Origin of the sequence: Kitasatospora sp. NPDC049285, from assembly GCF_040678815.1 — a bacterium.
Lineage (GTDB): Bacteria > Actinomycetota > Actinomycetes > Streptomycetales > Streptomycetaceae > Kitasatospora.
Map to the genome: position 1 here is coordinate 1 of NZ_JBFAQR010000029.1, position 55,973 is coordinate 55,973.

The following is a 55,973-nucleotide window of genomic DNA, read 5'->3' on the forward strand; positions in this document are numbered from 1 at the left end:
GCGGGCCCCCCGCCCGCAACCCCCGCGCGGCGGGCCCTCGGCGTATGTGCCGGTCGACACGTCGCTCGGCCGGCCTGAGGGGTCGTCAGGCCGAGCGGTGGTCGGGGGGCGGCGTCGCGGCGCCCGGACTCTCGCCTGGACGGCTTCTCCTCAGTCGCCGATACTCCGTATGGACTCCCTCGTCGGCGCCGCCCGGACTCGGCCCGGACACCGCTCCTCCCTCCGCCCCCCGATCACCGCTCGGTCTAAGGTGGTCGGCGAGCCCACGTCCTCGAGGAGAGCTGACCGTCATGACCGCCCCCCGTGTCGTCCTCGGTGTCAGCGGCGGGATCGCCGCGTACAAGGCCTGTGAGCTGCTGCGCCGGTTCACCGAGTCCGGTCACCAGGTGACCGTGGTGCCGACCGCCGCGGCGCTGCACTTCGTCGGCGAGGCGACCTGGGCGGCGCTGTCCGGGCGGCCCGCGGCGACCGAGACCTGGGAGCGGGTGCACGAGGTCCCGCACGTGCGGATCGGGCAGCAGGCCGACCTGGTGGTGGTCGCGCCCGCCACCGCCGACCTGCTGGCCAAGGCCGCCCACGGGCTGGCCGACGACCTGCTCACCAACACCCTGCTGACCGCCCGCTGTCCGGTGGTGTTCGCGCCCGCGATGCACACCGAGATGTGGGAGCACGCCGCCACCCAGGAGAACGTCGCGACCCTGCGGCGGCGCGGCGCGATCGTGATCGAGCCCGCGGTCGGCCGCCTCACCGGCGTCGACACCGGCAAGGGCCGGCTGCCCGACCCGACGGAGATCTTCGCGCTGTGCCGGCGGGTGCTGGCCCGCGGCGGCCTGGAGCAGGACCTGACCGGCCGTCACGTGGTGGTCTCCGCGGGCGGCACCCGGGAGCCGCTCGACCCGGTGCGCTTCCTCGGCAACCGCTCCTCCGGCAAGCAGGGCTACGCGCTGGCCGCGACCGCCGCCGCCCGCGGCGCCCGGGTCACGCTGATCGCCGCCAACGCCGAACTGCCCGACCCGGCCGGGGTGGACGTGGTCCGGGTCGGCACCGCACTGCAGCTGCGGGAGGCCGCGCTGAAGGCCGCCGCCGACGCCGACGTGGTGGTGATGGCCGCCGCGGTCGCCGACTTCCGGCCCGCCGCGTACGCCACCGGCAAGATCAAGAAGGTGGACGGGGTCGAGCCCGCGCCGGTCGCGCTGGTCCGCAACCCCGACGTGCTGGCCGAGCTGGCGGCCGACCGGGCCCGCCCCGGCCAGGTGGTGGTCGGCTTCGCCGCGGAGACCGACGACATCCTCGCCAACGGCCGGGCCAAGCTCGCCCGCAAGGGCTGCGACCTGCTGGTGGTCAACGAGGTGGGCGACGGCAAGGCCTTCGGCCAGGACACCAACGCCGCGGTGCTGCTCGGCGCGGACGGCGCGGAAGTCCACATCCCGGACGGTCCGAAGGAGAACCTGGCCGACGCGATCTGGGACCAGGTGGCCGCCCGGCTCGCCGGAGCCGACCGCTGACCGACGGAAGGCCCGGCGCTGTCCGGGCAGTTGGCTTCTTCCGGATTGCCGATCCCGGCATCACCGCAGGTGTGATCCGCCTCGCCGGGAGAACTGGCCGGGTCAGGGGAGTGCCCGCGATCGGTAGCCGACCGTTACACTCCACTCCAGGAATCAAGTCTTTCCGGATGCCTCGGGACTTCCGAGCGCATTCAGTCAGCAGCCGCTGCAACCCCAGGGAGCGCTGTGTCTCGCCGCCTGTTCACCTCGGAGTCCGTCACCGAGGGACACCCCGACAAGATCGCTGACCAGATCAGCGACACCATCCTGGACGCCCTCCTCAAGGAGGACCCCTCCTCGCGCGTCGCCGTGGAGACCCTGATCACCACCGGCCTGGTGCACATCGCCGGTGAGGTCACCACCAAGGCGTACGTGCCGATCGCGCAGCTGGTCCGGGACAAGATCCTGGAGATCGGCTACGACTCGTCGAAGAAGGGCTTCGACGGGGCGTCCTGCGGTGTCTCGGTGTCGATCGGTTCGCAGTCCCCGGACATCGCGCAGGGCGTCGACACCGCCCACGAGCACCGGGTCGAGGGCGACGTCGACGACGAGCTCGACAAGCAGGGCGCCGGCGACCAGGGCCTGATGTTCGGCTACGCCTGCGACGACACGCCCGAGCTGATGCCGCTGCCGATCACCCTGGCGCACCGGCTCTCCCGCCGCCTGTCCGAGGTCCGCAAGAACGGGACCATCCCGTACCTGCGTCCCGACGGCAAGACCCAGGTCACCATCGAGTACGACGGCGACCGCGCCGTCCGCCTCGACACCGTGGTGGTCTCCTCGCAGCACGCCAGTGACATCGACCTGGAGTCGCTGCTCACCCCCGACATCCGCGAGTTCGTCGTGGAGCCGGAGCTGAAGGCCCTCGCCGACCAGGGCATCAAGCTGGTGACCGAGGGCTACCGCCTGCTGGTCAACCCGACCGGCCGCTTCGAGATCGGCGGCCCGATGGGCGACGCCGGCCTCACCGGCCGCAAGATCATCATCGACACCTACGGCGGCATGGCCCGCCACGGTGGCGGCGCCTTCTCCGGCAAGGACCCGTCCAAGGTCGACCGCTCCGCCGCGTACGCGATGCGGTACGTCGCCAAGAACATCGTCGCCGCGGGCCTGGCCCGGCGCGCGGAGGTGCAGGTCGCGTACGCGATCGGCAAGGCCGAGCCGGTGGGCCTGTTCGTGGAGACCTTCGGCACCGAGACCGTGCCGGTGCTGAAGATCCAGGAAGCCGTCACCAAGGTCTTCGACCTGCGTCCGGCCGCCATCATCCGTGACCTGGACCTGCTGCGGCCGATCTACGCGCAGACCGCCGCGTACGGCCACTTCGGCCGTGAGCTCGCCGACTTCACCTGGGAGCGCACCGACCGCGTCGACGCGCTGAAGGCCGCCGTCTCGGGCTGACACCCGGTCAGGATTCGCCGCCCGTGGGGTTCGCCCCACGGGCGGCTTTCCGTTTGGGCGGGTATGTCCGACGGGTCGGATAGGTTGGGACGGTGAGCAGCGCGGACGGGGCCGGGGAGCAGTTGGCGTTCATCCGGGAGACGGTGCGCCGGGCGAAGCCGCGGGCTGCGCGCGGCGTGGTGCTCGCGGAGCGGCTGCCGGTGGCCCGGGTGCTGGTCGACAAGGGCGTGCTCAGCCTCGACCAGTACTTCGACTACGCGGTGCCGGAGGCGATGTCCGAGGACGCGCAGCCCGGCGTGCGGGTGCGGGTCCGGTTCGGCGGGCGGGTCGGCGCGCACGGCCGCCGCGAGGGCGGCGCGCTGCACGACGGCTTCGTCGTCGAGCGGCGGGACACCTCCGACTACGCCGGTCCGCTCGCGCCGCTGGCCCGGGTGCTCTCGCCGGAGCGGGTGCTGACGCCGCCGCTGCTGCGGCTGTGCCGGGCGGTCGCCGACCGCTACGCCGGGACGCTGGCGGACGTGCTGCAACTGGCGATCCCACCGCGGCACGCCGGCGCCGAGGGCGAGCCGTCACCGCGCCCGCTCCCGCCGCCGGGCGCACCCGCGCCGGGCAGCTGGGAGCGGTACCTGCACGGCGCCGAGTTCACCGGCTCGCTGGCCGGCGGGCACGCGCCGCGCGCGGTGTGGACGGCGCTGCCCGGACCGCAGTGGCCGTTCGAGATCGCCCGGGCGGTGGCGGCGACGCTCTCCTCCGGCCGCGGCGCACTCGTGGTGCTGCCGGACGGGCGGGCGGTCGCCCGGGTGGACGCGGCGCTGCGGGACGTGATGGGCGAGGGCCGGCACGTGGTGCTCGCCGCGGAGGCCGGCCCGCAGGAGCGCTACCGCCGTTGGCTGGCCGTCAGCCGCGGTTCGGTGCACGCCGCGATCGGCACCCGGGCGGCGGTCTTCGCGCCCGTCCGCGACCTCGGCCTGGTGGTGGTCTGGTCGGACGGCGACAGCAGCCACGCCGACCCCAACGCGCCCTACCCGCACGTGCGGGAGGTGGCGCTGCTGCGCGCCGCCGAGGAGAACGCCGCGGTGCTGATCGGCGGTTTCTCGATGACGGTGGAGGCCGCGCAGCTGCTGCGCAGCGGGTGGGCGCGGCCGCTGGCCGCGGCGCGCGCCGTGGTCCGGGAGGCCGCGCCGCGGGTACGGACCGTCACCGAGTTCGACCAGGCGCGGGACGCCGCCGCGCAGGCCGCGCGGCTGCCGTCCGTCGCGTGGGAGACCGCGCGGGAGGCGCTGACCCGCGGGCCGGTGCTGATCCAGGTGCCCCGGCGGGGTTACGCGCCGCGGCTCGCCTGCGACCGGTGCCGGGCGGCGGTGCGGTGCCGGCCGTGCGGGGGGCCGCTGGAGTCGCGCGCCGCGGGCGCGCCGCTGGTGTGCGCGTGGTGCGGCGTGGAGGAGAGCGACTGGCACTGCCTCGAGTGCGGGTCGTTCCGGCTGCGGGCGCAGGTCGTCGGGGCGCGGCGTACCGCGGAGGAGCTGGGCAAGGCGTTTCCACGGGTACCGGTGCGGACGTCCGGGCGGGACGCGGTGCTCGCGGCGGTGCCCGCCGGGCCGGCGCTGGTCATCTCGACGCCCGGCGCGGAGCCGGTGGCGGAGGGGCCCGGGTACGCGGCGGCGCTGCTGCTGGACGGCTGGGCGCTGCTGAACCGGCCGGACCTGCGGGCCGGGGAGGAGGCGGTGCGGCGCTGGCTGTCGGCCGCGTCGCTGGTCCGGCCGGCCGGTGAGGGCGGCGTGGTCGTCGTGGTGGGCGAGCCGTCGGCGCGGGCGGTGCAGGCGCTGGTCCGGTGGGACCCCGCCGGGCACGCGGGGGTCGAGCTGGACGAGCGGGAGGAACTGCGGTTCCCGCCGGTCTCGCGGATGGCCTCGGTGACGGGCACGGCCGGGGCGGTCGCCGATCTGCTGGGGCTGCTCCGACTGCCGGACGGCGCGGACGTGTTGGGGCCGGTGCCGGTGTACGGCGCGGACCGGGGGGAGGGGGTCGAGCGGGCGCTGGTGCGGGTCGCTCCGGGGCAGGGCGCGGCGCTGGCTGCGGCGCTGAAGGCGGCTCAGATCGCGCGGCTGGCGTTGCGGGGGGCGGAGACGGTGCGGATTCGGGTGGATCCGACGGACATCGGGTGACGGGGGCTGCCGCTATCGGGTGATGGGGGCCGCCGCCCTGGGTGGGGGGTGCGTCTCGTTGGGCGGAGCTTGCGGCAGGGGGTGGGTTGCTCGCGCAGTTCCGCCCCCAGCCCCATGGGGGGCTGGGGGTACCCCCAGCCCCCCATGCGGGGCGCGAGGTTTCAGTCGGCGCTATCGGGTGCGTTGGGGCATCAGGGGGCTGGCCTGCCTTGCTTGGGGGATCGGGGGGCGGGGGGTGGTGGCGGGGAGGGGGGTCGGGGTGGGGGGTTCGGTTTCGCGGGGGGCGGGGAGGAGTTCGGCGGCGGGGCGTCGCATGCCGTAGCGGCGGTGGACGGCCTGCTTGGTGACGCCGAGGGCGGAGCCTACGGAGTCCCAGGAGAAGCCGAGGGCGCGGTCGAACTCGACGGCGGCGGCGACCAGGGTTTCGACGCTCTCGCGGAGTTCCTGGGCGAGGCGGACGGTGGGGGCGGGGGCGCGGCCGTAGACGACGAAGCCGGCGGAGGTGCTGGGGCGGCGGGGGCGGTAGACGTTGCCCAGCTGGGCGGTGAGCGTGCGCAGGGCGTCGACCTGGCGGCGGACCCGTTCGATGTCCCGCACCAGCAGGTGCAGGGACGCCCGGGCCCGGGCGTCGTGATTGATCTGCTCGGCCATGGCCTCGTTGCCACCTCTCGATCGGGTCGCTTGCTCCGGGGCACTCGCGCGCTCCGGTCAATTCGCATTGACCAACGCGCGCCGAGCCGCTGGGTCACGCGCGGACGTGACTCGGGATATGCCAGAAGCTGCTCCGAACAGGTGGCGGGGATTGCATAGACTTCCCGGTGATCGACGTTTCCGTCGCGTCCTGGAGAAGTGGGGAGTGCCAGCCGATGGCCGTGCAGCCGATCCGGATCTTCGGTGACCCGGTGTTGCGGGCGACCGCGCAGCCGGTGACCGTCTTCGACAAGGAGCTGCGGCGGTTGGTGAAGGACCTCACCGAGACCATGCTGGAGGCGCCGGGCGCCGGCCTGGCGGCGCCTCAACTGGGCGTCTCGCTGCGGGTGTTCACGTACAACGTGGACGGCGTGGTGGGCCACCTGGTCAACCCGGACCTGACGCTCAGCGAGGAGGAGCAGGACGGTCCGGAGGGCTGCCTGTCGCTGCCGGGGCTGCGGTTCGACACCAAGCGGGCGTACGGCGTGGTGGCGAAGGGCTTCAACATGCACGGGGATCCGGTGACGGTGGAGGGCACCCAGCTGCTGTCGCGGTGCATCCAGCACGAGACGGACCACCTGGACGGGATCATCTTCATCGACCGGCTGGACCGGGAGACCCGGAAGGCGGCGATGAAGGCGATCCGGGAGTCGGACTGGGGCGGGGGTCCGGCGCCGGTGGTGAAGGTCTCACCGCATTCCACCTTCGGTGCGATTCGCTGACGATCTGTCGGACGATCTGCTGTTCTGACCATTCGGACTCCACGAAAGGCCCATGCCCGTGCGTCTCGTCTTCGCCGGCACCCCAGAGGTCGCCGTTCCCGCCCTGGACGCCCTGCTGGCCTCCCGGCACGAGGTGGTCGCCGTGGTGACCCGCCCCGACGCGCCGGCCGGGCGGGGGCGGAAGCTGGTGGCCAGTCCGGTGGCGCAGCGCGCCGAGGAGGCCGGGATCGAGGTGCTGAAGCCGGTCCGGCCGAGCGAGCCGGAGTTCATGGCGCGGCTGGCGGAGATCGCCCCGGACTGCTGCCCGGTGGTGGCGTACGGCGCGCTGATCCGGCCCGGGGCGCTGGAGATCCCGGTGCACGGCTGGGTGAACCTGCACTTCTCGCTGCTGCCCGCGTGGCGCGGGGCGGCGCCGGTGCAGCACGCGCTGCTGGCGGGCGACGAGATGACCGGCGCGTCGACCTTCCGGATCCAGGAGGGGCTGGACGACGGCCCGGTGTACGGGCTGCTGACCGAGCCGGTCAAGCCGTCCGACACCAGCGGCGAGCTGCTGACCCGACTGTCGTACGCGGGCGCCGAGTTGCTGGTGCGCACGATGGACGCGATCGAGGACGGGCAGGCCCGGCCGGAGCCGCAGCCGGTGGACGGGGTGTCGCTGGCGCCGAAGTTGACGGTGGAGGACGCCCGGATCGAGTGGAGCCACCCGGCGCTGCGGGTGGACCGGGTGGTGCGCGGCTGCGCGCCGGCGCCGGGGGCGTGGACGATGTTCCGCGGCGAGCGGCTGAAGGTGACCGGCCCGGTGCGCCTGCTGCCCGCCGAGACGGGGCTGGCGCCGGGCGAGTTGGCGGTGGCGAAGAACAGCGTGCGGGTCGGTACCGGCAGCCACGAGGTGGAGCTGGGCGAGGTCCGGCCGCAGGGCAAGAAGGCGATGGCGGCGGCGGACTGGGCGCGCGGGGCGCGGATCGAGTCCGGGGAGCGTTTCGAGGGCTGAGGGCGCGTTGCGCGCGGGATGCCGGGTTCGGGCGGGTCTCACCCTAGACTTCAGGGTGAGACCCGTTCTCCGTCCGGGTCGGACCTGATCCGCAGCACCTTTGTCTCGAGGCACCCTGTTGAGCACCCCCGCCGGCGCCAAGCGCGCACCCCGTCCGCACCGCCGTCCGAAGAAGGACCCCGCCCGGATCGTCGCCTTCCGGGCGCTGCGGGCCGTCGACGAGCGTGACGCGTACGCCAACCTGATCCTGCCGTCGCTGCTGCGCGAGGCCGAGCGCAAGGGCATGGACCGGCGGGACGCGGCGCTCGCCACCGAGCTGGTGTACGGCACGCTGCGCGGCCAGGGCACGTACGACGCGGTCATCGCGGCCTGCGTGGACCGGCCGCTGCGCGAGGTCGACCCGCCGGTTCTGGACGTGCTCTCGCTCGGCGCGCACCAGTTGCTCGGCACCCGCATCCCCAGCCACGCGGCGGTCTCCGCGACGGTCGAGCTGGCCCGGGTGGTGCTCGGCGACGGCCGGGCGAAGTTCGTCAACGCGGTGCTGCGCAAGATCAGCGCCCAGGACCTGGCCGGCTGGGTCGCCCAGGTGGCCCCGCCGTACGAGGACGACGCCGAGGACCACCTGGCCGTCGTCCACTCGCACCCGCGCTGGGTGGTGTCCTCGTTGTGGGACGCGCTCGGCCGCTGGCAGCCGGACGCCTCCGGGCGGGCGGCGATGGAGCAGCTGCTGGAGGCGGACAACGCCCGCCCCGAGGTCACCCTGGTGGCCCGCCCCGGGCGTTCCTCGGTCGCCGAACTGCGCGAGGCGCTGCCGGAGGCGGAGGACGGCCGCTGGTCGCCGTTCGCGCTGCGGCTCGCCGAGGGCGGCGACCCGGCGGATCTGGAGGCGGTGCGGGAGAACCGGGCCGGCGTTCAGGACGAGGGCAGCCAGCTGGTCGCGCTGGCGCTCGCCAACGCCCCCGTGGACGGCGCCGACCGGCTGTGGCTGGACGGCTGCGCGGGCCCCGGCGGCAAGGCCGCGCTGCTCGGCGCGCTGGCCGCGGAGCGCGGCGCGGCGCTGGTCGCCTCGGAGAAGCAGCCGCACCGGGCCCGGTTGGTGGCCCGCGCCCTGGACGGCAACCCCGGGCCGTACGCGGTGATCGCCGCCGACGGGACGCGCGGCGCGTGGCAGCAGGGCGTGTTCGACCGGGTGCTGGTGGACGTGCCGTGCTCGGGCCTCGGCGCGCTGCGCCGCCGGCCCGAGGCGCGGTGGCGTCGCCGTCCCGAGGACATCGCCGGATTCGGGCCGCTGCAGCGGGAGTTGCTGCGCTCGGCGCTGGACGCGGTGCGGGTCGGCGGTGTGGTCGGCTACGCCACCTGTTCCCCGCACCTGGCGGAGACCCGGGCGGTCGTCGACGACGTGCTGCGCAAGGACTCCGGTGTGGAGTGGGTGGACGCCCGCCCGCTGCTGCCCGGCGTCCCGGACCTGGGCGACGGCCCGGACGTGCAGCTGTGGCCGCACCTGCACGGCACCGACGCGATGTACCTGGCGCTGCTGCGGCGCACGGCCTGACGGTGCGTCGGCCTCCCGGGGGGGGGCTCGGGGGTTCTCGGGCTGGGGCGTGGCCCGAGGGACACGAAAGACGCGCCCTACGGGCCGATCAGGGCGGTGAGCAGGCGTTGCAGGCCGCGCTCGAACACCGCGTCGGGGTCGGCCGGTTCGGTGCCCTCGGCGAGGGCGGCGGCCAGGTGGGGGTGGTCGCCGCCGGCGGTGACGGTGTGCAGGTAGCGGACCAGGTCGGCCAGCCAGCGGGCGCCGGCCTGCGCTGAGCGCTGCTGCCAGTCGGTGAACTGACAGACGTAGCCGTTGAGTTGGGAGAACGCCTCCATCTTCGCGGGCCCGGGCAGGGCGGTGCTGGCGAGGGCGGCGAGGTAGAACTCCGTCACCTGCAGGCCGTTCGGACCGAGGCCGGGGCGGCGGGCGATCAGCTCGGTCGCCCACGGGTGGCGGCCCAGGAGGGCGCGCAGCTGGTGGGCGATCAGCGTCAGGTCGGTGCGCCAGTCGCCGCCGGGCGCGGCGGGTAGGTCGTACTCGCCGGCGAGTTGATCGACCATCAGGTCGAAGAGGTGTTCCTTCTTCGGCAGGTAGTTGTACAGGGACATGGTCCCGGCGCCCAGTTCGGCGGCCACCCGCCGCATGGTGACGGCGTCCAGCCCCTCCGCGTCGGCGACGGCGACCGCGGCGCGCGCGATCGACGCCCGGCTGTGCGCCGGCCGGGGGCCGCGGCCGGAGTACTCGGGGCGCAGCCAGATCAGCTCGGGTTCGTCCGCGGACGGCATTGCTTGATCACCTCGCCGCCCAGTCTAGGCGGGCCGTCCGTTTCCGCTGCGGCCGGTCGGTGCGGGGTCCTGTCGCGCGTCACACCTTTTCTCCGTACGGCGTACCCAGTAGTCTGAGGTGACTACGTACGCTGTACCCAGAAAGGGCCTGCCATGAGCGACCCGGCGATTGCCGTGCGGGGACTGAGCAAGCGGTTCGGTGCCACCGTGGCGTTGGACGGACTCGAACTGACCGTTCCCGAAGGGGCCGTGTGCGGGCTGCTCGGGCCGAACGGGGCCGGGAAGACCACGGTGGTGCGGGTGCTCGCGACCCTGGTGCGGCCGGACCGGGGGAGCGCGCTGGTTGCCGGGCGCGACGTGGTGCGGGAGGCGGCGGCGGTGCGCGGGATGATCGGGCTGGCCGGGCAGTACGCGGCGGTCGAGGAGGGCATCACCGGCCGGGAGAACCTCGAACTGCTCGGCCGGCTGCACCACTTGGGCGCGGCGAAGGCCCGGGCCCGGGCGGACGAGCTGCTGTCGGCGTTCGGGCTGGCGGAGGCCGCCGACCGGCTGGTGCGCGGCTACTCAGGCGGGATGCGGCGCCGGCTCGACCTGGTGGCCAGCCTGCTCACCCGGCCGCGGGTGCTGTTCCTGGACGAGCCGACCACCGGACTCGACCCGCGCAGCCGCCGCGAGATCTGGTCCGCCGTACGGGAGTTGGCGCGCGAGGGCACCACGGTGCTGCTCACCACCCAGTACCTGGACGAGGCCGACCGGCTGGCCGACCGGATCACCGTGCTGGACCGCGGCGCCGCCGTCGCCGCCGGCACCCCCGCCGAACTCAAGGCCGCCATCGGCACCTTGGTGGAGGTCACGCTCGCCGAGGACACCGACCCGGCCCGGGCCCGCGCCGTGCTGGCCGTGCTGACCGGCGGACACCCCGTCGCCGGGCCCGAGCCGTCCCGCCTCAGCGTGGTCTCCGACCCGGTCCGGCCGCTCGCCCTGCCGCAACTGGTACGGGAGTTGGACGCCGCCGGGGTGGTGGCCCGGGACATCGCGCTGCGCACCCCGTCGCTGGACGACGTCTTCCTGGCGCTGACCGGCGCGGGCGCGACGCCCGCCGGGGGCGCCGACCCGACCGCGCCCGGAACGGGCACCGAGCCGACCCTGGAGAGTGCCGCATGAGCGCGCTGACCATGCCCGTGGACGCCGCCGCCTCGGCCCGGCGGATCCTGCTGATCTACCGTCACTCGCCCGGCCTGCTGGCCGCCTCGCTGCTGGTGCCGCTGGCGATGGTCGGGGTCTTCGGCTACGTGTTCGGCAGTGCGATCTCGGTGCCCGGCGGGGCGTACCGGGAGTTCCTGATGCCCGGCCTGTTCGCCCTGGTCGCGCTGAACGGTCTGATGCCCGCCATGGTCGGCGCGGCCCGGGACGCCGGACGGGGCGTCACCGACCGGCTGCGCTCGATGTCGGTCTCGCGGCTCGGGCTGCTCACCGGCCAGACGCTGGCGGACCTGCTGGTGGCCGCCGTGGTGCTGGTGCCCACCGCGCTGATCGGCTGGGCGGCCGGCTGGCGGATCCGCGAGGGGCTCGGCCCGGCGCTCGGCGCGTTCGGGCTGCTGCTGCTCTTCCGGTTCGCCTGCACCTGGGTCGGCAGCGCCCTCGGTCTGCTGGTCGGCAAGGAGGAGACAGCGGGTCAACTCGGCGTCCTCACCATCCCGTTCGCGATGCTCACCAGCGCCTTCGTGCCCACCGGCGGGATGCCCGGCTGGCTCGCCGCGATCGCCGAGTGGAACCCGGTCAGCGCGGTGGTCGAGGCCTGCCGTCAGCTCTTCGGCAACCCCTCGGCGCCGGGCGGCACCTGGCCCGCGCAGCACCCCCTGGCGGCGGCGCTCGCCTGGTGCGCGCTGCTGCTGGCGGTGTTCGTCCCGCTGGCGGTGCGCAGCTACGCCCGCGCGGGGCGGTAGCGGCCTGGGTCGGCGGCCCCGCGAGGGGTGCCGGACCGGCGAGGGGTACTGGACAAGCGGGCCGGTGCGGCAGAGGGTGGGGAGTCATGGAGTACACCCACCTCGGCCGTACCGGCCTGTCCGTCTCCCGCCTGTGCCTGGGCACCATGAACTTCGGCGTGCACACCGAAGAGGCCGACGCGCACCGGATCATGGACGCCGCCCACGAGCAGGGCATCAACTTCTTCGACACCGCCAACGTGTACGGCTGGGGCGAGAACAAGGGCCTCACCGAGTCTATCATCGGCAACTGGTTCGCCAAGGGCGGCGGCCGCCGCGAGAAGACCGTGCTGGCCACCAAGCTCTACGGCGACATGGGCCAGTGGCCCAACGAGGGCAAGCTCTCCGCGCTCAACATCCGCCGCGCCGTCGACGCCAGCCTGCGCCGCCTGCAGACCGACCACATCGACCTCTACCAGATGCACCACGTCGACCGGGACACGCCCTGGGACGAGATCTGGCAGGCGATGGAGGTGCTCACCCTCCAGGGGAAGATCATCTACGTCGGTTCCTCCAACTTCGCGGGCTGGCACCTCGCGCAGGCCCAGGAGACCGCGCGGGCCCGCAACTTCCTCGGCCTGACCAGCGAGCAGTCGCTCTACAACCTGATCGAACGCAGCGTCGAACTCGAGGTCGTCCCCGCGGCCCGGCACTACGGCCTCGGCCTGATCCCGTGGTCCCCGCTGCACGGCGGGCTGCTCGGCGGCGTGCTGCGCAAGGAGCGCGAGGGGGTGCGCCGCGCCCAGGGCCGGGCGCAGGAGACCCTGGCGGAGCACCGCGACCAGCTCCAGGCGTACGAGGACCTGTGCGAGGAACTCGGACAGGAGCCCGGCGACGTCGCGCTGGCCTGGCTGCTGAGCCGCCCGGCCGTCACCGCGCCGATCGTCGGCCCCCGTACGCTCGACCAACTCTCGGCCGCCGTCCGGTCGTTGGACGTCGAGCTGGACCAGAAGACGCTGGACCGGCTGGACGAGATCTTCCCCGGCCGCCGCACCGCGCCGGAGGACTACGCCTGGTGAGGTGACGGTGCCCGGCCCCCGCGGACGTGCGGGGCCGGGCGCCGGCGTCAGCGGTAGACCGTGCAGCCGCGGTCCTCCAGGGCGCCGACCAGGCGGTGCCCGGGTCGGGTCGGGGTCCAGCGGAGGTCGAGCTTCTCCAACGCGGGGAGGTCGGCCAGCCAGTCCGGGAGGATGCGCAACGGGTTGCCGCGCAGGTCGAGTTCGCGCAGCCGGGGGAGCGCGGCGAGGGTCTCCGGCAGCTCGGTGAGGGCGCCGTCGCGCAGTTCGAGCCGGCGCAGCTCCCGCAGGGCGGCGACCGACTGCGGCAGCGCGGTCAGCGGATTGCCGCCCAGGTGCAGCTCGCGGAGCCGGCCCAGGCCGTCGAGGTGCTCCGGCAGCCGGGTCAACCGGCAGCGCTGGGCCCGTAGTTCGACGAGTCCGCGCAACTCGCCCAGGGCGTCCGGGAGCCGGTCGAGCGGATTGTCGCCGACGTTGAGGTAGCGCAGCCGGTGCAGTCGCACGAGGGAGTCCGGCAGCGCGGTGAGCCGGTTGTCGTGCAGGTAGAGGAAGTCGCTGAGCGCGGTCAGCGCGCCCAGCTCCTCCGGTACCCGGGCCAGCCGGTTGTGGCCCAGGTCGAGGGTCCGCAGGTGCGTGAACGTCCCGATCCGCGACGGGAGTTCGGTGAGCTCGTTGTCGGCGAGGATCAGCACCTCGGCGTCGGTGCGCTGCCAGACCTCGGCCGGGACGGCGGTCAGTCCCCGCCGCCACAGGTTGACGGTCACGGCATCCTCCCGTTCCGCGCGGGACCCACGCTGCGAGTCGGTCAGAGCTGGGCGGCGGCGAATCCGGTCAGCAGGACCAGGAAACCGCCGAGCTCACCGATGATCAGCACCGCCAGCACGACCTGCATGCTGCGCGGCGGGTTGTGCATCTGGTTGACGGTCGTGCCCTGCAGCCCGAGTCGGGTGTAGTTCGCGATGGTCCCCATGAACAGCAGCACCATGGCGCCGGCCGCCGTCAGGTTCACCGCCGACGGCCACTTCGACAGCTCCACGAACGCCGCGATCAGGCCGGTCGCGAAGGAGTAGAGCAGCGCGGACCGGTGCGCGGTGTCGATGTACGGGTGCGCCAGGCCGGTCGGCGAGGTGACCATCATCTGCCACTTCACCACGCCCAGCACGAGTGCCGCGACGAAGATGACGCCGGCGAAGAAGAGTATCCAGGCGGTGGCGGTCTGTATGGTCACGTCGTGCCTCTCGCAAGTGCTCGGGAATGCTCGGGGATGCGCGGAATCGGCCGGTCCGCGGACAACTGATCGAAAGTCAGGCAGAGGCTAGCAGGGCCCGCCGGGGGCCCGAATGTCCCGGCGCGGGTTGCCGGGGATCGGGATGAAAGTACGTCAGGATGACCGGGTGAAGCCGATCAGTCATGCGGTGCCCTACTACGCGCAGTGGGAGTCGCCCGAACTCGTGCCGGACATCCTCGACGGCACCCTGCGGGCCGGCGACGATCCGCTGTGGGAGCGGTCCGGGGCGGCGGACGAGGAGGACTACGAGTACTGGTCCTGGCGGCTGTGCGGGATTGCCTGCCTGCGGATGGCCCTCGACCACTGGTGGGGCGTCGCCCCCGCGGCGATCCGCCTCGCCGAGGAGTGCCAGGAGGCCGGGGCGTACATCAGGCACCCCGACGGCCGGCTCGACGGCCTGATCCACACCCCGTTCGCCGGCTACGTCCGCCGCCGCTGGGGCCTGACCGCGCACGCGGTGAGCCCGCTGCCCACCGACCAGCTGTACGGGGAACTCGCGGCCGGACGGCTCCCGATGATCTCCGTCCACCCGAGCATCCGCACTCTCGCCCCGGACCCGCCCCGCCTCGGCGGCCACCTGGTACTCGCCGTCGGCGCGGACGAGGACAACCTGTACATCCACAACCCGTCCGGCTTCCCCGACGGCTCGCAACGCCACGCCAAGGTGCCGTGGACCGACCTCGACCGCTTCTACGCCGGCCGCGGCATCGTCCTCGGACCGCCGCCCCGCTAGCCGTTCCCACGGCCGCCGGCTCAGTGCCGCGGGCGGTACGGGCGGCCCGGGCGAGGGTGCCGGGACGGCCCGGGCGCCGGGCGCCGGCCGGCGGGTGACTGCGGGCGGTCCGGCCGCTCGGGGCGCGGCGGCCGGCGGTTCGGGTCGAGGTGGACGGAGCCGACCAGGGCGCCGAGGACCGTGGCGCCGAGCGCGAAGGCGAGGGCCAGCGCGGAGGCCGTCCACCAGGAGTCGATCGTGCCCCCGGACCACCAGGCGAACGGGTACAGGCCGACGGCGGCCGCCACCGCGCCGACGACGGACAGCAGCGGTGTGCCCGGGGCGCCGGGCCGCGGGGACGACGGGACGCGGACCATCGCGATGAGCACGGCCACGACCACGCCGGAGAGGCCGAGCGCGAGCGGCCACCCCAGGACGAAGTTCGTCGTGACGGCGGTGACGACGGCCGCGGCGCCGGTCCAGGCGAGCACCAGGACCTGACGGACCGCCAGGTCGCGGGCGGGCTCCTGGCGGCGGCCGGGCGGCAGGCCCCGCAGCGCTCGGGCACCCAGGGCGGCGCACAGCGCGGCGGCGCCGACCGCCAGTGCGACCGGCAGCCCCTGGCCCGTCCAGTGGACGCGCGGCTGGTTCCGCACCAGCCACGGCGGGGTCCGCGGCACCGGCACCGTCGTCCAGCGGCCGTCGGCGGTACGGACGGCGATACCCGTCGCCGGGTAGTTCACGATCACGCCGTGCCCGCCGCCCGGCAGCGCGACCACCAGCAGCTCGCCCTTCGGACCGGCGGGCGACGACGATTCCGTTCCTGACGAGGACGAGGGCGCCCCGGCGGCCGCCTCGGGGTCGGGCGAGGCGTCGACAGCGGACGGGGCGGGGGAGGAGGTGGCAGCCGAGAGGGCCAGGGAAGGGTCGGTGGCAGCGGAGGCGAGCGACGCGTCGGCTGTCGAGGGGGCGGGGGAGGAGAGTGCAGCTGAGGCGTCGGCAGTCGAGGGGGCGGGGGAGGCGTCGACCGTGGACGGGGTGAGCGAGGCGGGCTGTGGGGGCGACGGGGCGGTGGTCGTCAGGAGTTCGGGTGGGGCGTAGGCGGTCTGCCAGGTGAGGCCGCCGTCCTGGGTGGACTCGATGGGGCGGTCGGTGCCGAGCAGGCGGTAGCAGAGCAGAGGCTGCGCCGGAACGCAGCGGCCCTGGTCGGCCGGCGGGCCGTCGTCGGCGTCCGGGAGGTCGTAGGGGAGGCGGGGTACGACCTGCCAGGTCAGGCCGCCGTCGTCGGTGGTCCACCAGTTGCTGTGGAAGTTCCCGTCGAAGGTCCGCAGCATCGGCCGCCCGTCCCGGCTGGTCAGCAGCGGCGGGCTCTGGAGCGGCGCGGAGGTCGCCACCACGGCCGCCACCGCGAGCGGGACGGTGAGCACGGCGAGGGCCCGGCGGACGTGCCAGGGGTGCCGGGAGTGCCACGAGCGGTGGGCGCGACGCCACAGCCACCAGGCGACGGCGAGCACCGGGAGCGCCAGGAGGTCGCTCCGGTCGCCCTTGATCCGGCTCGGGACGCCGCTCAACGACCAGATGCGGGAGGCGAGTTCACCACCGGCGACGCCGGACTTGGCCACCGCGAAGGCGAGTGCGGTGCCACCGATGCCGACCGCCGCCGGCCAGTGGCCGCGCAGCCGCAGCACCGGCGTGAGCAGCAGCGCCAGTACCGGCGGCGCGACCAGCATCCACGCCAGGTCGCTCAGTTTGCCGGTCACCGGACCGGGCCAAATCCGCTTCCCCGACCGGTCGTTGAACCCCAGCAGCAGCACTGCCGCGACCGTTCCCGGATGACCGGCCCAGCGCAGCACCGCCCCGGTCGCCGCAGCCCGTTCCCCCACGATCCGCATGGGAACCAGTGTGCTGACGACTGATCACGGCCGGGCCACGCTGCCGTATCGGAGTGCTACGACGCGAACGCCGGGTAGCCCGGCAGCGGTGCCACGTCCCAGCCCGCGGCGACCTCGTCCAGCAGCCGGCCGACGGTCTCGCGGAGCGCCGGGAACCCGTCCAGGCGCGCCGCCTGCTCCCAGCGGTGGCGCAGGAGTTGACGCCTCGTCGGGACCGGGCGGCGGGTGGCGTGCAGCAGCCGGTCCTCGCCGGCGTGCGGGAGCATCCGCACCGTGGCGTCGACCGTCCACACGGCGACCGCGTCGCGCATCCCGGCCTCCCACTCCGCGTCCGCGGCGAGCGCCGGGTAGACGGCGACGACCTCCGCCCGGTACGCCTCCTCGACCCGGCGGGCCAGGCCGTCGGGGAGGGCGAGGACGCACCAGCAGGTGGAGAAGGGCATCCGGCAGTACGCCGCGGTGAGGAACACCGACTGGTAGCAGGAGGCCTCGAAGTCGAGCAGCCGCAGACCGTCCGCGGTGAGCAGGTTGTTGTCGGGGCAGGTGTCGCCGGGGCTGAACGCCGGGTACTCCTCGCCGCCCGCCGGGCCGATCCGGGCGAGCTCCGCCGCCAGCCCCGCCGGGGCGGCGATCCCGGCCGCGGTGAGCACGCCGGGGAGGGCGGCCGCGTTCCGCGGGATCCACGGATCGTCCGCCCAGCTCGGCATGCCGACGTCGAACCGCCGCCACAGCGCCGCGAGTTCGGCCTGCCGGTCGATCGAGCGGGCCGCCAGGCGGCCGAGTCCGCGGGCCCACGCCAGCAGCCCCGCCTCGGCGGCCCGCGGGTCGTCGCCGAGCAGTACGTCGGCGAGGGACGGCGCGGTGCCGAGGTCGCCCAGTACCAGCAGCGGCACGTCGAGGTCCGCCGCCAGCAGCGGCGGGCCGGCCAGGCCGAGCGTCAGCCCCGCCGCCTCGGCGGTGAAGCAGCGCAGTGCCTCCGGCCCGCCGGTGTACGCCTTGACGACGACGGTGCGGCCGTCCTCGGTGCGGCAGCGCAGCACGGTGGTGCGACGGCTGCCGCCGAGGTCGACGGGACCGGACAGGCCGGTGCCCAGCAGCCGCCCGGCCACGCGGAGGATCTCGTCCATCCGGGCATCCTGCCACCACCGGGCAGGGGCCGTACGCGGCCGGGCCGTGCGGGATCGGGCGGCGGGTGAGGTGGGGTGACGGGGTGTCAGGACGCGGTGGGCAGGCCGATCGGGGTGGTGGGCGGGAGGTCGGCGCGGCAGGCGGCGGCGATCGGGCGCAGGGCGGCGGCCAGGTCGTCGAGTTCGGCGCGGTGGAAGTCGCTCCAGACCCGGGCGGCGGCCAGGTCGGTGGCGGCTTCCAGGGCCTGGTGGCGGGTGCGGCCCTCGGGGGTGAGGGCGCCGTCGGGGGCGAGCCACCGGCGGTCGACCAGGCGGGCGGTGGCGGCGTCCCACTGCTCGTCGGTCCAGCCGCGGTGCGGCTGCAGGGTGTCCCGCCGGGTGTCGAGGGCGCAGCGGACCACCAGCGCCTCGCAGCCGTCCAGGCCCTCGGCGACCAGGGCCGCGACGTGGCCGTCGCCGCGGTGCTCGCGCAGCACGGTGGTGGCCTGCCAGAGCCGGGCGAGGCGACCCTCCGGCCGGGGGAGCGCGGCGTTGGCGGCGGCCAGCACCCGGCCCGCACAGTCCAGTCCGGCGACCGCTCGCTCCAGCAACTCGACCGAGTGGTCGACGAGTTCGGGCTGGACGTCGGCGAGCACCCGGTCGAGCGCGGCGACCGCCCCGGTCACCCGGGCGTGCAGCGCCTGCTCCGGCGTGGCCCGGGACCACAGCTCCGGCAGCGCCCGTTCCACCATCGCCGGCGCGAAGTTGAAGAACGCCGCGACCACCGGCGTCGCGTCCACCGCGCCCAGCGGCGCGGACCGGCCGCCGAAGTAGCCGCGCCAGTACCCGCGCAGCCCCGCGGCCTCGTACGCGGCGCGGCTCTCCGGCGAGAAGTAGGTGAGCGCGTGGACGGGCTCGAACAGCCACCACAGCGCACGCGCGGGGTGCACCGGCTCGGTCATCGGGGTGCCTTTCGACGAGGGTGGACGAACGGTCAGGCGTACCGGAGCCTGCCAGAGCGCCGCGCGCCGCGGAAGATCGCCCGGGCGGGGGCCGGGCCCGCAGCGCGGGGGCGGCGGACCGGGGCGGCCGGGGTCCGGGCGGTGGCGGACCGGGGCGGCCGGGGTCCGGGCGGTGGCGGGGGCAGGGGATGATGGAGCGAGCGGCCACCCCGGCCACCCGCACCGAGTCGTGAAGGTACCCTCCCATGGCGCAGATCAGCCCCAGCATCCTGTCCGCCGACTTCGCCCGCCTGGCCGCGGAGGCCGAGGCGGTCCGCGGAGCGGACTGGCTGCACGTGGACGTGATGGACAACCACTTCGTGCCGAACCTCACGCTGGGCGTCCCGATCGTCGAGTCGCTGGCCCGCGCCACCGACATCCCGCTCGACTGCCACCTGATGATCGAACAGCCCGACCGCTGGGCGCCGCAGTACGTCGAGGCCGGGGCCGGCTCGGTCACCTTCCACGTGGAGGCCGCCGCCGCACCGGTCCGCCTCGCCCGGGAGATCCGCGCCAAGGGCGCCCGCGCCTCGATGGCACTGCGCCCCGCCACCCCGATCGAGCCGTACGAGGACCTGCTGCCCGAGCTGGACATGCTGCTGATCATGACGGTGGAGCCCGGCTTCGGCGGCCAGGCCTTCCTCGACATCATGCTCCCGAAGATCCGCCGCACCCGGCAGCTCATCGACAAGCACGGCCTCGAGCTGTGGCTGCAGGTCGACGGCGGCGTCTCCACCGCGACCATCGAGGCCTGCGCGGAGGCCGGCGCCGACGTCTTCGTGGCCGGCTCGGCGGTGTACGGCGCGGCCGACCCCGCGGAGGCGGTGCGGGCGCTGCGGGCGCAGGCCGACGCCGCGACCGCCTCGGCCGGCTGGGCCTGTCGCCACTGAGGCTGCCGCCGGTGAGGTTGTCGCTGTTGAGGTTGTCGCTGTTGAGGCTGCCGCCGGTGAGGTTGTCGCTGTTGAGTCGTGGCCGCTGCCGCTGCCGCGGCGTGCTGGTGCCGGTTCCGGAAACCGCTTGCACGCGGTGCGCGTCCCCCCCTGCGGTAGGGGCCGGCGCGGCAGGCGTCGGCACGGTCGGTCGGTCGCGGGGCGGGGTGCGGGTGCGGGAGCAGACGGTGGTTGACGGCGCGTCGGACGTGGTGGCGCCGAGGGTCGGGCACGGCAGCGGGCGGCGGCGTTTCCTCGGGGCGCTCGCCCTCGCCGCGCTCGGTACGGGGGCGGTCGGCGGTGCGATGGTCGAGGACGTGCTGCCCGGCGGTGTCCGGGTGCGCCGCGCCCTCGGCCTGACCGGCGACGACGGCACGGTGCCCGACGTCCGGCCCGGCCCGGTGCGGACCGAGACCCGGCACTCCGCCGCTCGCGGACGCGACGTCCGACTGGTCGTCATCGATCCGCCCGGCGGCGGGGGTTCCGCACTCCCGGTCTGCCTGGCGCTGCACGGGCGAGGCAGCAGCGCGGAGGGGTTCCTCGGCCTCGGGCTGCCGCAGTTCCTGGCCGCCGCCGTCGCCGCGGGCGTCCCCCCGTTCCGGGTGGTCGCCGTCGACGGCGGTGACGCCACCTACTGGCACCCGCGCGGCGGCGACGACCCGATGCGCCTGCTCACCACCGAACTCCCCGGCTGGATAGCCGAGTTCGGCTTGCCCGCACCGTCCCGGGCGCTCGGCATCTCGATGGGCGGCTCCGGCGCCCTGCAGTACGCCCGGGCCCGGGGCGGCCTCGCCGCCACCGCGCTGCTCAGCCCCGCGCTGTTCCGCAGCTGGCCGGACGCCCGCACCGTCGACGCCTACCAGGACGAAGCCGACTGGCGGGCCCACGAGCCGCTCCAGCACCTCGACGCGCTCCCCGGAGCCGGCCGCACCGCTGTCTGGTGCGGCACCGAGGACCCGTTCTGCCCGGCCGCCCGCGAGCTGGCCGGCCACGTCGCCGAGACCCACTTCCCGCGCGGCGAGCACACCGACGGCTTCTGGCGGCGGGTGCTGCCCGCCGCGCTGGAGCTGGTCGGCCGGGCCTGAGCCGAGACCGCCCTGACGGCCCGTCGCGACTGAGGCGCTCGCGGGCGACCGTTGCCGACGGCCCGCCTCTCGCCGATCGCCCGCCTTTCGCCGACGGCCCGTCGCAACCGCTGCCGACGCATCGTCAGGTCGATACTGGCGGCATGAGCAACCTCGATCGGAAGCCCTCGCCGAGCGTCTGCGGCAACCAGGCCGCCACCGGACCGGTGAAGGACCTGCTGACCGGGCGCACCGTCCCGCTCGGCGAGTCCACCGTGGTGCGCCGGCTGCTGCCCAACCTCGGTCGGCGGATGGTCGGCGCCTGGTGCTTCGTCGACCACTACGGGCCCGACGACATCGCACAGGAGCCCGGGATGCAGGTCCCGCCGCATCCGCACATGGGGCTGCAGACCGTCAGCTGGCTGCACCAGGGCACCGTGCTGCACCGCGACAGCCTCGGCAGCGTGCAGACCGTCCGCCCGTACGAACTCGGGCTGATGACCTCGGGGCGGGCGATCTCGCACTCCGAGGAGTCGCCCCGGGAGCACGCCCGCTACCTGCACGGCGCCCAGCTGTGGGTCGCCCTGCCCGACGCCCACCGGCACACCCCGCCCGCCTTCGAGCACCACGCCGAACTCCCGGTGGTCAGCGCCGGCGGGCTCGACGCCCGCCTGATTCTCGGTACCCTCGACGGCGCCACCTCCCCCGGCACCACCCACACCGCCCTGACCGGCGCCGACCTCACCCTTCGCGAGGGCGCCGCCCACCGCCTCCCGATCGACCCCGGCTTCGAGTACGCCGTCCTCGCCATGACCGGCACCGTCGACGTCGACGGCGTCCCCGTCGAACCCGGCTCCCTGCTCTACCTCGGCTGCGGCCGCCGCGAACTCCCCCTCCTCGCCCGCACCGACGCCGCCGTCCTCCTCCTCGGCGGCGAACCCTTCGAGGAACAGATCGTCATGTGGTGGAACTTCATCGGCCGCACCGCCGAGGAGATCACCCAGGCCCGGGACGACTGGCAGGCCGGCACCCGCTTCGGCGAAGTCCACGGCTACGACGGCACCCGCCTGCCCGCTCCCGAACTGCCGAGCGTCCCCCTGAAGGCCAGGGGAAGGGCACGCTGACGTGATTTGTGCGGCAGCCGTTCAGTCGCTGGGGCCCTGCTGGGGAGCGGGGCCGACCTGGGACAACGGCGTGCCGGCCCTGCGGAGTTCGCGGAGGTGCTGCAGATTCGCTGCTGTCCATGCGGTCTGCGGATGGCTCTCTCCGAGCGCCCGGATCCGCAGCTCCAGGACCGTTGCCAGTTCAAGCTCGGCCGAGTTGAGGTCCCGGTGTTCCCAGGCAAGCAGGGCGAGTTCTGTGCGGGTGATCAGCGTGTACGGGTGTCCCTCGCCGAGTATCTCGATCCTGGCTGCGAGCACCTCACGGAACCCGGCCTCGGCCTCCTCCCACCGCCCGAGCCTGCGGGCCACCACGGCGAGGCTGTGGCGTGTGGCCAGCGTGTCGGGGTGGCGTTCTCCGAGTACCTGGCAGCGTGCGCGGTGGACGATCCGGTACTCAGCCTCCGCATGGGACAGGTCCCCGCGCTCGCGGGCCATCCTGGCCAGGCTGTAGCGGGAGACGAGGGTGTCAGGGTGGTGCTCGCCGAGGAGCCGGGCCCGGATTTGCCACACCGCGTGATGTTCCTGCTCGGCCTCGTCCAGCCGGCCGAGCTCGCGCAGCACCATGGCCCAGGTGTGGCGGACGGCGAGTCCGCTGGCGTCGTCCTCTCCGAGGAGCCGGCGCAGTTCGTCCGCTACGGTCCTGAGCTCGGCCTCGGCCTCTTCCGCCCGGCCCTGCTTACGTGCCACGCGGGCCAGGCTGTACCGGGCGTCCAGGGTGGCCAGATTGTGCTCTCCGAAGACGTCACGCCGCGCCAGGTAGACGTCCTGGATGCGGTTCTCGGCCTCCGAGTAGAGGCCCCGTAGGTCCAGGTACCGCGCGACCAGTAGAGCCGCAGCGCCCGCGCTCACGATGCCCTCGTCATCGTCCACTGCTTCGATGGCCAGCCGGTGGGCATCGAACACGTGTGGCGCCAGCGCCTGCAACTGCGGCCAGGAAGCGGGGTCCTCGACTTGGTGGCGCAGGGCCTCGACGGCGCCGTTCAGCAGTAGGCCGGCCGCCGGCCGCGCCCATGGAGCCTCCTCGGTGCGCGCGGCGTCGCGCACCAGCGGATGGAGCCTCAGCATGGGCAGAGTGACTGACGCACCGTCGACTTCGATGAGGCTCAGGTCGGCGAGTGCCTTGAGGAGGCGCCAGAGGTGGGCGCCGTCAGAGACACCGAGCGGAGCCACGGCGGCGATCCTGTCCGGGTGGAGCACCGTCACGTACGGGAGAGGCGCGTTCGCAAAGGCGGAGAGCAGCCGGATCAGGGGGCGTGCCTCGGGTAGGCCGCGGCTGGCCAGTTGGTCGAGGGTCAGCATCGTTGCACTCCTGGTGACTCGGTTCGGGTCGGACCGATCGGGACCACCCTCCTCGACGGCCTGCAGGTAGGCCGCGAAGGTCAGCGCCGCGGTCGTGTCCGGCCACGGCTGCTCTGATACGTCGGCGAGGTAGCTGCCCGCAAGCCGGAGAGCGAGTGGCAGGCCGCCGAGGCGCGTGGCCAACGCCTCGGCATCCCGGAGCGCGCCCTTGTCGGAACCCGCATAGTCGATGAGGACCTGGGCGGCGGGCGACGGGGCTACCACCCCGTGCTCACCTGGATCAGAGGACGCCAGACTCCCGACGTGGTGCAGCCGGAAGCCCGGCCCCCACGCCTCGGCAGCTCCGGTCCGCGTGGTGATCAGGACGAGTCCGTTGCCTCGGTGCGGGCGGATCCAGCCGGTGCCGTCGCTCAGGCGACCGGTGTTGTCGAGGCGCCGGGGATCGTCCATCCCGTCCACGACAAGCAGCCACCGTCGGTCGTACCTTTCGAGGACCTGCCACAGCAGGTCCGCCCTGTCGCGAGTGCGGACCTCCTCTTCGGTGGCACCGGCCTGCCGGGCGACCGTGAGCAGTCCCGACGCCAGTGCGTCCTGGTCCGCGGGACCGATCCACCAGACCTGGATGCCGTTCGTGGAGGCGTGGTGCGCTGCCTCCAAGGCCAGGGTGGTCTTGCCCGACCCGCCCATGCCGTGGAGTACGTGGGCCCCGCTCGGTGAGGTGTCCGTGAGCAGGTCGGTCAGGGTTTCCAGGAGGGCTTCCCGGCCACGTGGGGGGTGGTTGGGGTTCCGTCGCGCCAAGGGCGGACTGAGGGTCATCGCGCCAGTTCGGACGTCGTTCTGGAAGTAGACGTTCAGCTGGTCCACCCGTCCGGCCGCCACTCCGGCATGCCCGATGGTGAACGCGGAACCGACCGTCGCGGCTGCGAGTCCACCGGGTTCGGCCGAGAAACTGGCGTGTCCGCCGAAGGCCGGCGAGTTATTGCCCAACGACGTGACAGCCGTGGCCGCGCCGGAGAGCCCGATCACCTCGCGCAGCAAGGCGACGGCCGACTCGCGGTCAGGACCATCGAGTTGGCGAAGCAGCGCCTCGAAGTGGGACCGCCACACCGTTGCAGCAGATTCCAGGCGGCCCGCCGCACCGTCCTCTCCGGCCGATAGACGGTCGAGTTCCGCAGACACCGCATCGACGTCCCGGGATCCGGACCGGCTGAAGACCCGTACGACCCGTTCCCGCACCGCGGCCCACGCCTCGGTTCCGGCGGCCTGTGCCACCGCTGTCCCACCCGCGGCAGCCAGCGCCGCCAGCGCTTCCGCCAGCATTCCCGCCCCCGTCAGCCGGCCGTTGTGGACCGCACCGGCCCCCGATCTCCCTACCCGAAATCCGCGCGCCGACGCGCGGCTCACTCCGGATTCCGTTCCTGGAACCAGGACGGACGGACCGTCAACACCGCGGTGCCGTCGAGTGTCGCGTGGCGGTGGGGCGAACAGGAGCGGAACGCTTCGGCACGCGGTGGTGACCGTCCTGGCGGGGCCTGCGGGGATGGGTCATCGGCCATTCTGGGGGGCTTACTTCACTTCTTGACGGAAGTGGTCGAGACCTTTAGGTTCACCGACGACCGGAGGACTGGCGGCTCGACGACCGAGAAGGATCCCCGATGCGTAGGAAGACCTCCCTCGGCCGGGCGCTGCTCGGCCTGGCCGGGGCGGCGGCCCTGGCGGCGGCCCTGGTGGTGGCCGTGCCGGCGAGTGCGCAGGCGAGTGTGTTGACGTTGTTGCCGCAGAACGCGCCGGGCCTCGACCAGAGCTTCTCGCCGGCCTACGACTACGACCGGGACGGGTGCTACGCCACGGCGGCGATCGGTGCGGACGGCACGCTCAACCCGGGCCTGAAGCTGGGCGGCGACGTCAACGGGCACTGCCACGACTACGCCCAGCTGGCCAACGCCAACACCTACTCGCGGTCGAAGTGCAACAACGGCTGGTGCGCCGTCATGTACGCCAGCTATTTCGAGAAGGACCAGGCCACGCTCGGTCCGCTCGCGATCGGGCACACCCACGACTGGGAGCACGTGGTGGTGTGGATCGCCGACAACCAGGTCCAGTACGTGGCGGTGTCCCAGCACAGCGGCTACCAGTTGGCGGGCCGTTCGGCGATCCGGTTCGACGGCACCCACCCGAAGGTCGTCTACCACAAGGACGGGGCGTCGACGCACTGCTTCCGGTTCGCCAACGCCAACGACGAACCGGCCGAGAACGCCACCGGCAACTGGTTCTACCCGCGCCTGGTCGGCTGGGACGGCTACCCCGCGGGCTACCGGGACCGCCTGATGAGCGCGGACTTCGGCGCGGCCACCATCAAGATCGACGACGGCGACTTCCAGTACGCGCTCGCCCACACCGAGCCCGCGGGCATCCCGTTCGACCCCAACGCCTGACCCGGCCTCTACAGTGACCGCATGGCCGCAGATCTGTGGTTCCCGAGCGACGACCCCGAGACCGAGTCCGAACTGGACGGGACCGAGCGGGACTTCGTGGCGGCGCTGCGCGAGCGGGCCGGAGGGTGGGCGGTCGCTCCGGCCGTCAGTTGGGTGGGGCGGCCCGAGGACGACTCCTCGTTGGTGGTGTGCGTGGGCGTCGGCGACCGCTCGCTCGGCTGGCCGCTGCGCGCCGGCCTGCACCTGACCGGTGCCACGGTCCGCGGGGACCGGCTGGTCCACCGGGACTTCTACTGGCTCGCGCAGCCGCCGACCTGGCTGGCGCTGAACGCCGCCGGCAGCCCGCAGGAGCTGGCCGCGCTCTCGGCGGACTGGTTCGAGCGCATCCTCCGGCTGCCCGTGGTCCGGCACGAGTGGTACCACGACGGCCGGCGCTACGCGTACCGGTGCCTGTTCGCGGACGACGGCGACGGCTGGTGCGACGGCTACCGGGACGACCTCGCCCCGCCGGGGCAGCCCGAGTACCTGAGCGCCGTCGGCGCACGGGACGCCGGGTACCGGATCCGGTCGGGGGCTCTCGGTTCCCCCGACCGGATCACCGTCCTGCGGATGCGGTCGGACTGACGCCTCGCCCGGAAGGGCGGGCGGATGACGTCCCGTCAGCAGCCCTGTCAGGAAAGGGCGGCGAGGACCTCGTTCGCCGCCCGGGCGCCCTCGACGGCTCCGCCGTTCATGTAGCCCTGGAAGTCGTACGAGGTGTGCTCGCCCGCGAAGTGCAGGTTGCCCTGCGCGGTGGCCTCGTAGCCGGCGTAGGTGGTCAGGTAGCCCACCGGCCAGTAGGAGTAGGCGCCGTAGGAGTACGGGTTGAGGTGCCAGGCGGACAGGGTGGCCCGGCCGTTCCAGGCGGCCTTGGTGCCCGGCCAGACGGCGTCGATCTGGCTGAGGTAGTCGTCGGCCAGGTTGCGCGTGTACGGGGTGGCGGCGGTGGTGAACGCGGACGGCGGCGTGAGGCCGCGGGCGAGGCTGCCGCCCCCGTACTGGACCAGGATGCCGCTGGTGCCGGCCTGGCCGCGGGTGACGTCCCAGGCCTGTTGGTAGGGCAGGTCGGCGAAGCACTCGCCGTTGGAGACGCCGGGCCAGGCGCCGGTGCCGGACCAGGAGTCGCGGCGGGTGAACTGCATGTTGAGCTTGGTGCAGGCGCCCATCCGCATGTTGGCCAGGACGCCCTGCATCCTGGTGTCGAGTCCGGCCCTGGACAGGTCGACGCGGGTCTGCAGGATCGGCAGCGGGACGGCCAGGACGGTGTGGTCGGCGACCACCGTCTTCGTGCCGCCGCCGTCCAGGGCGAAGGTGAGGGTCTGGCTGCCGTCGGCGTTCCTCACCACGGCCTGCAGGGTGTGGCCCAGCTGCACGGTGCCGGCCGGCAGGGCGGCGGCGACGGCCCGGGGCAGCTGGTCGTTGCCGCCGGTGATGTGCCAGCGCTCGTCGGAGCCGCCCCAGATGGAGAGGTTCCCGGGGCTGGACTGCCAGGAGATCATCACCAGCATCGCGTAGGAGGACTGCGCGGTGGTGTCGGCGCCGTACTCGACGGCGTAGGCGCAGTCGAGCAGCGCACCGAGGTCGCTGCCGAACCCGCCCGGTACCCGGGAGTTGATCCAGTCGCGGATCGACATCGCGTCGAGCGCGACCGAGGCGGCGTTGTGGCTGTTCCAGGTGGGCGCGGAACCGCCGTCCTGGATGTCCTTCTTGACGGCCTGCCAGATCTGCTTGAAGTCGGTGTCGACCTGGTCCTTGGGGTAGTAGTGGCCGTTGAAGTGGAAGACGCCCTCGGCGCCGGGCGGCAGGCCGGCTCCGACGTCGGTCAGGCCGAGGCCGAAACGCTGGCAGAGGTCCTTGATGGCGTGGTGGCCGGTGTCGACGAGTTCGCCGCCCCACTCCGAGACCTGGCCCTGGTTCCACAGGCCGGGACTGGACGGGCTGCCGCCGGAGTACATCCGGCCGCCGATCCGGGTCGGGTTCGCTTCGTAGACGGTGGCCGCGACGCCCTTGTCGGCGAGGGTGAGGGCCGCGTTCAGACCGGAGATGCCGGCGCCGACGACGGCGATCCGGGGAGCGCCGTCGATCTTCGGGACGGGGGTGGGGGCGGCGTGCGCCCGGCTGCCGCCGGCCAGTGCCGAGGCGCCGGTCAGGCCGACGCCGAGGGCGGCGGCCCGGCCCAGCAGAGTACGGCGGGAGACGCCGTCCGGCTCGGTGCGGGCCTCGTCGCGCAGGCCGCGGTACTCGCCGACGGGCATGGCGAGGCGGTCGGCGACGGCCTGGTCGGCGAGCAGGTTGCGGATCAGCCGGGCTTGGTGGGTGCGTGCCATGGGGGGCTGCCTTTCCGTTCTCGGTGGGGGTCGAGCGGTGAGCGGGGCGGTGCGGGCGGGGCCGGCTCGGAGCGCAGTGGGGGGGAGGGCTCTGAGCACGGCGGGGCGGGGGAGGCTCAGAGCACGGCGGGCGCGGGGGCTTCGCTCTCGCGCTCCTGCGCGTTCTCGACCACCAGACGGCCCATCACCTCGTACTTCGCCGGGTGCCTGGCCTTCATCCAGAGCGCGAGGGCGATGCCGCCGAGGAAGACCGCCGCGACGATCCACGGGATGAACCGGAAGAAGAGGATCTTCGAGGCCGCGCCGGCGGCGGTGTCCAGGTTCGTCACCAGCAGCACGATCGCGGCGAGCATCCCCAGGCCGCCGAGCAGCGGTGCGGTGAAGGTGCGGAACCAGTGCCGGGACTCGGGGTGGTTCTTGCGGAAGTAGGCGATCACCGCGAAGGAGCAGAGCGTCTGCACCACCAGCAGGGCGAGCGTGCCGAGGATCGCGGTGAGGGTGTAGAGGCTCACGTACGGGTCCTGGCCGGTCGCCCAGAACGCCACCACGATGGCCAGCGCGATGCCGGTCTGGGTGAAGGACGCGACGTACGGCGAGCCGTGCCGGGGGTGGGTGCGGCCGAGCGCGGGAACGAGGAAGCCCTCGCGGCCGATCGCGTACAGGTAGCGGGCGGCGCACTGGTGGAAGGCCATGCCGCAGGCGAAGGCGCTGGTCACCATCAGCCACTGGAAGGCGGTGACGGCCCAGGAGCCCAGGTACTGCTGGGCGGGGCCGAGGAAGAGGTCGAGCGGGTTCGAACCGCCCGCGATGTCCAGGGACTTGGCGGGACCGTTCCCGCTCAGCACCATCCAGGAGACGAAGGTGTAGAGCACGCCGAGCAGGACGACCGCGAGCAGCGTGGCGCGCGGGATGATCCGCTTCGGGTTGCGGGACTCCTCGCCGTACATCGCGGTCGACTCGAAGCCGATCCACGACCAGAAGCAGAAGAACAGGCCGACGCCCGCGTTGATCCCGGCGAACGCGCCGGTCGGGTTGAGCGAGGACACCTGCAGCCCGTCAGGGCCGCCGCCGTGCGCCAGCACCGCGCCGGCTAGCACGGTCAGCATCAGCACCTCGCCGACCAGGAAGACCGCGAGGATCTTCGACGCCACCTCCAGGTCGAAGTACGACAGGATCGCGGTGACCGCCAGCATCGCCAACGCGAACACCTGCCAGGGCAGGCTCACGCCGAACTGCGACTCGACGGCCTGGCGGGCGAAGTACGCGAAGATTCCCACGATCGAGGCCTCGAAGACCACGTACGCGAGCACCGCCAGCAGGCCCGAGGCCAGGCCGGCCACCCGGCCCAGGCCGTAGGAGACGTATCCGTAGAACGCCCCGGCGGTGGTGAGGTGCCGGGCCATCGCCACGTACCCGACGGTGAAGACGGTCAGCACCAGGGTGACGAAGAGGAAGCCGGCCGGCGCGTGGACGCCGTTGCCGCCGCCCACGATCACCGGGAGGTTGCCGGTCATCGCGGTGATCGGCGCGGCCGTCGCCAGGGCCATGAAGATCACGCCGGTCAGTCCGACGGAGTCGGCCTTGAGGCGTTGGACGGTCGGCGGGTCCTGGACGGCAGCGGACTCGTTGACGGCTGACACGGGCAACTCCCTTGGGACGGAGGGCGCGAGACGGCGCGGCGGGCGGCTTCGGCGGCCGCCGGCCCGCGGCCGCCGCGGAGTTGGCCCAGTGTGCGGTGCGTCACCTGTCCGGGGGGATGTGCAGCATGTAGCGGGGCTGGTTACCGAATTGACGACCTGTCATGCGAGGACGCGTCGGGGCGGGCCGACCGGCCCACCCCGACGCGTCCGCTCATCGCCGGGTCCTCACCCGATCAGGGGACGATCGGGTGCGAGATCTGGCAGCCGCCCGCGCCGCCGTTGTAGTCGTTCGACCAGGTTCCCTGCATCGCGAAGGAGCCGGTCGCCAGGGCCACGTTCTGCGCGCCGCCGACGCCGCCGGTGCCCTTCCAGGCGCACTTGTCGGCGTTCTCGTACCCGGTCGAGTCGGTCCAGCCGCCGGCCGGGTTCTGGTCGGTGATGGTCTCCGAGTACTCGTGGCCGTAGACGATCGTCACGCCGTCCAGCGTGCCGGCGCTGCCCGCGTTGACGTAGTTCTGGCCGCAGGAGGCGCCCATGTCGGTGACGTAGGGGTCGTTGGTGAAGGCGATGTCGCCGTACGCGGACGGGGCCGCGCCGCCCGACAGCGTGGTGTCGCCGTTCCAGTCGTGCCAGGCGCAGAACTGGCCGCCGGAGGTGTTGAACCCGTCCGGGTGGGTGCCGGTCGGGGAGAGCACGACGTACTGCGCGTCGCGGTTGGAGGCGGCGGTGGTGTTGCCGAAGTGGCCGGCCGCCTTGACCGCCTCGGTGGCCAGCTGGTTGCCGGTGGCCTGGCCGGGGGCGGCCACCGACTCGTCCACCCAGACACCGGCCAGCGCGCCGCCGGTCGGGTAGCCCACGTGGTCCGCGGACGCCGCGCAGGTGGTCGCGCCCTTGGCCGCGCCGTCGCAGTACTGCGTCATGACGCCGGACCAGGTCTCGCCGTTGGTGCCCAGGCCCTTGAACAGCTGCTGGGCCCGCACCGCGATGCCGGCCGGGTCGCCGGAGAGCGTGGTGTAGCCGTTCGCGTCGGTGCCCTGGCCGCCCCACTGGGAGCCCCAGAAGACCAGGTAGACCTTCGGCGCGCCGGTGGTCACACCGATGCCGTCGACGCCGCCGCCGAACTTCAGGTTCGCGGTCCGCTTGCCGGCCGCGGCGGTGCCCGCGCCCTTCGCCGGGACCGCGCCGTGGCGGTACGGGTGGCTGGGGCCGGCGAACTCGTCGACCGGCTGGTTCGCCGAGGCGGGGGCGGCGGCGAAGCCCGCGGCCGCGATCACCAGCGAGGTGAGGCCGGTCATGACCTTGACACTCGTCCGGCGGGTGGGGGACATGCCCATCGTGAGGGTTCCTCTCATGCCGGCCGCGGACCTGTGGGTCCGGTGCCGGCGTGTGGGGGCGAATGGGACCGAGTGGCCGAGTGGAGCGGCCACCGGCGGACGGCATGCCGAAGACCCGCTGCTGGCGGAGCGACCGACATGTGAGGGGCCGTCAGGCCCGCGGTTCGTGCGGCCTGCCGTCGAGTCGGCAGCACATCAGATCCGGCGAAACAGCGTCAACGAGTCGGACGGCAAAGGAATCGCCGGTGAATGCCGCGAACGTCAAAAACGCCCAGGCGGCCGCATGATCGATGCGCGTAGCGCGATTCGGCATCAACAGTTGAGGCGAGTTCGTGAACTGTATTCCGCGCCGCGGGGCGCCTCCGGTTGAGGGCTGGGGGACGCGGCCGAAGACTGGTGGCACCTGTTCCCCACCGGCCGGAGAGGCTCCCCCGTGAAAGACCTCGAGTTCACGCAGAAGCGCACACTGTCCCGCCCGCAGGCCGCCGACCAGCTGGAGGCGCTGGCCGCCGCGATCAGACGCGGCGGCCAGGCCGAGCTGGAGCTCGGGCCCGGAAAGCTGACCGTCCGCATCCCCGACGAACTCCGCGTCGAGATCGAGGTCGAGCTGGAGGGCGACGAGATCGAGCTGGAGGTCGAGATGTCGTGGCGGACCACAGCCGCGGACGCCGAGGACTGACCCCTCGAGGCATCCGCCCGGACGCGGACCGGCGTGGCCCGTCGCGGACCTGCGCGGCCCGGGAAGCCCCGGAGCACCGAACGCGGTGCTCCGGGGCCGCCGCGTGTGCGGCTCAGCGCCGATCGCGGCGGTCGTCGTCCTCGTCGTCGTTGCGGCGGACCGGGAGGACGCGGCCGAGCTGGAGGGCCGCGTACAGCGGGTCCATCGACTGGCCCTCGTCGTCGAAGTCGTCCTCGTCCTCGCCGTGGTGCTGGCCGGGGCCGCGGTTGTTGCGCTGGGCGGCCGCCGCGTTGCGGACGGCGCCGCTGCCGGCGTGGCCGCCGCCTCCGCCTCCGCCGCCGTGCATGCCGCCCATCGCGCCGCCCATCGGCATCGGGCCGACCATGCCGCCGGCCTGGGCCTGCCGGCCGCCGGGGCCGCCGCTGCCGCTCCCGCCGGAGCCGGACGGGGAGCCGCTGGTGTGGGCCTCGGTCTCCAGGTCGGTGTGCGGGCGGCCGGTGGAGCCGCCGCCGCGTGAACTGCCCAGCGCGGTGGGCATGCTGAGCCGGGGGCCGAGCGCGGTGTTGACGTGCTCCCCGCCGCCGGGAGCGGAGACCCCGCCGCCGCCGGAACCGCCGGTGTGACCGCCGCCGGAGCCGCCCGCACCGGACAGCTTGGGGTCCTTCAGACCGAGGGTGTCGGTGCCCTGCCCGCCGTGCGAGCCGGTGAGCTGCCCGCCGACCGGGCCCAGCTTCGGCATCAGCGCGGCGAAGGAGGCCAGCCCGGCGTCGTGCGAGCCGCCGCCGGTGCCGCCGTGGGCGCCGCCCGGAGCGGTCAGCGCGTTCGGGCTGAACGGGTTGGCCATGGTGGAGCCGAGGCTGTTCAGGCTGAGCTGGGTGCTGTCCTCGTTCTCGTTGAGGTTCTTCAGCATCTTGTCCATCTTGCCCGCGGTGTCGCGGAACGAGGCGAGGATGCGGTTCAGCACCTCCTGGCCGATGGTCTCCAGGATCTTCTCGCAGGCGGCGATCACCAGCTTGCCGAACGGGTCGCCGGAGTCGCCGAGCTTCAGGCCGTGCACGGTGTTCCGGAACGCGTTGCCGTGCGACTCGATGTCGTCCGCGTTGCGCCGGATGTCGGCGGCGCAGGTGGCGAGTTGGGCCAGGTCGATGTTGAAGCCGTGGCCGGTGGAGTTGTTCGCCGGGGTCGGCGCGATCTTCTGTGCCGCGGTGTCGATCAGGTTGTCGATCGGCCGCATGAGGGTCTGGCCGAGGCGGCTGACCGCCTCCTCCAGCAGGCGGTTCATGATCTCCCGGCCGATCCGCAGCACGGCCGCGGCGCTCCACGGGCCGGTGGACGACGCGGCGGCCAACTGGGCCTGGATGGAGAACAGCTGAGTGATCGACTGGGTCTTGGCGATCTCGACCACCAGCGCCGCGGCGCGCAGCACCTTCGCGACCGTCTGGCAGGCCTCGACGATCACCGAGGAGTACTTGGTGATCGTGCTCCAGAGCTCGGACAGCTTGTCCGCGGAGTCGCCCTGATAGACCTGGTGGAGCGTGGTGAGCGCTTTGTCCGCCGTCATCTGGGCAGAGTCGAGCGCGGCCGCCAGTTTCTCCAACTGGTCGGCCAGGTGGTTCAGTTCGTCCTCATTGGCCCCGGGGAAGCGCACGCCGAGCAGACCCAGCACGTGCGAAAGCCCCGATGGTAGTTCCACAGCCATGCCGCCCCCAGCTGCTGCCCGCGGTAAGTCCCTGATCGCGCACTGCGACGATACACACCGCGTCCGCTTCGGACCACCTGGCTTCGGTCATCGAAGGGCCATTGTAGGCAAACCGGTACGACAGTACGGTGTGCGCCATGCGATGGGGATCATGGAAGCGCGGCCGGTCCGACTCCGGCCCGGGTACGCCCGGCGGGACCGCCGAACGGCCGTCCGTGCAGACGGTGTTGGGCGCGGTCGCCGAGGAGCTGACGGCGCTTCACGGCCAGGAGTGGCGGGTGGACGGCGAGCAGGTGCGCGGGCCCGGGCGGCTCGCGGTGCGGCTCGGCGGGTCGGCGGACGACCACCCGGACCAGGTCGAGCTGGTGTTCCTGGCCGACACCGACCGCCCGGGGACCGCGGTGCCGGACCGGGTGGCCGGGATCGGCGCGGGCAGCGAGGAGGCGGTGCGCCGCGCGGTCGAGGTGTGGGCCGCCACCTCCGGCGTCACGATGCTCGAACTCGTCGCCCACAACGGGCGGTTCGCCGGCCACCTGGACCCGCTCGACCAGGACGGGCTGCCCGGCTGGCACGCCATCCACGGCGGCATGGTCGGCTGGGGCACCGGCGAGCGGCACCACGCGGTGCAGGACTGGCTGGTGCGCCACCCGGTGCTGCCCGCCCTCGCCCCGGCGCTGGCCGGACCGCTCGGCCGGGACCAACTCGTCGGCGTGACCGTGTTCTTCGGCGGCCGGCCGGGCGAGGAGACCGCCGAGGTGCTGGTCGACGGCCGGGTCCACGAGGCCGCCTCGAAGGCGCTGGCCGCGCTCGACTGGCCGCGGCCGGCCGACGGCGAGGCGTACGCGCGGACCTTCGTGCTGCTGGTCAAGCGGGCCTGAGCGGCGCGGGGCTGCCGCGGGGCCCGTGCGGGGCCTGACGGGCCGTCAGAGCGCCTGCGGGGCCGTCGGGTAGCGCCAGGTGCCGGCAGGCGCCGGATAGTCCGGCAGCCAGGCCGCCAGGACCTGCGCCGACGGGTAGAACATCGGCTCGGGGAGCGCGTCGAGGGCGACGCGCTCCCAACCGGCGCAGGCGTGCGGCTCGGTGACGAACGCCTCGGCGGTGCTCGGCGGCGCGAGCACCGCCGCGGTCAGCCGGGTCCGGCCGAGCTGGTGGTCGAGCAGCACCGCCAGCACCCGCATCCGCCCGGCGGGCAGCACGATGCCGGTCTCCTCCGCCAACTCCCGGGCGGCGGCCTGCTCGAAGGACTCCCCGGGCTGGTCGACCTTGCCGCCGGGCAGCGACCAGGTCGGCGGCTCCCCGGCGGTGGTGCGCCGGCCGATCAGCACCCGGCCGTCGCCGGTCGGCACGATCACGCCCGCGCCGATCAGCGGCGGCAGGGCGTGGGCCGGGCCGGGGAGTCGAGGGTCCGTCACCAGTTGCCCTTCCGGTAGTCCTTGAGGAAGACGCCGTACAGGTCCTCGCCGGCCTCGCCGCGGACGATCGGGTCGTACACCCGGGCGGCGCCGTCCACCAGGTCGAGCGGGGCGTGGAAGCCCTCCTCGTGCAGGCGCATCTTCTCCGGGTGCGGGCGCTCGTCGGTGATCCAGCCGGTGTCCACCGCGGTCATCAGGATGCCGTCGGTCTCGAACATCTCCTGCGCGCTGGTGCGGGTCAGCATGTTCAGCGCGGCCTTGGCCATGTTGGTGTGCGGGTGCCCGGCGCCCTTGTAGCCGCGCTGGAACACGCCCTCCATCGCGGAGACGTTGACCACGTACTTGCGCCGGGCCGGGGACGCCGCCATCGCCGGACGCAGCTGGCTGATCAGGATGAACGGGGCGGTGGAGTTGCACAGTTGCACCTCCAGCAGCTCGATCGGGCTGACCTCCGAGACGCTCTGCACCCAGCTGTTGGTGTCCACCAGGTCCGGCACCAGGCCGCCCGCGTCGATCGCGGTGCCCGCGGCGATCCGCTCCGGGGTCGCCGAACCGGCCACCAGGGCCAGCGAGGTGACCTCCTCGGCGGTGACCTTCTGCTCCGCGCCGCGCTGCTGCCCGGGCAGCGCCGGGACGTCCACCGAACCGGAGTTGAAGCGCCCGATCACGGTGGAGGAGGGCAGCTCGCCGGCAGGCAGCGGCGCGGTCTCCGAGGCCACCAGCTCGCGGTAGGCCTCGGGGGAGCGGCGCACGGTCTGCGCCGCGTTGTTGATCAGGATGTCCAGCGGGCCGTCCGCGGCGACCTCGTCGGCCAGCGCCATCACCTGCGCCGGGTCGCGCAGGTCGATGCCGATGATCTTGAGGCGGTGGATCCACTCGTCGCTGTCCGGCATCGCCTTGAAGCGGCGGATCGCGTCGTTGGGGAAGCGGGTCGTGATGGTGGTGTGCGCGCCGTCGCGCAGCAGGCAGAGCGCGATGTACATGCCGATCTTGGCGCGGCCGCCGGTGAGCAGCGCCCGCTTGCCGGTCAGGTCGGCGCGGGCGACCCGGCGGGCCCGGTTCTCCGCGGCGCAGTCCCGGCAGAGCTGGTGGTAGAAGGCGTCCACCTCGACGTAGCGCTGCTTGCAGACGTAGCAGGAGCGGGCGCGCTCCAGGATGCCGGCCAGTTCGGTGGTGGTCTCGGTGCTCAGGCCGAAGACGCCGGCGGTCTCGTCGTCGATCCGGCCGGCCGCGCCGGTCGCGGTGCGCGAGGTCACCGCCCGGTCGTTGGCGGTCTTGCGGGCCCGGGTCTCCTGGCGGCGGCGCTGCTTGAGGGTGCGGAACAGGCCGCCGACCGCCATCCGGACGGTGATCGCGTCCGGGTGGTCCACGTGCAGCTCGTCCAGCTCGGCGAGGACGCTCAGGCAGAGCTCCAGGCGTTCGGGGTCGAGGCCCTTGCCGTAGTCGATCTCGTCCTGGCCGGTGTCCGGGCCGCCGTGCGGGCCGGTCTGCGCTTTCGTCACTGCCGATGCTTCCTATCGCCCCATGCGTACCGCCGAACTCTACGTGAGCGGCCCCGTCCGGGGCGAAGCCTGTGACCTGGGGCACCCCGCCGCACGATGCTCAACGGCCGCCCAGCGCCCAGGCGATGCCGGAGAGGGTGGCCATCGACAGCACGGTGGAGGCCAGCACCGCGGAGCGCACCAGCGCCGCGCCCGCCCGGTACAGGCGGGCGTACACGTAGACGTTCTGCGCGGTCGGCAGCGCGGAGAGCAGCACCACCGCGAGCAGGTGGGCCGGCGGCAGGTGCAGCACCAGCGCGCCGACGGCGAGCGCGGCGAGCGGCTGGACCAGCGTCTTCAGGGCGACCGCGACGGCCAGCTCGGCCCGCGGCACCCGCTGTGCGGCCGCGCCGTCGGAGGCGTGCAGCGACAGGCCGAGGGTGACCAGCGCGGCCGGGACGGCGGCGCCGCCCAGCAGTTCGGCGGAGTGCGCCAGCGGGGCGGGCAGGTGCCAGGAGAAGGCGGAGAACAGCGCCCCGAGGCCGGCGCCGAGGATCACCGGGTTGCGCAGCGGCAGCCACAGCAGCCGCCGCACCCGTGCGCCGCGGCCCCGCGCGGCGCCGGTGGCGGTGTCCAGCAGCGCCAGCATCACCGGGGTGACCAGCAGCACCTGGAAGAGCAGCACCGGAGCGACGTACGAGGCGTCGCCGAGCACCTGCGCGGCGACGGGGATGCCCAGGTTGCCGGAGTTCACGTAGCCCGCCGCCATGGTGCCGATCGCCTGCTCGGCGGGCCGCCGGCCGAACAGCCGCCGGGCGGCCGCCCAGCCCAGCAGGGAGGCGACGAGGGTGCCGGCCGCGAACGCCAGCATCGAGGTGTTGGCGAAGCTCGCCAGATCGGTCCGGGCGACCACGGTGAACAGCGCCGCGGGCATCGCCACGTGGAAGACGAAGCGGCTGAGCACCGCCTCCGCCTGCGCCCCGAGCAGCCCCGTCCGCCCGGCCAGCCAGCCGACCGCGGTCAGCACCCAGATCGGCGTGAACGCGGCCAGCAGAGGCTCCACCCCGGACACGGCGCCCCTTCCCACGACCTTGACCGCCGCCCGCGATCTTGACCGGCGCAGTCAACCAGGCGCCCGCGCCCGCCCCGCCACCGGGGTGGCCACCCCGCTCCCGGGCCCCTCCCGCATCAGGGATACCCTCCCGGATATGGGAACCAAGGCGACGGGGCCGTCCACCACCGCATTCGATGCCGCCGGGCGGCGCGTCCTCGCGGTCTGTATGGCCGCCGGCTTCACCACCCTGCTCGACCAGTCGGTGCTCAACATCGCCCTGCCCGACATCCGGGCCGCCCTGCACGCCGACCCCGCCCAGCTCGGCTGGCTGGTCGCCGGCTACTCGCTCGCCTTCGGACTCGCCCTGATCCCCGGCGGCCGGCTCGGCGACCTGTACGGCCGCAAGTGGCTGTTCGTCGGCGGCCTCGCGCTGGTCACCGCGGCCGCCGCGCTGGCCGGCACCGCGCACAGCGCCGACCTGCTGGTCGCCGCCCGACTGCTGCAGGGCGTCGGCGCGGGCTGCGTCAACGCGCAGATGATCGGCACCCTCCAGGACGTCTTCACCGGCACCGCCCGGGCCCGCGCGCTGGGCCTGTACGTGCTCACCGGCGGCCTGTCCACCGCACTCGGCCCGCCGGTCGGCGGCCTGCTGCTGGCCGCCGCCGGACCCGGCCTCGGCTGGCGGCTCACCGTGCTGCTCTCCACCCCGTTCGGACTGGCCGCCCTGCTGCTCGCCGTCCGGTACCTGCCGCCACCCCGGCCCGCCGCCCGCCGCAGCCGCCCCGACCTGCCCGGACTGGCCCTGGTCGCGGCACTCACCCTGCTGGTGATGCTGCCCGCGATCCGCCCGCCGCGACTCGCCGCCGGCCTGCTGTACGCGGGCGGCGCGCTGCTCGCGGTGCTGCTGCTCACCGCCTGGCAGCGCCACCAGACCCGGCGCGGCGGCGATCCGCTGATCCACCCGGCGCTCACCCGCTCCCGGCCCTTCCAGCTGGGCACGGTGATCGCGATGGCCCAGTTCGCCACCTCGATGGCGGCCTCGCTGGTCCAGACGATGTTCCTGCGCGAGGGACTGGGCCTGAGCGCGCTGGCCGCCGCCGCGGTCGCGCTGCCCGCCGCGCTGGCGATGGCCGCCACCTCCGCGCAGGCCGGGCGGGTGGTCCAGCGCCTCGGCCGGCACGCCGTCACCACCGGACTCGCGCTGCTGACCGGCGCCCTGCTCGGCGCCGCCCTCGCCGCCGTCCTGCTGCCCGCCGGGCCGCTCCCGTACGTGCTCGCCGTCACCCAGCTCGTCCAGGGCGTCTCCACCGGGCTGATCGTCGCCCCCAACCAGGCGTTCACCCTGGGCCAGGCCCCCGCCGAGGCGGCCGGCGTCGCGGGCGGCCTGCTGCAGATGTCCCAGCGGATCGCCGCCGCCGTCGGCATCGCCGCAGTCTCCGGCCTCTACCTGCGCGGCTCGGCCGGCCCCGGCGCCGCCCACCGCACCGCCTACGTCGACTCCCTGCTCGCCCTCGCCGCCGTCGCCGCCCTCGCCCTCCTCCTGTCCGCCCTCGCCGCCCACCGCGAGGCCGGGCCGACCGCGATGGCCCCCGTCGCCCCCGCCCACCGGCCGAGCGGCACCACGGTGCGCTAGGGCGTGCCTCTGGGTTATGTCGGGCGGTCGTCGGCGGGGCCCGGCTGCTCGTCAGCCGGAGAGCTGGGGTGGGGGGAGCCGTCGGCTGATGCGGCGAGATCCGGAACGCCCGGCAGCGGGCTCGGGGCGGGTGGTCGGGGGAGCCGTCGGCTGATGCGGCGTGGTCCGGAGCGCCCGCCCTCGGTGCCTCGGCGGACTCGCGGCGGCGGTTTCGCTCGCGCTCGGTGGCCTCGTGGCTGCGGCGTGTGTGCGGTGGGGTGGGCGGGGGCGAGCTGGGTCACACCGGTCGAAACCCCTGCCTGCCGTGGCCGCCGTCACAGCCGCTTCCGGCGGGGGCGGCCGGGACCCTTGCGGCGCCTGGTCGAGAGCCCAAATTCCCTGCGGCGCCGAGATGTTGGGCACCCCCTGTGAGCTTCTTCATAGACCCCCCGGTGCGGGCGTCCTGACGGGCGGTCAAGCCTCCCTCCCCGCACCGGAGATGGGTGCCCGAAGGGCCGGAAATCGGCCCGTTTCGGGGTGTTTGCCGCGCCCTGCGGGCTCGTGCAGAGTCGACGTTGTGCCCAGGGCCGATCCGAGTGCTCCGGGCAGAGGCGCAGCCGACCGCGAGACCAGCGCGGTGCCGCGCACCCGACGAGCAGAGCGCCGTCGGGCCGGCCGTCCCGGCCGTGGAACCCCGCACCGTCGCGGGGCCCCCGTATGTCCGACCGGGACCGGCATGACCTGAACCGACTCTCGGAGGTACCTCATGCGAGCGATCAAGAACAACCTCGGCCGATTGCCCAAGGTGCGGATGGGCCACCACCTGGGCCACCGTCGCCTGCCCGACGCCTTCCTCGGCGTCGGTCTGATCGGAGCGGTCGCCGTCGGCGCCGTGCTGCCGGTCAGCCAGGCGATGGCCGCGCCCGCCCACCGCACCGACGCCGCCGCCGTCGCCTCCGACGGCCGGAGCACCGACGAGACCGCCTCCCGCGGCACCGACCGCGCCGCGTTGCCCACCGGGCAGCAGACCCCGGCCGCCGAGCAGGCCCAGCCCGCGCAGCCGGCCGAGCAGCCCGCCGTGCAGCCGGCCGCTCCGGCCCAGCCCGAGCAGCCCGCCGCGCAGCCGCAGGCCGCCCAGCCCCAGCCCGCCGAGCAGCCCAAGGCCGCCGAGCAGCCCAAGGCCGCGGAGCAGCCGAAGCCCGCGGAGCAGCCGAAGCCCGCCGCGCAGCCCGCCGCGCCGGCCAAGCGCACCTACCCGAACAACCTGGACGGCTGGATCGCCGAGGCCCGCGACGTGCTCGCCGCCGCCGGCAAGCCCGTCCCGTCGGCGAAGGCGATGCGCGCCGCCGCGATCGCCGAGTCCTCCGGCAACCCGAACGCCGTGAACGGCTGGGACTCCAACGCCAAGGCCGGCACCCCGTCGATCGGCCTGACCCAGATGATCCAGCCGACCTTCCGCACCTACGCGCTGCCCGGTCACAACGACATCCGGAACCCCGTCGACAACCTGATCGCCAGCTCGCGCTACTGCGACGCGCGCTACGGCGGCATGGACGCCATGGCCGCCGCCCGCGGCTACGGCGCCTACTGGCGCGGCTACTAAACCCCGCACCCCCCGCCACCTCTCGGCCCCCTGCGACGCTTCGCAGGGGGCCGAGGTGCGTTCGGGGCCCGCGGTGGCCGGGAGGTGACCGTGCGGGAGGGCGCGTCGCCGGGGTGGGGCGGTGTGCGGGCCCGCGGGACCGGGGTGCGCGACGATGGCCGTATGGAGCTGTCGTCGTTCGCCCGTTCCCGGACCGCGCTGCACGCGGTTGCCGAACACCTGCTGGCCGGGCCGCAGTACCGGGCCGCCGGGACGATCCGGCTGCGCGCCTACCCCGGCGGGTTCGCGACCAGGTTCGAGCCCCGGCTGCGGGTGCGCGGGACCGAACTGCTCGTCGCCGGGCGGGCGCTCGCACTCGCCGGGGCGAGCTGCGCGGAGCTCGGCGCGGCCGCCGGGATCGTCCCCGGGCTCCCCGACGGCCTGTACGGCGACGGGTCGGGGGTGCCGCTCGACCGGCCGCTGGAGCTGGACGCGGCCGGGGCCGAGGCGGTGGCCCACTGCTTCGCGCAGGGCGACGCCGCGCTGCGCGCCCTGTTCGCCGACGCCGACCCGGTGCTGTGGCCGGAGCACTTCGACCTCGGTGTCACCGTCGACGCGGTGAACTACGGCGTCTCCCCGGGCGACGCCCACCTGCCCGAGCCGTACGCCTACGTCGGCCCGCACACCCCGCGCCCGGGCGCGTTCTGGAACGCCCCGTTCGGCGCCACCCGCACCCTCGCGGAACTGGGCGACCTCTCCGCCACCACCGCGTTCCTGGCCGAGGGCCGCCGGCACGCCGCCGAATCCTTGTAGCTTCCTCCAAGCCGCCTGCGGATCATCGCTTCCGCCCTTGTGGTGATCTTCAAGATTCAGGCGTGAGCTGGCTTCCACCCCGGGTATCAGTGAGTATTGAACGTTGGGTGCGGCGCGCCCGAGGTGCGCCGCACGGCAACAGCCGTACCGCGCCCCCGGTGTACGTTTCCCCAGCCAGAGAGCCCCGACATGCGCTTCCTGAACGACCTCAAGCCCGCGTACGACTTGACGTACGACGACGTCTTCATGGTCCCCAGCCGTTCCGCCGTGGGCTCCCGGCAGGGCGTCGACCTCTCGTCGAACGACGGCACCGGCACCACCATCCCGCTGGTGGTCGCCAACATGACCGCGATCGCCGGGCGCCGGATGGCCGAGACCGTGGCCCGCCGCGGCGGCCTGGTGGCGATCCCGCAGGACATCCCGATCGAGGTCGTCTCCGAGGTGATCGGCTGGGTCAAGCAGCGCCACCTGGTGCACGACACCGCCCTCACCCTGGCCCCCGGCGACACCGTCGCCGACGCGCTGTCGCTGCTGCCCAAGCGCGCCCACGGCGCGCTGGTGGTGGTCGAGGGCGGCAAGCCGGTCGGCGTGGTCACCGAGGGCGACTGCCAGGGCGTGGACCGGTTCACCAGCCTGTCCGAGGTGATGTCCCGCGACCTGCTGCTGCTGGACGCGGGCATCGAGCCGCGCGCCGCCTTCGACCGCCTCAACGAGGGCCACCGCAAGCTCGCCCCCGTGGTCGCCCCCGACGGCACCCTGGTCGGCATCCTGACCCGCAAGAACGCGCTGCGCGCCACCCTCTACACCCCCGCCGTGGACGCCAACGGCAGCCTGCGGATCGCCGCCACCGTCGGCATCAACGGCGACGTGGCCGGCCGCGCCAAGGCGCTGCTCGAGGCCGGCGCCGACGTGCTGGTGGTGGACACCGCGCACGGCCACCAGGAGTCGATGATCAGCGCGCTGCGCGCGGTGCGCGGCCTGGACCCGCACGTCCCGATCGTGGCCGGCAACGTGGTCTCCGCGGACGGCGTGCGCGACCTGGTCGAGGCCGGTGCGGACATCCTCAAGGTCGGTGTCGGCCCCGGCGCGATGTGCACCACCCGGATGATGACCGGCGTCGGCCGCCCGCAGTTCTCCGCCGTCCTGGAGTGCTCCGCCGAGGCCCGCCGGCTCGGCAAGCACGTGTGGGCCGACGGCGGGGTGCGCCACCCGCGCGACGTGGCGATGGCGCTGGCCGCCGGTGCCTCCAACGTGATGATCGGCTCCTGGTTCGCCGGCACCCTCGAGTCGCCCGGCGACCTGCAGACCACCGCCGACGGCCGCCAGTACAAGGAGTCCTTCGGCATGGCCTCGGCCCGCGCGGTGCGCAACCGGACCTCCGAGGAGTCCGCCTACGACCGCGCCCGCAAGGGTCTGTTCGAGGAGGGCATCTCGACCTCCCGGATGTTCATCGACCCGGCCCGCCCCGGCGTCGAGGACCTGATCGACTCGATCGTCGCGGGCGTCCGCTCCTCCTGCACCTACGCCGGCGCCGCCGACCTGGAGGAGTTCCACGAGAAGGCCATCGTCGGCATCCAGAGCGCGGCCGGCTACGCCGAGGGCAAGCCGCTGCACTCCAGCTGGGCCTGACGGTCCGTCCGCCGCGTCCCGGCCCCTCCGTCACCGGCGGAGCGGCCGGGACGCGGCGTCTCCGGGGGAGGAGTCGGCACGCGGCGTCTCCGAGGGAGGGGCCGGGGCTCAGTTCAGGCTGAGCGGGGTGAGCAGCGCCCGGCTGACCATCCCGACCGAACCGGAGAGCGCCGCCGCCACCGCCTGGAACGCCGGCGGCATCCGGCGCAGCTCCCACAGTGCGAGCACGCTGGCCCAGGCGGCGTCGCGGGCCTTGTCGATGCTCCACACGCCCAGCACGTGCAGCAGCGGATCGGCCGACCGCAACTCGGCGGGCTCCGGCAGCAGTTCGGCCCGCACCTGGGCCTCGACCCGGGCGAGCAGCGTGTTGATGCGCAGGTAGTCGTCGGCGAGCTGCTCGGGGGTGCGGCCCAGCATCCGGCAGGTGTCGACGACCGCGAGCGGCAGGTCGTTCTCGATGTGCGCGTTCATCCCGGCCAACGCGAACTGCAGCGGCTGCACGCCCGCGGCCCCGCGCAGCTCGAACAGCGGCCGCCAGCACGCCGCCGGCTGCCGCCCCGCGCGGCTGTCGTCGACGGCGGCCAGGTAGCGGGCGGCGAAGACCGCGTCCAGCGTCGCCATGGCGGCGGGATCGCCGAAGAACCCGTCGGCGAGGTGGTCGCGGACCAGCCGGGTGACGGTGAGGTACATCGCGTTGAACACCGCCACCCCGTCGGCGGCGGGCCACTCGGTGGTCAGCGCGGCCATCCGGTCGACCACCTGATCGACCGTCAGCACCGGTGCGGTCATGGGGAGTCCTCCAGGGCGGGATGACGGTCCTATGGTCTGACGAATCCAGCCTGGCAGGTGGGTGTGCCGTCGCCAAGGGGCGACACGGGTGTCGGGGATCAACGGACCGGCCGTCAGCGCCCAGCCGTCACCGGGCATCGCCGGGCCGCACCGTCCGGAGCCCGGCGGCGTCCGGGCATCGCGGTGCCGGTCACCGGCCCGGTGGCTACGCGACCGGGTCGATGCCGAGGTCGGCGAGCAGGCCGCGGACGAGCTGCTCGATCCGGTCGCGGGTCGGGCGGACCGCGGCGACGCCCTGGCCGGCCGGGTCCTCCAGCTTCCAGTCCAGGTACCGCTTGCCGGGGAAGTAGGGGCAGGCGTCGCCGCAGCCCATGGTGATCACCACGTCGGAGGCTTGCACCGCCTCGGTGGTCAGCACCTTCGGCACCTCGGCGGAGACGTCGATGCCGACCTCGGCCAGCGCCTCGACCACGGCCGGGTTCACGGTGTCGGCCGGGGCCGAGCCGGCGGAGCGGACCTCGACCCGTTCGCCGCCGAGGCGGGTGAGGAAGGCGGCGGCCATCTGGGAGCGGCCGGCGTTGTGCACGCAGACGAACAGCACGGACGGGACGGCGGGAGAGCTCACGGGTTCATCCTTCAGGCAGGGCAGGGCAGGGCAGGGCAGGGCAGGGCAGGGCAGGGCGTGGCAGACGGGTTCAGCGGCCGGCGCCGGCCGGGTGGTGCTCGCCGTGCGGGACCGTGACGTCCTCGGTGGCGGCAGCCGCGGGGCGGCCGAACAGCGCGCCGACCAGGGCGACGCCGACCACCAGGCCGACCAGCTGGGCGGCGACGAACGGCAGCACGGAGGCGGGTGCGATGCCCGCGAAGGTGTCCGTGAACGCCCGGCCGACCGTCACGGCGGGGTTGGCGAAGCTGGTGCTGGAGGTGAACCAGTACGCGGCGCCGATGTAGGAGGCGACCGCGACCGGGGCGAAGTGCGCGCGGCCGGTGCGGGCCAGACCGAGGATCAGCAGGATCAGTCCGGCGGTGGCGACGACCTCGCCCAGCCACAGGTGCGGCGCCCAGCGGTCGTGGGCGGACCAGTGCACCAGCGGCTCGGCGAACATCGCGTCCGCCAGCACCGCGCCGCCGATCGCACCGAGGATCTGCGCGGGCAGGTAGGAGGCGAGCTCGCGCGGGCCCGGCCCGTCACCGGTGCGGCGGCCGGTCCACCAGGCGGCCAGGGTGACCACGGGGTTGAAGTGCGCGCCGGAGACGGGGCCGAGCAGGGCGATCAGCACTCCGAGGCCGAAGACGGTGGCCAGGGAGTTGGCGAGCAGCTGCACGCCCACGTCCTGCGAGAGCTCGGTGGCCTGGACGCCGGAACCGACCACGACCGCGACCAGCGCGCCGGTCCCGACGAACTCGACCGCGGTCCGACGTCCGAGCGGAGCCAACTCGGTCATCTCGCACCGCCTGCGGTCCGGGCGGCGGTGCCGGCCGGGTCCTGGAGCGAGGGGGCGGTGCCGCCCGGGGTCTGGAGCAGGGAGGACAACCTGGCCAGCGCGGCGGGCAGCACCCAGTAGTAGACCCAGGTCCCGCGGCGCTCGGAGCCGACCAGGCCGGCCTCGCGCAGCACCTTGAGGTGGTGGGAGATGGTCGGCTGGGAGACGTCGAACGGGCCGGTCAGGTCGCAGACGCAGGCCTCGCCGCCCTCGTGCGAGGCGATCAGGGACAGCAGCCGCAGCCGCACCGGGTCCGACAGGGCCTTGAACATCTTCGCCAGGTCGGCGGCGGCTTCCTCGCCCAGGGGTTCGCGGACCATCGGCGAGCAGCACGCCACCGCGTCGTCCTGGCCGAGCACCGGCAGTTCCAGATTCGACATACGTCTATGTTGACAGTCATCTATGAGCAGAGGCAAGCTCGCTGTATCGACGGATGTCGAAACAAGACCTCGGATCGGGGAGACCGTCATGTCCCGTGTTCAGCTCGCCCTGCGCGTCGCCGACCTCGAAGGCTCCATCGCCTTCTACTCCAAGCTGTTCGGCACCGAGCCGGCCAAGCGTCGTCCCGGCTACGCGAACTTCGCCGTCACCGAACCCCCGCTCAAGCTCGTCCTCATCGAGGGCGAGACCGGCGAGGACACCCGCCTGGACCACCTCGGCGTCGAGGTCGGCTCCAGCGAGCAGGTGGCCGCCGCGACCGGCCGGTTGAAGGACGCGGGCCTGGCCACCTTCGAGGAGACCGACACCTCCTGCTGCTACGCGCTCCAGGACAAGGTGTGGGTGCACGGCCCGGGCAAGGAGCCCTGGGAGGTCTACGTCGTCAAGGCCGACGCCGGCACCCTCGGCAAGCGCGCCGACAGCGCGCCGCAGGCCTGCTGCACGCCGGGTGAGGAGGCCCGCGACCCGGCTCGGACCCCGGCCGAGACGGAGGCCACCGCCGGCTGTGCGTGCGGCAGTTGAGGCAGCGGACAGCCGGGAAGCGGGTGGGCATCGGGCGGGGTGGAGCCGCGTCGCTGCACCGCTGCTGACGTCGGTGCCGGAAAAGCGGCTGCGCGGCGCGCGGGCGGTGTGGCTGCGCTGCGGACGGAAGGTGGTCGAGCTGACCTGAGCGGGCGTCAGCGGGCCTCCCGCGGGTGTCAGCAGTCCTTGAAGGCGGTGCAGACCGGCTGGGCCAGCGCCTTCAGGACGGCGTCGTCGGTCGGGGCGGACCAGGCCGTCCGCGGCTTGGCGCCCTTGGCGGTCTGGGCCCGCAGCGCCAGCTCGGCCACCGCCCCGCCCGACACCGTCAGGTACTCGTGCAGCTGCACGGCGGTGCCGTCCGGCTGAGGCACCGTCAGGGTCGCGGCCAGCTTGTTGGCGGCGTCCTCGGTGGTCACCTCGACCCGGGCGCCGGGCGCGGTGCTCGCGCAGTCCTTCAGTTCGGCGATCAGCCCGCCGAGGAACTCGTACGCGGCCTGCGCCTGCGCGCTGGAGGTGGCCGGGCCCCAGCTGCCCACCGTCTCGTCGGCCTGCCAGTCGCCGGCCTGGGCGCCGCCGAGCGCGGCGGTGGCGGACTTCATCGGCCGGGGCAGGTCCGCGGGCCGCTTGCCCCGGCAGACCTGCTCGAAGACGAAGACCGGCTCGTCGACGCCCCTGGCGGACTTCGCCGGGGTGCCCCAGTGGTACACGGACTCCAGCGGCACCGCCTGCGGGCTGATCCACACCGCGGGCAGCGGCGAGGCCTTCCCGCCGCCCGCCGAGACGGACGGCACGGCGGCCGACGGCGGGGCGGAGGACGGCGGGTCCGAGGCCGGGGCGGCGGCCGGGGAGGACGGGGCCGCGGCCGGCGAGGAGGCGGCCGGGGCGGGGGTGTCGTCGGGCCCGCAGGCCGTCAGGACGGCGAGGCAGGCCGCGGCGGCGGCGAGGCGGAACGCGCGCACGATGAAGGAATCCCCAGGGTGAAGGTCGGACGGGATGGCGGGAGCGGCGGCGGATCAGTACCAGTGCGGCTTGCGGCCCGGGTCCGCCTGCTGCACCTTGGCCGCCAGGTCGTGGCCGTCCGGGGAGACGTGGTAGCGGCTCATGATGTAGTCCATCGAGGCCGCCGCGTTCGCCACCGGGTCGTAGATGTCGGTGGAGGTGCCCTTCACGTGGTGCTCGGCGAAGGTGCCGGGGGTGGTCTGCCAGCCGCCGCGCGAGCAGTTCAGCGGCGCGCCGTCGGCCTGCACCGGCCCGTTGACGTTGACGTCGCCGGGGCCCTGGTTCACCTGCCACTTGGGCGAGTTGTAGCTGGACTCGCGCAGCGCGATGGTGAGCATGCCCTTGGTCCACGCCTCCCGCGCCTGCGGGTCGGTGATGCCCATCGCGTCCAGCGCCTTGCCGATGTACTCCCGGCAGGCCGCCTCGCCGCTGCCGTACTTGCCCTTGCCGCCGAAGGTGACGTCGCCCTTCGCGATCTTGCCGTCGTGCGAGACCGTGGGCGTCGGGTCGTTGCCGTGCTGGGTCGGCCCGGTCTTGCCGTGCTCGCCGCCCCCGGGCTTCTTGTCCCCGCCGCCGGTGTGCTTGCCCTGGCCGGGGTGGTTGCCCGTCCCGGGGCTCTTCGGCTTGGCCTTGTGCTCGCCGCCGGCCTTGTGGACGCCCTCGTGGACCTTCTTCTCGGCCTCCTGGTAGCGCTTGATCACGGTGGCGATCTTCTGGGTGTCCTCGGCCAGCTCCTTGGTGAGCTGCTCCTTGGCGGCGTGCAGCCGGTCCACCTGCTGGTTGATCGCCTCCACCTGCTGGAAGACCTGGGTGGCCACGGCGGCGAAGTTCAGCACGTTGCCCATCGCGCCGGACGCCAGGTCGGTGGCGACCGCCCGGGCCATCACGCCCTTGATCTGGCCGGTCCGCTGGGTCATCTCGCTCATCCGCTGCTGGACCGTCTGGAACTGCTGCTGGATCTTGGCCAGTTCGTCGAACCGGACCCCGAAACTCGCGGCCACCGCGTCTCTCCCCCGTAGGACCTGACATGCACTCAGGACGTTTATCCCACCACAGCGCATCCGCTGGCAATCACGGGCCCCTGCCCTACCCACAACCGCCATCCGGCAAACCCGGCGGCCGCAGGGTTCGCCGAGATGCCCGGCCGCGCGCCGCGCGCGATCATGGCAACTGCTCGCTGTCGCCCAGTCAGCGCCCGACCGGAAAGGCTGGGGTTCATGTTCCAACTCATCTGGATTCTGCTGATCGGCTTCGTGCTCGGCATGCTGGCCAAGCTGATCCTGCGCGGCCCGCAGTCCATCCCGTGGTGGCTGACCATGCTGCTCGGCGCGGCGGGGGCGTGGCTGGGCAACCTGGTCTCCGGCTGGATCGGGGTGCGGCACACCGGAGGCATCGACTGGACCAGGCACCTGCTGCAGATCGGCTTCGCGGTCGCCCTGGTGGCCCTGGTCGCCCCGGCCTGGGGCAAGAACCGCGTCGGACGCTAGCTTCCGGCTCCATCACCGCCCGTCGAGCACCCGGCTCGGCGGGCGGTGTGCTGCCCGGACGGCGCGCGTTCACCCGAACGGAGTAGCGCCGGTCAGCGGGGGTCGAGCCTGCCCGGAGGCAGCATGGTGGTGAATATCGGCGAGGGCTCCAGGCCCAGCTCGACCCGGGCCAGGTGGCGGTAGGCGTGGTAGTGCCGGACCGCCTCCACCAGGTTGTGCTCCGCCAGGTGGACCGCGACCACCGCGCGGTGGGCGCTCTCCCGCAGCGGCTCGATGCTGACCCCCGTCAGCGCGGCGTCCAGCGCGAGCGCGTACTGGCCGTGCCGGGCCAGCCGGCCGCTGAGCGACTCCAGGGCGTGCAGCCGCAGTTGCCGCAGCCGCTCGCGCTCGAAGACCACCCACTCCTCGTCCCAGCCCGGGAGCAGCTCGCCGGCGAACAGCAGCCCGGTGCCGCGCTGGTCGCCCGGCGGTCCCTCGGTGTCCACCACCCGCAGCGCGGTGCGGGCGAAGGCGTGGGTGTCGACGCTCAGCTCCTCGCGGAGGGCGAGCAGCTCGCCGTGGCACTCGAGGACGGGCCGGCTCGCGCGGTGCAGCCGCCACAGCGTGGTGCGCAGGCTGCCGTACGCGTGCTCCTCGGTGACCTCGGGCCAGAGCGTGCCGGCCAGGACGCCGCGGGTGGTCGGGCCGTTCAGGGCGAGGAAGGCGAGCAGGCGGCGGCCGGGGGTCTGGACGGCGACCGAGGCGCCGTCGGCGTCCTCCAGCCGGAAGGTGCCGAGCAGCCGCAGTGCGGGTGTCGGCAGCGACGTGTCGTACACCATCGGGGGCCCGTTCTCTCTCCCGGGAACTCCCGCACAATATACCCGAGTTCAGGGCATTTCCGGCACGCTGCGCGACCGCGCCCGGACGCTGGGTGAGCAGGTCCGGGCGCGGGTCGCTTGACGGTGGGTCAGCAGCTCCACCAGTCCGGGACGTGCATCGCGACCAGGCGGGCGCCGCCGAGCACGGTGCCGTCGTCGGTCTGCTGCACGATGTCGAGGGTGTGCACCTCGCCCGGGTCGCCCTCGCACTCGAGGGTGACCAGGACCGGGGACAACTCGCCGGGCCGGATGGTCAGTCCGGCCCCGCAGCCGTCGCCGCCGTGCCCGCCCCAGCCGCCGCCCGGGTCGCCGCCGCCCCAGCCGCCACCGGGGCCGGGACCGCCGTCACCACCGTTGCCGTCCTCCGCGCCGCGCAGGTGCACGGGGCCGCCGCCCTGGCTCTCGCCGTCCTCGCAGTGGCGGTTGGTGCGGACGGTGAACTGGGCGTCGTGCCCGGCGACCCGGATCTCGGCGGGCTCGGGCATGCCGGTGAGCATCAGCCGCCCGCCGCCGCGCAGCCAGGTCCGCTCCAGCGGTTCGGTCTGGCAGGGCGCCGGGACCACGGGCGGCTTCGGCTTGCCGTCGACCAGGTCGACGAAGCAGTGGGCCAGCAGCAGTTCCTGCTCCACCGCCCCGATACCGCCCTCGCGGTCGAGCTCCCAGGCCCGCGCCTCGAAGTCCGCGGCCTCCACACCTGCGTTGGCCAGCCGGAGGACGAGGCTCTTGAGCTTCTGGGACGCCGGCAGCACGGCGATGTTGCGCTGCGCGTAGTGGCGGTCGTTGAACACGTCGAGGAACCCGCCGAGCCGTTCCGCCCCGTCGGGGGCGGGCTGCCCCTCGTAGTAGCAGTTGACGGCGATGCAGAGGTGGCCCCCGTTCTTGGTCTCGTCCCCCGACAGCGCGTTCCAGGTCAGGTGGGCGACGCGGGACTGCGTGCTGGACAGGGGGTCGTCGATCTGGGTCCTCACCCCGGAGGTCCCGTTGGTGCTGGGCCGCGACGAGGCCGGTCCGACGCCGCCGGCGGTGTAGTCGCAGACCCAGGCCTGGACCTGGACGCCGGTGTACGGCGTCGGATTGGTGCTGTTCACCGTGACGTGGATGTAGTTGGCCCCGATGTACGCGGCGGGCGTGTTCGGGTCCGTCGGACTGGTCTGGGTGTTGCCGTTGGCGTCGGTCAGCCAGATCTCCGACGAGGCCCAGGGCGTGGAGCCGGGCGGGATCGCGGACTTGCCGTCGTCGTCCGACTTGTACTTGACGTAGAGGGTCATGCGGTCCGGTTCCTTGCTGTGGTGGCGGTCGGTCAGGAGGTGAGGCAGGTGATCTGGAAGCAGCTCAGCCGGACGTCGGCGGGATTGGTCGAGTTGCTGACGTCCGCGACCAGGAAGTAGTGGTACTGGTCGTTGTCGACCTGGGCGGCGGGACCGGCCGGCACGGCGGTCGAGGTGTCGAAGTCGCCGGTCCCGAGTGTCAGTTGGACGACCTGCTCGCTGGCCGACCCGGCGGCGAGGCTCTGCCGGCGGAGGGTGACGTGCAGGGCGCCGACGTCCTTGTGGCCGCAGGCCCGCAGCTCCTTGATGGTGCTGCCCTGCGGGAGGGAGACGGACATCATGCCGTTCGCGTTGTCGGTGTCGTTGGGCTTGGCGGCGCCGCCGGTCACGTGCGTCCACGGGGTGCCCGTGGCGACGAGCGTCGGGGTGAGGGTGATCTTCACCAGCTTGGGCGGGGGCGTCTGGAGGGCGCCGGCGATCTGCGCGATCACCTCGGCCAGGCGGGCGAACTCCGCTTCCAGGGCGTGGAAGCGGATGTTGAAGCCGTTGTCGCCGGCGGCGCGGACCCGGTCGACGTTGTCGACCCAGTCGGTGTGTTTGAAGCCGGGGGTGTAGCTGACGCTCATCGGGGTGCCCTCCTCGGGACGCGGGCGGCGGTCACTGGTCGAGGCCGTAGGTCCAGCCCGGTGGGCGGGGGCCGCGGGCGCGGAAGTCGGGGTAGGTGTACGGCGGGAAGGGGTCGAGCAGGGCGGCCTGGAGTTCGGGGACGTGCGAGCGGATCAGGGCGGTGTCGACCTCGACCCCGATCGGGCAGAGGTGGTTGAGCACGTTCATCGCCAGGTCGTACTGGTCCTTGCTGATCACGAACCGCCCGCCGCCCTGCTCGACGGCCTGCAGCGCCGGGGACGGCTCGACCCGGAAGGTGTAGGGCGGGGTGGCGTCGGAGAGCTGCAGCACGGCGCGGACCCGGACCGGGCCGGCGCGCAGGCCGAGGACGCCGGTGCGCGGACGGGTGGTCCCGGTGAGGTGGGCCTGCGCGCCGCCGGTGACCCGCAGCGACCAGACCAGGCGTTCGCCGAGGCCGGTGCCGAGCGGCCAGTTGGCCAGCAGGTCGCCGTCGGCGGCGTCGAGCACGCCGACGGTGTCGGCGACCTCCGCGCTGCACCCGACGTAGCCGCGGGTGGCGTCGGCGGCGACGGCTGCCGCACCGGGCAGGGCCAGCGAGCCGGGCAGGCCGGGCAGGGTGTGCGGGGTGCCGTCGGCCTGGCGCAGGCGGACCTGCCCGCCGGCCGGGTCGAGGACGTAGAGCACGGTGCCGGCGGGGTCGAGGGCGAGGGCCGTGGGCGCGGGTCCGAGGTCGGTGAACGAGGCCTGGACGGCCGCGGTGGCCAGGTCGACCACCTGGAGCGCGCCGGGCACGGTGACGTACGCGCGGCTCGCGCCGACGGCCAGGCCGCGGGGCGGGCCGGACAGCGCCACCGTCTGCGCCGCGGTGAAGCCGGGCAGCGCGACCGCGCGCAGCACGCCGTCGGCGGTGGCGGCCCACAGCCGGGACCCACCGGGCTCGCTGCGCACCGCGACCACCGGCGAGCCGAGGTCGAGGGTCCGGGTGACGGCCCGGGCCACCGGGTCGACCTCGGCGAGGACGCCCGAGCGCAGCCCGGCGTAGGCGCGCGGCTGGGTCGGGTGGTGGACGACGTCGGACGGGGCGGCGGGCAGCGGGATCTGCCCGGCGACCCGGGTGTCGGCGGTGGTGAGGACGGTGAGCGTGGTGTCGCCGGTGTCGGCGACCAGCAGCCGGGCGCCGTCGGGGGCGGCGGCCAGCGCGCCGGGGGAGAGACCGACCTTCACGCAGGCGGTCACCGAACCGCTCGCCGGGTCGAGCGAAGTGACGCTTCCGGTACCGGAGTTGACGGTCCAGAGCCGGCCGGCGGCGAGCGCCAGGGCGGCGGGCGCGGCGCGGGCGATCTCGAAGGTCGCGGTGCCGCCCTCGTCCACGGTGTCGGGGCCGCTGATCGGGGTGGCCGGGCCGGCGTCCTGATCGAGCGTCAGGACGGTGCCGTCGTTGGCGACGCGGCTGAATCCGGCGGCGTGGGCGAGCGCGCCGAGCCGGGCGAGGGTCGCGGTGGAGCCGCCGGGCGCGAGGGTGACGGAGCGTCCGGCCGCCGCCGGGCCGGTCGCGCCCGCGTCCCAGGCGGAACGCAGCTCGGGGTCGCCGGGCGGGAGCAGGGCGGCGAGCGCGGTGAGGCGGGCGGCGAGGGCGGGATGGACCCGGCGGGTCTGCGGCCCGGCGCCGGCGGGACGGGCGTACCGGGCGGGGGCGTCGACCAGGTGGACGGGGTGCAGGCGCTCGTCGGGGCGCAGCGGTCCCGGGGCGGGCCCGCCCGGCCGGCCGGTGGCGGCGATCGAGGTGCCGGCGGGCAGCTCGGCCAGGCCGATCCGCAGCGTCCGCGCGGCGGAGAACGCCCTTCCCCGGTCGCGGAGTTGGACCTCGATGACGAGTTCGCCGGGCAGATCGGCGTGCAGCCGGACGTCGCGCTGGTCGGCCCGGTCGGTGATCGAGGCCCGGCCGTCGCCGCACGGGACGAGCGACCAGCGGACCGCCGCGCCGGGCGGCGGCGCCGGTTCGAGGCGCAGCGCCAGGACCTGGCCGGTGAGCACGTCGGAGCCGTTCTCGGGGGTGGCGGTGCCGCCGGAGCCGGTGAGGATCTCCAGCGAGCCGGTGGAGCGGACGGCTGCGTACACCAGGCCGGGGTCGAGGCCCGGGGCCGGCAGGTGGGCGGCGAAGCCGAAGCCGGCCCGGACCGCCTGGGCGGCCAGCTGCTCCGGCGGCAGCACCGAGTGGCTCAGCAGCACGGCCCGGCCGACCGCGCGCAGGTCCGCGGCGGCCGGGTCGAAGCCCTGCCGGACGCGCAGCCGGCCCGGGCCGGCTGCCAGGGCGTCCAGCAGGGCGCGCAGGGCGGTGCGGGCCGGGACCCGCAGCAGCCGCGGGTCGGCCTGCGGGCCGGGCGCGGGGGGTACGGGCGGGGCGGGCGGCGGGTCGAAGTCGGCGCGCGGGTCGGTGGCGTCGACCAGCAGCGACGGCGCGAAGCCCTCCCGGTCGGGCGCGCCGAGGACGTCCGCCTCGGTCAGCCCGCGCCGCCCGGTGTCGTCCAGGGTGTCGCCGGCCGGGAGCCGGACCGGCAGGACGGTCAGCAGGCGGGTGGACTGCAGCAGGGTGGCGTCGGTGTCGGTGACCTGGAACGGGTCGGGCACCCGGTCGGGGCGGCCGGCGACCTGGACCTGGCCGACCACCTCGTTGAGGGTCTCCTGGACACCGAGCCGGGTGGGCAGGACCCACCGGCGGAAGGCCCGCAGCCGCCGCCGGTAGGAGGCGTCGGACTCGCCGAGCACCGGATGGAAGGCGGTGCGGGCGACCGTGGACAGCCGGACCTCGTCGACGGTCCCGGCGAACGCGGCGGTCGGGTCGGGGCCGGCCCGGCCGATCCGCAGCAGCGCGGTGTTGGCGAGCGGGCCGGTGAGCGCGGGCGCGGCGGGGGTGGTGGCGGTGGCCGCGACGGCGGTGAGCGGGGCGAGGGCCACCGTCTCGCCGTCGACCAGCAGCCGGACCTGCGCGGCGGCCCGGTCGACCACCGCGGCGAGGTGGCTGAACCGGACGACCGGCAGGCTGCGGTCGGCGTACAGGTCGCGGGAGGCGGCGCCGTCGCCGATCCGCAGCCGGACGTTGCGGGCGATGCCCCGGCCGAAGTCGCCGACGCTCAGCGCCCAGCCGGCCTTGGTCGGGTCGGCGGGGTCGGGGTGCTTGGAGAGCACCGCGCCCTCGCCGGTGGCGGAGTCGGGTTTGACGAAGCACTCGGCGGTCAGGCTCGCGGCGGCGCCGGTGTCCAGCGCCGGGTCGTGCGGGACCGCGATCTCCGCGGTGGGCGCCGCGAACCGCATCCCGGTGCCGAACCGGCCGGGCACGCCCGCCCGCACCCCGCCGGTGGCGGTCCCGGGGTGGCCCGCGCCGCCGCCCAGGTACAGCGGCCGGCTGTCCTGCACCGGGGCGCCCGGCGCGTCGTCCAGGTGATGGAGCGTCAGGGTGTCGTCCTCCTGCCCGTACGGGCGGGGCGGGAAGCGGGGCACGCCGAGGTCGTAGCCGATCCGGTCAAGGGTGGCGCCGAAGGCCCGCTCGCTGGAGCGGACGGTCCGTCGGATGTCCGCCGCGAACCGGTCGAGCACGTCCCGCTCCACCCCGGCGACCCAGAGCAGCCGGGCGAGGTTGCCGAGCAGTGCTGTGAGCCGCCAGGTCTCCGACACCGGGAGGGCGGTCGGCGTGGGGTCGCAGGCGACGGTGCGCAGCACGGCGCGGGCGGCGTCGGCGGCGGGCAGCACCACCGCGAAGGACGCCCCGGCGACGGTGTCGGCCGGGACGGCGACGGTGACGGTGCGAAGCGCGCCCGCCACCAGGTAGGCGACCGTGAGGGTGCTCGCCGCGGGCACGTCGACGACGGCGGTGAGCACGTACAGCGGTCCGGGATCGACGTCGAACCGGGCCCGGTGCTCGGCGAAGTCGTAGGCCACGACCTCCGCGGCACCGCCGGGGGCGGGCTTGAGCGGCAGGTCGAGGGTGTCCGCGCCGCGGGCGAACGGGGCGGTGAGGGCGGCGGTCATCCGGGGGAGGGCGGCACCGGTCATCGGGGCGTCACCTCCGGCTGAGCGACGAGGAGTTGGGGGCGGGCGGGACCCCGTCGGAGTCGGAAGCGGCCGGGGCCCGGGGGGCGTGTCATCGGGGCATCACCTCCAGGTCGAGGAGGGCCGAGTCGATGGTGAAGACGGCGATCTCGGTGGGGCCCATGACGAGGTTCTCGCCGGGGGCGGCTTCCACCTGGTCGGTGGCGAAGGGGACGCCGCCGAGGGTGATGCGGCCGAAGACCGGGGGGCAGCGGCGCAGGCGGAGGTCCTGGACGTCGCTGACGCCCGGCTGTTCGACCAGGGCGCGCATGACCTGGCTGTAGCGGACGTCGCCGCCGAGCGCGAGGCCGCCGATGTCGGCGGCCAGCCGTTCGGTCAGCGCACCGACCAACACCTGCGCGTCGTAGCCGGGTTGGGTGATCAGGCGGGCCCGCA

The 55,973-nt window shown here is 74.2% G+C and carries 49 protein-coding genes (1 of these 49 running past the window's edge); 23 read left to right on the forward strand and 26 right to left on the reverse strand.

The window, feature by feature from the left end; all coding sequences use genetic code 11:
- The first annotated feature begins 290 nt into the window (after positions 1–290).
- The 3 genes from coaBC (at position 291) to AB0K51_RS19680 (ending at position 5,107) form a co-directional block, all read left to right on the forward strand.
- Positions 291–1,505 (forward strand): bifunctional phosphopantothenoylcysteine decarboxylase/phosphopantothenate--cysteine ligase CoaBC, encoded by a 1,215-nt coding sequence (gene coaBC / locus AB0K51_RS19670; RefSeq protein ID WP_363456820.1) that lies wholly within the window; start codon positions 291–293, stop codon positions 1,503–1,505.
- A 225-nt stretch (positions 1,506–1,730) separates the two neighbouring features.
- Positions 1,731–2,942 carry a methionine adenosyltransferase gene (gene metK / locus AB0K51_RS19675; protein ID WP_363456823.1) on the forward strand — a complete coding sequence of 404 codons (1,212 nt, stop codon included), beginning with the start codon at positions 1,731–1,733 and terminating at the stop codon, positions 2,940–2,942.
- Positions 2,943–3,034: 92 nt separating this feature from the next.
- The gene (locus AB0K51_RS19680) at positions 3,035–5,107 is read left to right on the forward strand and encodes a primosomal protein N' (protein ID WP_363456826.1); all 2,073 of its coding nucleotides are present in this window, start codon (positions 3,035–3,037) and stop codon (positions 5,105–5,107) included.
- 171 nt (positions 5,108–5,278) lie between these two features.
- Here the strand turns inward: AB0K51_RS19680 and AB0K51_RS19685 are convergent, their stop codons facing one another.
- Positions 5,279–5,758: a hypothetical protein gene (locus AB0K51_RS19685; protein ID WP_363456829.1), complete on the reverse strand. Its 480-nt coding sequence runs from the start codon at positions 5,756–5,758 to the stop codon at positions 5,279–5,281.
- 215 nt (positions 5,759–5,973) lie between these two features.
- On the opposite strand from AB0K51_RS19685, the gene def reads away from it, so the two are divergent.
- From def to AB0K51_RS19700, 3 genes are all read left to right on the forward strand, one after another.
- Positions 5,974–6,519 carry a peptide deformylase gene (gene def, locus AB0K51_RS19690; protein ID WP_363456831.1) on the forward strand — a complete coding sequence of 182 codons (546 nt, stop codon included), beginning with the start codon at positions 5,974–5,976 and terminating at the stop codon, positions 6,517–6,519.
- A gap of 58 nt (positions 6,520–6,577) precedes the next feature.
- A complete protein-coding gene (fmt, locus tag AB0K51_RS19695; RefSeq protein WP_363457005.1) occupies positions 6,578–7,510 on the forward strand; it encodes a methionyl-tRNA formyltransferase in 933 nt (310 codons plus the stop codon).
- A 118-nt stretch (positions 7,511–7,628) separates the two neighbouring features.
- Positions 7,629–9,062 (forward strand): transcription antitermination factor NusB, encoded by a 1,434-nt coding sequence (locus AB0K51_RS19700; protein ID WP_363456834.1) that lies wholly within the window; start codon positions 7,629–7,631, stop codon positions 9,060–9,062.
- Positions 9,063–9,139: 77 nt separating this feature from the next.
- On the opposite strand, the gene AB0K51_RS19705 is transcribed toward AB0K51_RS19700, so the two are convergent.
- A complete protein-coding gene (locus AB0K51_RS19705; RefSeq protein WP_363456837.1) occupies positions 9,140–9,829 on the reverse strand; it encodes a TetR/AcrR family transcriptional regulator C-terminal domain-containing protein in 690 nt (229 codons plus the stop codon).
- A gap of 153 nt (positions 9,830–9,982) precedes the next feature.
- On the opposite strand from AB0K51_RS19705, the gene AB0K51_RS19710 reads away from it, so the two are divergent.
- From AB0K51_RS19710 to AB0K51_RS19720, 3 genes are all read left to right on the forward strand, one after another.
- Entirely contained in the window at positions 9,983–10,993 is a 1,011-nt protein-coding gene (locus AB0K51_RS19710) for an ATP-binding cassette domain-containing protein (protein ID WP_363456840.1), read from the forward strand.
- Positions 10,990–11,775 (forward strand): ABC transporter permease, encoded by a 786-nt coding sequence (locus tag AB0K51_RS19715; protein ID WP_363456843.1) that lies wholly within the window; start codon positions 10,990–10,992, stop codon positions 11,773–11,775. Before AB0K51_RS19710 ends, AB0K51_RS19715 begins: the two co-directional genes overlap by 4 nt.
- Before the next feature lie 86 nt (positions 11,776–11,861).
- Entirely contained in the window at positions 11,862–12,833 is a 972-nt protein-coding gene (locus tag AB0K51_RS19720; RefSeq protein ID WP_363456846.1) for an aldo/keto reductase, read from the forward strand.
- Positions 12,834–12,880: 47 nt separating this feature from the next.
- Here AB0K51_RS19720 and AB0K51_RS19725 read toward each other — a convergent pair whose 3' ends face one another.
- The gene (locus tag AB0K51_RS19725; protein WP_363456849.1) at positions 12,881–13,594 is read right to left on the reverse strand and encodes a leucine-rich repeat domain-containing protein; all 714 of its coding nucleotides are present in this window, start codon (positions 13,592–13,594) and stop codon (positions 12,881–12,883) included.
- Between the two features lie 41 nt (positions 13,595–13,635).
- Entirely contained in the window at positions 13,636–14,058 is a 423-nt protein-coding gene (locus AB0K51_RS19730) for a hypothetical protein (RefSeq protein WP_363456851.1), read from the reverse strand.
- Between the two features lie 142 nt (positions 14,059–14,200).
- Between AB0K51_RS19730 and AB0K51_RS19735 the strand changes: the two genes are divergently transcribed.
- A complete protein-coding gene (locus AB0K51_RS19735) occupies positions 14,201–14,851 on the forward strand; it encodes a C39 family peptidase (protein WP_363456854.1) in 651 nt (216 codons plus the stop codon).
- A gap of 20 nt (positions 14,852–14,871) precedes the next feature.
- Here the strand turns inward: AB0K51_RS19735 and AB0K51_RS19740 are convergent, their stop codons facing one another.
- The 3 genes from AB0K51_RS19740 to AB0K51_RS19750 form a co-directional block, all read right to left on the reverse strand.
- Positions 14,872–16,722 carry a hypothetical protein gene (locus AB0K51_RS19740; protein ID WP_363456857.1) on the reverse strand — a complete coding sequence of 617 codons (1,851 nt, stop codon included), beginning with the start codon at positions 16,720–16,722 and terminating at the stop codon, positions 14,872–14,874.
- A 56-nt stretch (positions 16,723–16,778) separates the two neighbouring features.
- Positions 16,779–17,849, reverse strand: coding sequence for a hypothetical protein (locus tag AB0K51_RS19745; RefSeq protein ID WP_363456860.1), 1,071 nt, complete (start codon positions 17,847–17,849; stop codon positions 16,779–16,781).
- Between the two features lie 86 nt (positions 17,850–17,935).
- Positions 17,936–18,790, reverse strand: coding sequence for a hypothetical protein (locus AB0K51_RS19750; RefSeq protein WP_363456863.1), 855 nt, complete (start codon positions 18,788–18,790; stop codon positions 17,936–17,938).
- Positions 18,791–19,035: 245 nt separating this feature from the next.
- Here AB0K51_RS19750 and rpe point away from each other — a divergent pair, with 245 nt between their 5' ends.
- From rpe to AB0K51_RS19765, 3 genes are all read left to right on the forward strand, one after another.
- A complete protein-coding gene (rpe, locus tag AB0K51_RS19755) occupies positions 19,036–19,719 on the forward strand; it encodes a ribulose-phosphate 3-epimerase (RefSeq protein WP_363456866.1) in 684 nt (227 codons plus the stop codon).
- A gap of 227 nt (positions 19,720–19,946) precedes the next feature.
- On the forward strand, positions 19,947–20,843 hold the full coding sequence (locus tag AB0K51_RS19760; RefSeq protein WP_363456869.1) for an alpha/beta hydrolase-fold protein: 897 nt from the start codon (positions 19,947–19,949) through the stop codon (positions 20,841–20,843).
- Between the two features lie 143 nt (positions 20,844–20,986).
- The gene (locus tag AB0K51_RS19765; RefSeq protein WP_363456870.1) at positions 20,987–21,946 is read left to right on the forward strand and encodes a pirin family protein; all 960 of its coding nucleotides are present in this window, start codon (positions 20,987–20,989) and stop codon (positions 21,944–21,946) included.
- Between the two features lie 21 nt (positions 21,947–21,967).
- Here AB0K51_RS19765 and AB0K51_RS19770 read toward each other — a convergent pair whose 3' ends face one another.
- A complete protein-coding gene (locus tag AB0K51_RS19770; protein WP_363456872.1) occupies positions 21,968–24,604 on the reverse strand; it encodes a tetratricopeptide repeat protein in 2,637 nt (878 codons plus the stop codon).
- A gap of 335 nt (positions 24,605–24,939) precedes the next feature.
- Here AB0K51_RS19770 and AB0K51_RS19775 point away from each other — a divergent pair, with 335 nt between their 5' ends.
- Positions 24,940–25,719 carry an NPP1 family protein gene (locus AB0K51_RS19775; RefSeq protein ID WP_363456874.1) on the forward strand — a complete coding sequence of 260 codons (780 nt, stop codon included), beginning with the start codon at positions 24,940–24,942 and terminating at the stop codon, positions 25,717–25,719.
- A 21-nt stretch (positions 25,720–25,740) separates the two neighbouring features.
- Positions 25,741–26,343: a hypothetical protein gene (locus AB0K51_RS19780; protein ID WP_363456877.1), complete on the forward strand. Its 603-nt coding sequence runs from the start codon at positions 25,741–25,743 to the stop codon at positions 26,341–26,343.
- Between the two features lie 47 nt (positions 26,344–26,390).
- Here AB0K51_RS19780 and AB0K51_RS19785 read toward each other — a convergent pair whose 3' ends face one another.
- The 3 genes from AB0K51_RS19785 to AB0K51_RS19795 all read right to left on the reverse strand — a co-directional run bounded on the left by AB0K51_RS19785 (position 26,391) and on the right by AB0K51_RS19795 (position 31,053).
- A complete protein-coding gene (locus AB0K51_RS19785; RefSeq protein WP_363456880.1) occupies positions 26,391–28,085 on the reverse strand; it encodes an FAD-dependent oxidoreductase in 1,695 nt (564 codons plus the stop codon).
- A gap of 116 nt (positions 28,086–28,201) precedes the next feature.
- Positions 28,202–29,632, reverse strand: a complete 1,431-nt coding sequence (locus tag AB0K51_RS19790) for an APC family permease (RefSeq protein WP_363457007.1) — start codon at positions 29,630–29,632, stop codon at positions 28,202–28,204.
- Between the two features lie 326 nt (positions 29,633–29,958).
- Positions 29,959–31,053: a hypothetical protein gene (locus AB0K51_RS19795; protein WP_363456883.1), complete on the reverse strand. Its 1,095-nt coding sequence runs from the start codon at positions 31,051–31,053 to the stop codon at positions 29,959–29,961.
- A 439-nt stretch (positions 31,054–31,492) separates the two neighbouring features.
- Here AB0K51_RS19795 and AB0K51_RS19800 point away from each other — a divergent pair, with 439 nt between their 5' ends.
- A complete protein-coding gene (locus tag AB0K51_RS19800) occupies positions 31,493–31,738 on the forward strand; it encodes an amphi-Trp domain-containing protein (protein ID WP_363456886.1) in 246 nt (81 codons plus the stop codon).
- A gap of 112 nt (positions 31,739–31,850) precedes the next feature.
- On the opposite strand, the gene AB0K51_RS19805 is transcribed toward AB0K51_RS19800, so the two are convergent.
- Entirely contained in the window at positions 31,851–33,404 is a 1,554-nt protein-coding gene (locus tag AB0K51_RS19805) for a hypothetical protein (RefSeq protein ID WP_363456889.1), read from the reverse strand.
- Positions 33,405–33,574: 170 nt separating this feature from the next.
- Here AB0K51_RS19805 and AB0K51_RS19810 point away from each other — a divergent pair, with 170 nt between their 5' ends.
- Positions 33,575–34,315: a DUF6348 family protein gene (locus AB0K51_RS19810; RefSeq protein WP_363456892.1), complete on the forward strand. Its 741-nt coding sequence runs from the start codon at positions 33,575–33,577 to the stop codon at positions 34,313–34,315.
- A 45-nt stretch (positions 34,316–34,360) separates the two neighbouring features.
- Here the strand turns inward: AB0K51_RS19810 and AB0K51_RS19815 are convergent, their stop codons facing one another.
- The 3 genes from AB0K51_RS19815 to AB0K51_RS19825 all read right to left on the reverse strand — a co-directional run bounded on the left by AB0K51_RS19815 (position 34,361) and on the right by AB0K51_RS19825 (position 37,393).
- Complete coding sequence (locus tag AB0K51_RS19815; protein ID WP_363456894.1) at positions 34,361–34,849, reverse strand: NUDIX domain-containing protein; 489 nt, start codon at positions 34,847–34,849, stop codon at positions 34,361–34,363.
- Positions 34,846–36,351, reverse strand: a complete 1,506-nt coding sequence (locus AB0K51_RS19820; protein WP_363456897.1) for an SDR family NAD(P)-dependent oxidoreductase — start codon at positions 36,349–36,351, stop codon at positions 34,846–34,848. Before AB0K51_RS19820 ends, AB0K51_RS19815 begins: the two co-directional genes overlap by 4 nt.
- Positions 36,352–36,451: 100 nt before the next feature.
- On the reverse strand, positions 36,452–37,393 hold the full coding sequence (locus tag AB0K51_RS19825) for an AEC family transporter (protein ID WP_363456900.1): 942 nt from the start codon (positions 37,391–37,393) through the stop codon (positions 36,452–36,454).
- Between the two features lie 145 nt (positions 37,394–37,538).
- Between AB0K51_RS19825 and AB0K51_RS19830 the strand changes: the two genes are divergently transcribed.
- The 4 genes from AB0K51_RS19830 (at position 37,539) to AB0K51_RS19845 (ending at position 43,020) form a co-directional block, all read left to right on the forward strand.
- Positions 37,539–39,017 (forward strand): MFS transporter, encoded by a 1,479-nt coding sequence (locus tag AB0K51_RS19830; RefSeq protein ID WP_363456903.1) that lies wholly within the window; start codon positions 37,539–37,541, stop codon positions 39,015–39,017.
- Between the two features lie 745 nt (positions 39,018–39,762).
- Positions 39,763–40,599, forward strand: coding sequence for a transglycosylase SLT domain-containing protein (locus tag AB0K51_RS19835; protein ID WP_363456906.1), 837 nt, complete (start codon positions 39,763–39,765; stop codon positions 40,597–40,599).
- A gap of 162 nt (positions 40,600–40,761) precedes the next feature.
- Positions 40,762–41,391 carry a hypothetical protein gene (locus tag AB0K51_RS19840; protein ID WP_363456909.1) on the forward strand — a complete coding sequence of 210 codons (630 nt, stop codon included), beginning with the start codon at positions 40,762–40,764 and terminating at the stop codon, positions 41,389–41,391.
- Positions 41,392–41,580: 189 nt separating this feature from the next.
- Positions 41,581–43,020 carry a GuaB1 family IMP dehydrogenase-related protein gene (locus AB0K51_RS19845; RefSeq protein ID WP_363456911.1) on the forward strand — a complete coding sequence of 480 codons (1,440 nt, stop codon included), beginning with the start codon at positions 41,581–41,583 and terminating at the stop codon, positions 43,018–43,020.
- Positions 43,021–43,128: 108 nt separating this feature from the next.
- Here the strand turns inward: AB0K51_RS19845 and AB0K51_RS19850 are convergent, their stop codons facing one another.
- The 4 genes from AB0K51_RS19850 to AB0K51_RS19865 form a co-directional block, all read right to left on the reverse strand.
- On the reverse strand, positions 43,129–43,809 hold the full coding sequence (locus tag AB0K51_RS19850; protein ID WP_363456914.1) for a DUF5995 family protein: 681 nt from the start codon (positions 43,807–43,809) through the stop codon (positions 43,129–43,131).
- 205 nt (positions 43,810–44,014) lie between these two features.
- The gene (locus AB0K51_RS19855; protein ID WP_363456917.1) at positions 44,015–44,434 is read right to left on the reverse strand and encodes an arsenate reductase ArsC; all 420 of its coding nucleotides are present in this window, start codon (positions 44,432–44,434) and stop codon (positions 44,015–44,017) included.
- A 70-nt stretch (positions 44,435–44,504) separates the two neighbouring features.
- Complete coding sequence (locus AB0K51_RS19860) at positions 44,505–45,254, reverse strand: aquaporin (protein ID WP_363456920.1); 750 nt, start codon at positions 45,252–45,254, stop codon at positions 44,505–44,507.
- Positions 45,251–45,613 (reverse strand): metalloregulator ArsR/SmtB family transcription factor, encoded by a 363-nt coding sequence (locus tag AB0K51_RS19865; RefSeq protein ID WP_363457010.1) that lies wholly within the window; start codon positions 45,611–45,613, stop codon positions 45,251–45,253. The genes AB0K51_RS19860 and AB0K51_RS19865 overlap by 4 nt, the downstream gene beginning before the upstream one ends.
- Positions 45,614–45,761: 148 nt before the next feature.
- On the opposite strand from AB0K51_RS19865, the gene AB0K51_RS19870 reads away from it, so the two are divergent.
- Positions 45,762–46,253 (forward strand): ArsI/CadI family heavy metal resistance metalloenzyme, encoded by a 492-nt coding sequence (locus AB0K51_RS19870; RefSeq protein ID WP_363456923.1) that lies wholly within the window; start codon positions 45,762–45,764, stop codon positions 46,251–46,253.
- A gap of 176 nt (positions 46,254–46,429) precedes the next feature.
- On the opposite strand, the gene AB0K51_RS19875 is transcribed toward AB0K51_RS19870, so the two are convergent.
- Positions 46,430–47,212, reverse strand: coding sequence for a hypothetical protein (locus AB0K51_RS19875; protein WP_363456926.1), 783 nt, complete (start codon positions 47,210–47,212; stop codon positions 46,430–46,432).
- A gap of 54 nt (positions 47,213–47,266) precedes the next feature.
- The gene (locus AB0K51_RS19880; protein WP_363456928.1) at positions 47,267–48,253 is read right to left on the reverse strand and encodes a hypothetical protein; all 987 of its coding nucleotides are present in this window, start codon (positions 48,251–48,253) and stop codon (positions 47,267–47,269) included.
- A 216-nt stretch (positions 48,254–48,469) separates the two neighbouring features.
- On the opposite strand from AB0K51_RS19880, the gene AB0K51_RS19885 reads away from it, so the two are divergent.
- Complete coding sequence (locus tag AB0K51_RS19885) at positions 48,470–48,739, forward strand: GlsB/YeaQ/YmgE family stress response membrane protein (protein WP_363456931.1); 270 nt, start codon at positions 48,470–48,472, stop codon at positions 48,737–48,739.
- A 92-nt stretch (positions 48,740–48,831) separates the two neighbouring features.
- Here the strand turns inward: AB0K51_RS19885 and AB0K51_RS19890 are convergent, their stop codons facing one another.
- The 5 genes from AB0K51_RS19890 to AB0K51_RS19910 form a co-directional block, all read right to left on the reverse strand.
- Positions 48,832–49,557 (reverse strand): BTAD domain-containing putative transcriptional regulator, encoded by a 726-nt coding sequence (locus tag AB0K51_RS19890; protein ID WP_363456934.1) that lies wholly within the window; start codon positions 49,555–49,557, stop codon positions 48,832–48,834.
- A gap of 128 nt (positions 49,558–49,685) precedes the next feature.
- Positions 49,686–50,864, reverse strand: a complete 1,179-nt coding sequence (locus AB0K51_RS19895; protein ID WP_363456937.1) for a hypothetical protein — start codon at positions 50,862–50,864, stop codon at positions 49,686–49,688.
- Positions 50,865–50,896: 32 nt separating this feature from the next.
- On the reverse strand, positions 50,897–51,490 hold the full coding sequence (locus AB0K51_RS19900) for a hypothetical protein (protein ID WP_363456939.1): 594 nt from the start codon (positions 51,488–51,490) through the stop codon (positions 50,897–50,899).
- A 31-nt stretch (positions 51,491–51,521) separates the two neighbouring features.
- A complete protein-coding gene (locus AB0K51_RS19905; protein WP_363456942.1) occupies positions 51,522–55,541 on the reverse strand; it encodes a LamG-like jellyroll fold domain-containing protein in 4,020 nt (1,339 codons plus the stop codon).
- Between the two features lie 88 nt (positions 55,542–55,629).
- Positions 55,630–55,973: the end of a baseplate J/gp47 family protein gene (locus AB0K51_RS19910; protein WP_363456945.1), read on the reverse strand. 964 nt of this gene lie beyond the right edge of the window; 344 of the gene's 1,308 nt are visible here — the last part of the coding sequence; its start codon lies off the right edge, out of view — the gene reads right to left on this strand; the stop codon is at positions 55,630–55,632.

What these genes read in the sequence shown, in the direction of transcription:
- coaBC (WP_363456820.1), top strand. Translation starts at nt 291, where the DNA reads ATGACCGCCCCCCGTGTCGTCCTCGGTGTCAGCGGCGGGATCGCCGCG.
- AB0K51_RS19685 (WP_363456829.1), bottom strand. Translation starts at nt 5,758, where the DNA reads ATGGCCGAGCAGATCAATCACGACGCCCGGGCCCGGGCGTCCCTGCAC.
- def (WP_363456831.1), top strand. Translation starts at nt 5,974, where the DNA reads ATGGCCGTGCAGCCGATCCGGATCTTCGGTGACCCGGTGTTGCGGGCG.
- AB0K51_RS19705 (WP_363456837.1), bottom strand. Translation starts at nt 9,829, where the DNA reads ATGCCGTCCGCGGACGAACCCGAGCTGATCTGGCTGCGCCCCGAGTAC.
- AB0K51_RS19710 (WP_363456840.1), top strand. Translation starts at nt 9,983, where the DNA reads ATGAGCGACCCGGCGATTGCCGTGCGGGGACTGAGCAAGCGGTTCGGT.
- AB0K51_RS19715 (WP_363456843.1), top strand. Translation starts at nt 10,990, where the DNA reads ATGAGCGCGCTGACCATGCCCGTGGACGCCGCCGCCTCGGCCCGGCGG.
- AB0K51_RS19720 (WP_363456846.1), top strand. Translation starts at nt 11,862, where the DNA reads ATGGAGTACACCCACCTCGGCCGTACCGGCCTGTCCGTCTCCCGCCTG.
- AB0K51_RS19735 (WP_363456854.1), top strand. Translation starts at nt 14,201, where the DNA reads ATGAAAGTACGTCAGGATGACCGGGTGAAGCCGATCAGTCATGCGGTG.
- AB0K51_RS19740 (WP_363456857.1), bottom strand. Translation starts at nt 16,722, where the DNA reads ATGCGGATCGTGGGGGAACGGGCTGCGGCGACCGGGGCGGTGCTGCGC.
- AB0K51_RS19745 (WP_363456860.1), bottom strand. Translation starts at nt 17,849, where the DNA reads ATGGACGAGATCCTCCGCGTGGCCGGGCGGCTGCTGGGCACCGGCCTG.
- AB0K51_RS19750 (WP_363456863.1), bottom strand. Translation starts at nt 18,790, where the DNA reads ATGACCGAGCCGGTGCACCCCGCGCGTGCGCTGTGGTGGCTGTTCGAG.
- rpe (WP_363456866.1), top strand. Translation starts at nt 19,036, where the DNA reads ATGGCGCAGATCAGCCCCAGCATCCTGTCCGCCGACTTCGCCCGCCTG.
- AB0K51_RS19765 (WP_363456870.1), top strand. Translation starts at nt 20,987, where the DNA reads ATGAGCAACCTCGATCGGAAGCCCTCGCCGAGCGTCTGCGGCAACCAG.
- AB0K51_RS19770 (WP_363456872.1), bottom strand. Translation starts at nt 24,604, where the DNA reads ATGCTGGCGGAAGCGCTGGCGGCGCTGGCTGCCGCGGGTGGGACAGCG.
- AB0K51_RS19775 (WP_363456874.1), top strand. Translation starts at nt 24,940, where the DNA reads ATGCGTAGGAAGACCTCCCTCGGCCGGGCGCTGCTCGGCCTGGCCGGG.
- AB0K51_RS19780 (WP_363456877.1), top strand. Translation starts at nt 25,741, where the DNA reads ATGGCCGCAGATCTGTGGTTCCCGAGCGACGACCCCGAGACCGAGTCC.
- AB0K51_RS19785 (WP_363456880.1), bottom strand. Translation starts at nt 28,085, where the DNA reads ATGGCACGCACCCACCAAGCCCGGCTGATCCGCAACCTGCTCGCCGAC.
- AB0K51_RS19790 (WP_363457007.1), bottom strand. Translation starts at nt 29,632, where the DNA reads ATGGCCCTGGCGACGGCCGCGCCGATCACCGCGATGACCGGCAACCTC.
- AB0K51_RS19795 (WP_363456883.1), bottom strand. Translation starts at nt 31,053, where the DNA reads ATGTCCCCCACCCGCCGGACGAGTGTCAAGGTCATGACCGGCCTCACC.
- AB0K51_RS19810 (WP_363456892.1), top strand. Translation starts at nt 33,575, where the DNA reads ATGCGATGGGGATCATGGAAGCGCGGCCGGTCCGACTCCGGCCCGGGT.
- AB0K51_RS19830 (WP_363456903.1), top strand. Translation starts at nt 37,539, where the DNA reads ATGGGAACCAAGGCGACGGGGCCGTCCACCACCGCATTCGATGCCGCC.
- AB0K51_RS19835 (WP_363456906.1), top strand. Translation starts at nt 39,763, where the DNA reads ATGCGAGCGATCAAGAACAACCTCGGCCGATTGCCCAAGGTGCGGATG.
- AB0K51_RS19840 (WP_363456909.1), top strand. Translation starts at nt 40,762, where the DNA reads ATGGAGCTGTCGTCGTTCGCCCGTTCCCGGACCGCGCTGCACGCGGTT.
- AB0K51_RS19845 (WP_363456911.1), top strand. Translation starts at nt 41,581, where the DNA reads ATGCGCTTCCTGAACGACCTCAAGCCCGCGTACGACTTGACGTACGAC.
- AB0K51_RS19850 (WP_363456914.1), bottom strand. Translation starts at nt 43,809, where the DNA reads ATGACCGCACCGGTGCTGACGGTCGATCAGGTGGTCGACCGGATGGCC.
- AB0K51_RS19860 (WP_363456920.1), bottom strand. Translation starts at nt 45,254, where the DNA reads ATGACCGAGTTGGCTCCGCTCGGACGTCGGACCGCGGTCGAGTTCGTC.
- AB0K51_RS19865 (WP_363457010.1), bottom strand. Translation starts at nt 45,613, where the DNA reads ATGGTCCGCGAACCCCTGGGCGAGGAAGCCGCCGCCGACCTGGCGAAG.
- AB0K51_RS19870 (WP_363456923.1), top strand. Translation starts at nt 45,762, where the DNA reads ATGTCCCGTGTTCAGCTCGCCCTGCGCGTCGCCGACCTCGAAGGCTCC.
- AB0K51_RS19885 (WP_363456931.1), top strand. Translation starts at nt 48,470, where the DNA reads ATGTTCCAACTCATCTGGATTCTGCTGATCGGCTTCGTGCTCGGCATG.
- AB0K51_RS19890 (WP_363456934.1), bottom strand. Translation starts at nt 49,557, where the DNA reads ATGGTGTACGACACGTCGCTGCCGACACCCGCACTGCGGCTGCTCGGC.
- AB0K51_RS19895 (WP_363456937.1), bottom strand. Translation starts at nt 50,864, where the DNA reads ATGACCCTCTACGTCAAGTACAAGTCGGACGACGACGGCAAGTCCGCG.
- AB0K51_RS19900 (WP_363456939.1), bottom strand. Translation starts at nt 51,490, where the DNA reads ATGAGCGTCAGCTACACCCCCGGCTTCAAACACACCGACTGGGTCGAC.
- AB0K51_RS19905 (WP_363456942.1), bottom strand. Translation starts at nt 55,541, where the DNA reads ATGACCGGTGCCGCCCTCCCCCGGATGACCGCCGCCCTCACCGCCCCG.